Raw genomic sequence first — 57,671 nt, forward strand, 5'->3', positions numbered from 1 at the left:
GTTCCGATGCTTCGGAAGAACCAGTGAGTTATGCTTTTCAATTTTTGTATAAAACAAAAAACCCAAACATTGCTGTTTGGGTTTTAGTGGTACCTCCAGGGATCGAACCAGGGACACATGGATTTTCAGTCCATTGCTCTACCATCTGAGCTAAGGTACCGTGCTTATTGCGAGGGCAAATATAGTATGTTTTTTTGTTTGTGCAATACATTTTAAAAAAAAAATCTATTCGTACCTTTGCCAAAACATTTATACCGTTATGATATTAACAATTGACGTGGGCAATACTAGAATCAAAGGAGCTGTATTTGAGGGAGATAAGCTGCTAGAGAAATTCACATTCGATAAAGAAAATTTTAATGAAAATATTTTAAAAATTATCGAATACTTTCCGTCGGTGAGTGATATCGTTGTTGCAACAGTGGCTGATATCGATTTTAATGCACTTTCAGATTTGGCTCCAAACGTTGCTATACACTATATAGATCATGAAACGGTGTTTCCTTTCGATAATAAATATGCCACGCCTAAGACTTTGGGTATTGATCGAATGGTTTTAGCTGCTGGAGCGACTCTACAGTTTCCTGGAATGAATAAGTTAATAATTGATGCTGGAACTTGTGTTACCTATGATTTTGTAGATGCGGAAGATAATTATCTTGGTGGTGCTATTTCGCCAGGTTTGAGATTGCGATATGAGTCGCTTCATAACTTTACTTCTAAGCTGCCTTTGTTGCAATTATCGATGCCCGAAAAGTTCATTGGGGATCAAACTATTGCTGCCATACATTCTGGTGTTGTTAATGGATTGGTCTATGAAATAAATGGTTTTATAGATGAATATGAAGCATTGGGCAAAAAAATTATAATAATTTTAACGGGTGGTGATGCAGATTTTTTGGCTAAACGATTAAAAAATACCATATTTGCCAATTCAAATTTTCTTTTAGAGAGTTTGAAGCAAACATTTCAATATAAAATCAAAAATGATTAAAAAAATTCTTATCAGCAGTTTTTTGCTTTTGTCACTGGCTACCTTTGCTCAGCAGGGTTCCGCATCGCCTTATTCATTTTATGGTATTGGAGAAGTTAGGTTCAAAGGAACGGTCGAAAATCGTGCTATGGCTGGAATTGGTCTTGAAAAAGACAGCATTCATATAAACTTAGAAAATCCAGCAAGCTTCGCGGGATTAAAGTTGACTACATTTACAGTAGGAGGGACAAATAGTTCGAATACTTTAAAAAATAGTACGACAAGTGAAAGTGCTAATAGAACGACAATTGATTACCTAGCTGTAGGTTTGCCGTTAGGTAAATTCGGGCTTGGTTTTGGTTTGATTCCGTATTCTTCTGTAGGATATAGAATTAGCAGCGCATCAAGTGAGCTTGCTGGTGTAAATACAGAGTATAGTGGTTCAGGAGGTTTGAATAAAGCATTTGTTGGTTTAGGATATACTGTAACTAAAGGGTTGAGTATAGGTGCTGATGTTAATTATAATTTTGGTCGTATTGAAGCCAGAAGTGTTGCAGCAATTAACGATGTTCCTTACGGTACCACTGAGTTGAATAGAGCCGATTTATCTGGTGTTAATTTTAACATTGGAGCTATGTACGAACATAAAATTGGTAAGAAATTAAATGCTTACGGAAGTTTATATTATTCGTTAGAGAATAGTTTAACGTCAACAAATATTAGAAGCGTCTCTACATTTTTTGCTACTTCAGGTATTGATACCTTTGACTTGCAAGAAAGTTCTAAGAAATTATCTTATCCTAGTAAAATCACTATGAGTGCTGGAGTAGGGGAAGCAAGAAGATGGTTAGTGGGAGCAAAACTAGCATACCAAAAAAATCCTGGAGAAGCTAATGAGTACAATAGTGCTCCTAATGTGGGTTATGGACGTTATGCTAACGCGAGTATAGGGGGGTATTTTATTCCTAATTATAATTCATTTACTAGCTACTTTAAGCGTATCGTTTATCGCGGAGGTATTCGATTTGAAAAAACGGGATTAGTTGTTAACGCAGAGTCAATTGACGATAAAGCGATTACATTAGGTATGGGATTGCCACTTCCAGGAACTTATTCTAATCTTAATTTAGGTTTAGAGCTAGGACAAAGAGGAAGTACTAAAGGTGGACTAGTTCAACAAGATTACATTAATATAAGTGTAGGGTTTTCATTTAATGATAAATGGTTCCAAAAAAGAAAATTCGATTAATATTAATACCTTACATTTGCAGACCTCTTAGTCGATAATGATAGATGATAGTATTTATAAAATATAGAATAAAACAACTAGTCACAGCTCTTGCTGTGACTCTGTTTTTTGGGTGTGAAAGTAATTTCAAGGAAGTTCAGAAAATTAACTTTACAGAATTTACTCCGGGTGGTGATGCTGATAATGTAAACTTAAAATACACAGATTCAGGCCTTATAAAGGTGATTTTGATCAGTCCTAAAATGCTAGATTATACTAGTGTGTCCTTTTCCTTTACCGAATTTCCAAAAGGTATTGATGTTACTTTTTATGACGATAAAGCTCAAAAAACGCATGTAACCTCTAATTATGCGGTGTCTTACAAGCAAACAGGAATAATAGATTTGCAAGGAAAAGTACGCATTAGTACACAGAAAGGGCAGTTGCTAGAAACGGAGCAACTTTACTACGATCAAAAAAATGAGTGGTTTTTCACCGAAAAAAGATTTAAATTTACAGATACTAAAGGGGTTTCTAATGGTCAAGGTATTGATTTTAGCAGAGACTTTAAAGTGGTAAAATCGCAGAAAATTACTGGTGAATTTGAATCATCAGAAAAATAAAATAGAACATTATGAGTTACATGAAATACACACCGTATTTATATTTGATATTTTCACTCTACTTTTTTTATGATGGTATCGAAAAATGGAATGACCCAGATGCAACACCTAAATTGTCATTATTAATAGGAGCTGCGGCCTTGTTTATGTTCTTTTTCAGGATGCATTTTGCCAAGAAGATGGCCAATCGTAAAAACAACCCCTAATTTATGGAAACTAGTATTATTATACTATGCTTGATCCTAAGTGCGTTCTTTTCGGGTATGGAAATAGCCTTTATTTCCTCAAATAGGATTTATCTCGAAATAGAAAAGAAGCAAGATAATTTTCTTTCACGTATACTAACAAAGCTTACTGAAAAACCGTCTAAATTTATAGCTGCAATGCTTATTGGTAACAATATTGCATTAGTTGTTTACGGTTTTTTTATGGGTGAAATGCTAATGGACTGGATCGAGTCTTTGCCATTTCATTTTTCTAGTTTGTCTAATTTATTGATACAAACCGCACTTTCTACCCTGCTTGTTTTGATGACAGCAGAATTCTTGCCTAAGGTTTTTTTTCAGATTTATGCCAATACCTTAATTAAGGTTTTTGCTATCCCTGCTTATGTTTTTTACCAGCTTTTTTACTTTATTTCGACTTTCTTTATTTGGGTTTCTGATTTTGTCTTGAAAAAATTCTTCAAGACTGATGGGGATCAGGTGCAATTGTTCTTTAGCAAAGGAGAGCTTGGTGATTATATTAACGAACAAATGAGCACGGTAGAAGATCACGATGAGGTAGATTCAGAAATTCAAATGTTTCAGAATGCATTGGACTTTCATAGCGTAAAAGCGAGAGATATCATGAGTCCTCGTACAGAGATTGTAGCAATGGATTTGTTTGATTCTATTGAGGATTTAAAAGCGTTATTTATAGAGACGGGTTACTCTAAGATTTTAATTTACCAAAATTCATTTGATGATATTCTGGGTTACGTGCACTCTTTTGACCTATTTAAGAAGCCCAAAACAATTAAATCGATAATCATTCCGGTTGAATTTGTTCCTGAAACAATATTCATTAAAGACGTAATGAGCTTATTGACTAAGAAACGCAAGAGTGTTGCTGTTGTATTAGATGAATATGGCGGGACGTCAGGAATTATAACAATTGAAGATATTGTCGAAGAATTATTTGGTGAGATCGAAGACGAACACGATTCAGAAGAAGAGCTTATAGAAAGTCAGCTGGAGGAAGGTGTTTACTTATTTTCTGCTCGTTTTGATGTGGAGTATTTAAATCAAAATTATAAATTGACCATACCCGAGAGTGATTCATATGGTACTTTAGGAGGTTTTATTGTCGATTTTACAAATGAAATTCCGCAGGTAGGTGAGGAAATTACTATAGGAAACTATCATTTTGAGATCCAAGAGGCAACAAACAAGAAAATTGAATTGGTAAAATTAACAGTAAAAGAGTGATTTATTTCGTAAAAAGGTTTTTTTTGTAAAATAAAACGTTACTAGTATTATTATTAATTAGATAATTGTATTTTCGCAAACTGAATATAAAAAATAACAACAATAAAAATGGCAGTTTTATCAAAAATTAGACAACGTTCCGCTTTAATGATTGCAGTTATTGCATTAGGTTTATTCGCATTTATTATCGGCGATTTATTCAAAAGCGGTAGTTTCAACAGCACATCTAAAGACGTAGGAAGTATCAATGGAAACGGAATTTCGTTTGAAGATTTCAGACTTAAAGTAAGCAACGTTGAAAAAAGTGGGGAAGGTATTTCTTCTACTGCTGCGGCAAATAGAGTTTGGGATCAAGAAGTTTCAGTAGCTTTATTAACTGCAGAGTTTGATAAACTAGGTTTAAGAGTTGGTGAAAAACATATTCTAGACGTATTAAAAGCAGATCAAAGTATTGGTCAAAACCCAATGTTCTTAAACGGTGCTGGAGTTTTTGATTTAAATAAATTTAAAGATTACTTTAAAGCTAATCCTGCGCAAGCACAATTTTTAAAGGATAGAGAAAAAGATGCTGAGCTTAATGCAAAGTTTCAAATCTACAATACCATGATTAAAGCAGCTGTTTACACTACTAAAAGTGAAGGTAAACTGCAGTATGAAATGGAGTCAAACAAAGTTAGTTTTGCTTACGTTTCTGGATTATATTCAACGGTAAAAGATAGTGATGTTAAGATCTCTGATAGTGAAATCGCTGATTACATCAAGAAAAACAATAAAAAATTCAAAGCAGATGAGTCTCGCGAAATCGAGTATGTATTAATCGAAGACAAGCCATCTACTGAAGATGTTGCCGAAGTAAAAGCTAAGATTACTTCGTTATTGTCTGGTTCTGTGGTTTACAATCAAAGTACCAATAAAAACGATACATTATCTGGATTTAGATCTGCTAAGAACATCGCTGAATTTGTAAATTCAAATTCTGATGTTGCTTACGACTCTACTTATATTGCTAAAAAAGATTTACCAGCAGTTGATGCTGATAAGTTATTTAACTTAGCTCCAGGTGAAGTTTACGGTCCGTATATGTTTGGAAAATACTACTGTATTTCTAAATCAATGGGTAAAAAGAATGGTGTAAATGCAAAAGCAAGCCACATTTTGATTAGCTATGAAGGAACGCAAGTGCCAAATCAAAAAGCAAAAAGAACAAAAGAAGAGGCTAAGGAAAAAGCAGAAGAGATTTTAGCTCAAGTAACGGCTAATCCAGATAGTTTTTTAATGCTAGCTTACAGCACATCTGACGATTCATCTGCACAACAAGGTGGAGATTTGGGTTACTTTGGACAAAACCAAATGGTAAAACCATTTAATGATTTCGTTTTCAATAACGGAATTGGAAAAGTTGGTTTAGTAGAAACTCCTTTTGGATTTCATATTATCAAAATCACTGACAAGCAAGACGGAATTCGTTTAGCAACTGTTGCTCAAAAAGTAGAAGCTTCTGAAGCTACTTCTGATAAAATCTTTACTCAAGCAACTAAATTCGAAATGGAGTCTGCAGATAAAGACTTTACTAAGGTTGCAAAAGACATGGGATTAAAAATTGCTGCTCCAGTTACAATTAGTGCAATGCAAGAAAACTTTGGTCCATTAGGTAATCAAAGAACTATTGTAAGATGGGCATTTGAAGATGATTCAAAAGTAGGAACGGTTAAACGTTTTGAAGTTGCAAATGTTGGTCACGTTATCGCACGTGTGAAAGCAATTGATAACTCAGGATTAGTTTCGGTTACACAAGCGAGACCATACGTTGAGTCTATCCTTAAAAACAAGAAAAAAGCTGAAATTATCAAAGCTAAAATGTCAGGAAGTTCACTTGAAGCAGTCGCTAAGCAAGTGGGTTCGACTGTGCAACAAGCTACAGATGTTACTTTAAGCAATCCTTTATTAGCAGGAGTAGGTCAAGAAGCGCAAGTAGTAGGTACTGCTTTCACTCTTGCAGCAAACAAAATGTCTAGCACTATTGAAGGTAATATGGGAGTTTATGTTGTAAAAAACACGAGTACTGTTAAAGCGCCAGCTTTAAAAGAATTTACGCCATACGTTGCTGCTTTAAAAGCACAAGCTGCAGCTAATGTTAATAGAGTTTTACCTGCATTAAAAGACAATGCTGATATTAAAGACAATAGAAAACAATTTAATTACTAATATTAAAAAAGGTGATTATTTAATTCATAAAAAAAACTCGATACTTAGTATCGAGTTTTTTTATGCTTTGTAAGTACTAAAATAGTATGGTTTATAAGATCATTTCATTATAAGTCAAAAAGGTATTATATCCTTTTGAAGCAAAATATTCTTGTGGGTTTTGATTTGCTACCACCATTACAAAATCGCCTCCCCATGCACCTAGGCTTTTTATTTGTCCTGGAAAATCGCTAAACAATTCTTCTTGAATAGTGGCTGTTTCTAGCAATTGACTCATGATGCGCTCGTGCGTATGCATTACTGCTGCAAATTGTGTGCTATTGCTTGCTGTAAGGGCTGCCGCGGTTAAATTGTTTACAGCTTCTACATCAGTGGAGAACATTTTATTCTTGTTTTCTCTGTATTTAGTAATTGCTGTTTTGCTATTCTGTTTTTGATTTAGGTAAACAAAATAAATGCAGTTAGTGAAATTAGGTTCAAAGGGTACTTGCTCTACTATAGCTTTGCCTTTACTTAATTGGTACGTTATAGGGGTGTTGTTTTGCGCACAAGCGATATCGTATCCGCTGCCACCAAAACTATTGTGTAGTAGTTCAAACGCATCTATGTTCAACCATTGCGCTATGTTGTTAATTAATGTAGAAGAGGTGCCTAAACCCCAATCTCTTGGGAATGTTAAGGAAGTATTGATCTTGTATCCTGTTTCTTGTTGTAAAAACGAAGGATTGACTAGGTATGCTTGATGTAATATTTTTAGTAAAGTACTTTTAACGGTGGTGTCATTTGAGGTACTACTAATAATATCTGAGAAGGAAACAGTATCTTCAAACCAAATGCTTTCATCCTTATCGTAGCTCGTCCAAGCAATCGTTTTTTCCTGATGTTGTTCTACGGTTAGGAGCTGACCAAATTTGGTGGGCAATGCAAATGCTTTTGCACCATCAAGAACAAGGTATTCTCCAGTTATTAAAAGTTTCCCGTTACTATAAAAGGTCTTTGTCATTATGTGTGTTTTTAGCCGTGATAGCAGCGGCATCCCATCCTTTTTTAAGGATGGATACAGCGAATAGCGCGATTAGCTTCTAAAAATTATTTCCTTAAGTTTTCTATAAATTCAACAACAGCACTGTGTGTAACGGGATTGTTTTTAAAATGCCTGCTTGTAGCTAGTCGTTCCACATCGTTAGTGTTGAATTGGTTTAGAATATTATTTAAGTGCATTTTCATGTGTCCTTCTTGAATTCCTGTAGTTGTTAGTGAGCGTAGTGCTGCAAAATTTTGGGCCAATCCTGCTACTGCAACTACTTCCATCAATTCTCTAGCAGAGGGTTTTTCTAACATTTCTAAAGATAATTTTACTAGTGGGTGTAGTGAAGTTAATCCACCTACGGTTCCTAAGGCTAAAGGTACTTCTAGCCAAAAACTGAAAATTCCGTCCGCTACCTTAGCGTGTGACAAACTAGAATACTGTCCTGATTTTGCTGCGTAGGCGTGAATTCCAGCCTCTACAGCTCTAAAATCGTTTCCTGTGGCTAGTACGACAGCATCAATCCCGTTCATGATTCCTTTGTTATGGGTCACGGCTCTAAAAGGTTCTACTTCGGCAATTTGGACTGCTTGTACAAATCGGCGTGCAAAATCTTCGGGATTTTCAATATGTTTTTCTTTTAGATCTGCTACTGGGCAAGAAACTTCGGCTCTTACAATACAGTTAGGAACGTAATTAGATAAAATGCTCATGACCACTTGGATGTCTTTTTCTTCCTCAGAAAACAGACTGTAGCTATGTGCTTCTTCTTTTAATGTCTTTGCAAATTGTTCTAAGCAAGAGTTGATGAAATTAGCTCCCATGCTGTCTTTTGTCTCGAATGTAGCGTGGAGTTGGAAATAATTTTCTAATAAGTTAGTCTTATCATTTAAGCGAATGTCTAAAATTCCGCCACCTCTTTTTTGCATGTTTTTTGTCATGCTTTCCGTAGCTGTAAAAAGTTTAGCTTTAATCTGTGCAAAGAATAGTTCAAGTTTTGAAGTGTCCCCTTTATAGATAAAATGTACTTGGCCTATTTTTTCGGTGTCGATAACTGTAGCTTTAAAACCACCTCTTTCAGACCAGAATTTGGCTGATTTTGATGCTGCAGCTACTACTGAGCTTTCTTCAATTGCCATAGGGATGGTGCTAAATTTTCCGTTTATTAGAAAATTAGGAGCTACTCCTAGTGGGATATAGAAATTTGTTATTGTGTTTTCGATGAATTCATCATGTAATTTTTGTAGTTTTTCGTCAGAATTCCAATAGTTTTTTAGCAATTCAATTGCGTCCTTTGGTGACGAAAAATATTCTTTGGCAATCCAATTTATCTTTTGTTCTTTGGATAATTTTGAAAATCCAGCAATAGGGTTATTCATTTTCAATAGATTATAAGGTAGTATGTTGCAAAGATACTGATTTACGGCTTTTCTATTCGAATAAAATTGCCCTATCAATAATGCGGAAATAATATTGTTTTGAATATTTAACACGCCAAAGGTGAAATAATTGTAAAATTTTCACTAAAATTGAACTCTTTTTTACATATAAATCAATAGTATGAAATCTCAGTATTTTTCGGTCTTATTTTTATTTTTGTGTTTGACTGCTCTAGGGCAACAAAAAATCACAGTTGAAAAAATTTATTCAGGTAGTTTTCGTACCCAAGGTATGGACGAACTTCAATCTCTTAAAAACTCCAATCAATATACTGTGTTGAATCAAAGCCGAACTGGCGGTCAGCAGATAGATTTATATGATTTTGCTACGCTTAAAAAGGTTAATACACTTTTTAATTCAAAAGATTTTAGCGCAGTTACAGGAATGGTATCTAGTTACACATTTGACGCCACTGAAAAGATGATGTTAATCGCAGCAAATGCTAATCAAATTTTTCGTCATTCTTTCACGGCAGATTACTACTTATATAACATCAGCGATAAGAAAGTAACCAAGTTGTTTGATTTTCAAGTACAAGAGCCTACTTTTTCTCCTGATGGCAAAATGATCGCTTATGCAAAAGATAATAATTTATTTATTTACACTATTGCCACACAAACTATACAACAAATCACAACTGACGGAAAGAAAAATGCAATTATAAACGGAATTACTGATTGGGTTTATGAAGAAGAATTTGCATTTGTGAAAGCATTTGATTGGAGTGCTGATAGTAAAAAAGTGGCTTACATCCGCTTTGATGAAAGCGCTGTTCCTGAGTTTTCGATGTCCATGTTTAATACAGGTTTATATCCTACAGTAGAAACATTCAAATACCCTAAAGCAGGAGAAAAAAATGCTGAAGTTTCGTTACATATTTATGATGTCGCTGCCACTGCAACGAAGAAAGTGAATTTAGATAAATATACTGATTTTTACATTGCTCGTATGCAATGGACTAATGATGCTAATGTTTTGTCAGCACAGGTTTTAAATCGCCATCAGGACAATCTTGATTTAGTGTTTATTGATGGTAATTCGGCTGCAGCCAAAGTAGTTTTAAACGAGAAAGACAAGGCGTATGTTGATGTTACAGATAATTTAACTTTTTTAAAAGACAATAGTTTTATCTGGACTAGTGAGAAAGATGGTTTCAATCATATTTACTTATATGACAAAAACGGAAAATTAAAAAACCAAGTGACTAAAGGAAATTGGGAAGTGACTTCGTATTATGGTTATGATGAAAAATCAGCTACTGTTTTTTACCAATCTACAGAGAATGGTTCTATCAACAGGTCAGTTTATAGCATCGCTTTGTCAGGTAAGAATAAAAGAGTATTGTCTAATGAAGTAGGAACAAATGCGGCTACTTTTAGCCCTAACTTTCAATATTATATTAATACCTTTTCTAGCGCAAGCCAGCCTACTCGCTATACTTTGAACGAGGCTAAGTCTGGAAAACAATTGCAAGTTATTGAAGATAACAAAGCCCTAGCCGCTAGTTTAGAGTCTTACAATTTGCCGTCTAAAGAATTTTTTGTTTTAAAAACAGCAAAAGGAAATGAATTGAACGCTTGGATGATCAAGCCTAAAGATTTTGACCCTAATAAAAAATATCCAGTTTTTATGTATCAGTATTCTGGTCCAGGATCGCAGCAAGTTGCTAACCAATGGAACAGCTCAAATGATTATTGGTTCATGATGCTTGCGCAACAAGGATATATCGTTGCTTGTGTAGATGGTAGAGGTACTGGTTTTAAAGGTGCCGATTTCAAAAAAGTTACACAGTTAGAATTAGGTAAATACGAAGTAGAAGATCAAATTGATGCTGCTAAAGTTATAGGTGATTATTCTTATGTAGACAAAGCAAGAATTGGAATTTTTGGTTGGTCGTTTGGTGGTTTTATGGCTTCAAACTGTTTGTTTAAAGGGAACGATACGTTCAAAATGGCGATTGCTGTCGCGCCAGTAACAAACTGGAGATTTTATGATAGTGTGTATACAGAACGTTACATGCACACACCACAGGAAAATGCTAGCGGTTATGATGATAACTCTCCTATTAATTACGTAAAAGGATTAAAAGGGAAGTTTCTATTAATTCATGGTAGCGGTGATGACAATGTTCACGTACAAAACTCGATGGAGATGATGGAAGCGTTGATTCAAGCTAACAAGCAATTTGATTCCCAAATCTATCCTGATAAAAATCACGGTATCTATGGTGGGATGACTAGAATCCAGCTGTATAATAAAATGAGTAATTTTATTACATCAAACCTTTAATCTAGTCATGAATACTAATAATCAGTCTTTAGAAGCGATTCAAAACTTCAAAGGAAAATACCCAAAACAGCTGTGGTATTTGTTTTTTAGCGAGATGTGGGAGCGTTTTTGTTTCTACGGAATGCGAGGCATGCTAGTTATTTTTATGGTGTCAGAGTTGGCTATGAATGACCGTGTTGCTAATTTACAATATGGAGCAACTCAAGCCTTTGTTTACGCTTTTACATTTATAGGTGGATTATTTGCCGATAAAATTTTAGGGTATCGAAAGTCACTATTTTGGGGAGGATTACTAATGATTGTTGGAAGCATGATTTTAGCTTTCGATCCAAAACAGTTTTTCTTCTTTGGAATTAGTTTTACTATTATAGGAACCGGTTTTTTTAAACCAAATATCTCTACAATGGTAGGGAAATTATATCAAGACGACGATCACAGGCGTGATGCTGGATTTTCACTATTTTATGCCGGAGTGAATTTAGGTGCATTGATTGGTGGTTATTTATGTATCGCTGTTGCAAATGGATCGATGCTTACTTCAATTGTACTTCCAAATTTAAGGTGGAATGTAGCCTTTGGTTTTGCAGCTTTTGTAATGCTTATAAGTTTGGTCACATTTACACAGACTCAAAAAAGTTTAGGAACGATAGGTCTTTCTCCGTTAGCATTAGAAACAAAATCAAGAAGAAGAACATTAGAGATTGTTACTTATGTGGGGTCGCTAGTGATTATTCCAATTATCATGACGATGGTTTCTAATACTGATTATACTGATATTTTCATGTTTATCATAGGGCCAGCTTCGTTGCTTTATTTGTTTTACGAAATGCGAAATTTCTCAGTTGCAGAGAATAAAAAGTTGTTAGCAGCGATTGTCTTTATCGTTTTTTCAATTTTCTTCTGGGCATTTTTCGAACAAAGTGGGGGTTCGCTAAGTTTGTTTGCTGCTCATAATTTAAATAATACGGTTCTAGGCATTCCATTAGATCCAAATGGAGTAAATAATTCAGCCAATTCATTTTTTGTAATTATTTTCGCAGCTGTAGTAGGATTGGTTTGGATGTGGATGCATAAAAGAAAAATCGAACCTAACACCGTGGTAAAATTTGGTTTAGGATTTTTATTCCTTGCTGGCGGATTCTATATTTTTTATTATACTAAATTCTTTGCAGACGCTACGGGCAAAACTTCTTTAGATTTGTTTACATTTGGGTGGTTTATAATTACATTTGGAGAATTATGCCTATCACCAATAGGAATGTCGGTGATGACAAAGCTATCTCCACACAAGACGCAAGCCGTAATGATGGGAATGTGGTTTCTAGCAAGTGCTTACGGGCAATACTTTGCAGGACTGCTTGGTGCTAATATAGCCGAAGCATCAGAAAACGCATCAAATTTAGAAAAACTAACAGTTTACGCTGACGGATATAAAGATTTAGCACTCTATGCATTGATTGCTGGACTAATCTTAATTGCAATTTCGCCCTTGGTGAAAAAATTAATGCAAGAAGTTAAATAGAATACAAACTAAAAAACAAATTATGTCAAACACTACAACGCAAGATCATCAATCGACCTTATTTGGTCATCCTATAGGATTATACATCTTGTTCTTTACCGAAATGTGGGAACGCTTTTCTTATTACGGAATGCGAGCTTTGTTAGTGTTGTATATGACAGTTGAAACGGTAGGTGACGCTAGAGGTCCAGGTCTAGGGTGGACAAGTCAAGAAGCATTAGCTTTGTACGGTTGGTATACGATGTTAGTTTATGTAATGTCTATTCCAGGAGGGATGATCGCTGATAAGTTGTTAGGACAAAAGAAGGCAGTGTTGTTAGGAGCTGTTATATTATGTATTGGGCACGGAGTTTTAGTGTTTACAGAAACATGGGCTTTTTATACAGGACTTGCGCTAGTGATTCTAGGAGTTGGGTTGTTGAAACCTAATATTTCTACTATGGTAGGGGGATTATACGCTCAGGGTGATATTCGTAGAGATAAAGGGTTTAGTATTTTTTACATTGGTATCAATACAGGGTCTTTGTTAGCGACCTTAGTTATTGGTTTTGTAGTAGCACAATGGGGTTGGCATGCTGGTTTTGGACTTGCTGGAATCGCGATGGTATTAGGATTAATAGTGTATATATGGGGTCAAAAATATTTGACGCACGTAGGGAATTTAGAGATTCAAGATAAAAAAGAGGTTGATGAGAGTTCGTATGGAGCACTTTTTCAAAACTTATTGAGTTCAAAAAAACAATTAACGGTAACTATAGCATTGGCGGTTGTGTCTCTTATTGGATGGTATAATTTAGGATGGGGATTTGGATTACTATTCATTTTCTTGACAGTAATTGCTGCTTTGATGATGATGATTTATAAAGAATTAGATTCGCAACAAGATAAAGACCGTTTTTTAGTTTTGCTATTATCGTTTATAATGGTAATTATTTTCTGGGGAGCTTATGAGCAAGCTGGAGGATTAATGAATTTATATGCTGACTCAAAAACAGACAGAATGTTATTAGGGATGCAAGTTCCTACCGTAATGTTTCAAAGTTTAAACGCTGGATTTATCATTATTTTTGCTGCAATTGTGGCTTCATATTGGGCTAAAAGAAAACTAAAAGGAAAAGAAGCCTCTTCTATTTTCAAAATGGCGATAGGGATTATCATAATGGGGTTTGGTTTCTTATTTATGGTTTTTGCTACTATGGAATTTGATAAAGTAGGTTCGTCAAGTATGTTATGGTTAGTGATGGCTTACTTGTTTCACACCATTGGGGAGTTATGTATATCACCTGTTGCGCTTTCGTTTATTACTAAGTTGTCACCGGTAAAATATGCTTCATTGATGATGGGTGTTTATTTTGCTGCAACTGGATTAGGGAATAAAGTAGCTGGAATTATAGGGGAATCTGCGAGTGAACTAGGAGAATACGCTGTTTTTATGGGTATTTTAATTTTCACAATTGTTATAGGCGCTTTGTTTTTAATGTTGCTTAAACCGCTTAATCGTTTAACTCACGGCGCTGAGGATAACGAGAAATAATTAATAAATTAGATTACAATTAAATATATTTATATGAGTCAAGATACTTCTTCTGATCAATTTTTTAAAGATTCTGTTTTAGGACATCCAGCAGGATTGTTTGTATTGTTTTTTACAGAAATGTGGGAGCGTTTTTCTTACTATGGAATGCGTGCTTTATTAGTATTGTTTTTAACCTCTTCAATTGCCAAAGGTGGTTGGGCTTGGAGTGTTCAAGATGCTTTAGGATTATATGGAACGTATACGATGTCTGTTTATTTTACTCCTGTAATAGGTGGTTTTCTAGCCGATAAATATTTAGGCTACCGTTGGGCTGTAATTTTAGGTGCTTTAGCAATGACCTTGGGTCACGCTGCGATGGCATTTGAAACGCCGTTCATGTTGTATGTAGGTATTGGTTGTTTGATTGTGGGGAATGGTTTGTTTAAACCAAACATGACTTCAATTATTTCAAATGCTTACGAGAAACATCCTGAGAAAAAAGATGGTGCTTACTCTTTATACTACATGGGAGTAAACGCTGGAGCATTTTTAGGAATTATGCTTTGTGGGTACATTGGAGAAAAAATATCTTGGAGCTGGGGATTTGGTCTAGCAGGAATTTTTATGTTCTTCGGGATGTTGCAATTTTATTTTACTCAAAACATTTTTGGTACTATTGGGTTGAAACCTTCAGAAGCTTCTAAGAAAGAATCATTAGATAAAGCAGCTTTAGAAAAAGTGCCCGCGCATATTGTGCGTGACCGTATTATTGCGGTATTAATTTTCTCTGTATTTACGGTTTTCTTCTGGGCGGCATTTGAGCAAGCTGGAGGATCTATGACTATTTTTGCTGAGAAATTTACACAGAGAGAGTTATTTGGTAGTAGTGCTTCAATGTTTAAAATAGCCGATACTTTACTAACCATCGTACCTTTATTGATCATCACTTATGTATTGATTAAATTGTTTTCTAAAACGTTTAAAAAGTATTCTATTGGTAATTTAATTTTATCTGTTAGTTTTATTATCATTTGGGCAATTGTTTTATGGAAAGTAGGTAGAGAGTATGCAGCCGTGGGTACAGAAGTTCCTGCAACATGGTTTGGAATATTGAACTCTTTATTCATTGTTGTTTTTGCACCAGTGTTTTCAAAGTGGTGGGAGAGTAGATACAATTTATCTGGGCCAATGAAATTTGGATTAGGTCTTACATTACTAGGAGCAGGTTTCGGTTTCTTAGCCTATGGAAGTATGGGTATTGATGCTGATTCTGTAGTGCGTGTTAGTATGTTCTGGTTAATTGCAGCGTACTTGTTCCATACATTAGGGGAGTTGTGTATTTCTCCAGTAGGCTTGTCTTATGTGAGTAAATTAGTGCCAGCAAAATGGATTGGTATCATGTTTGGTGTGTATTATTTATTTATTGGTATGGGGAATAAAATTGCAGGTTTAATGGGTGGAATGATCGAAACGATTACTACGCAATATAGTTTGTCAACGTTTTTTCTTATATTTACGCTTGTGCCAATGGGAGCCGGACTTTTAATGGTCCTTTTATCACCATTGATGAAAAAATTAATGCACGGAGTAAAATAAGAACTCCACTTTTTAAAATCTTCAAATTACAAATTATGAAAAAGGTTATTCTGTTGTTTTTATTGGTGTTTAGCACTCAATTTGTTCAAGCTCAAGATTTAGTTTGGCATACAAATGTGAAGGAAGCTATTAAAATTAGTGAGAAACAGAAAAAACCGCTTTTATTGTTTTTTACAGGAAGTGACTGGTGTGGCTGGTGCATTCGATTACAAAAAGAAGTTTTGAAAACTCCTGAATTTGAAAAATGGGCAAAAGATAATGTTGTCTTGGTAGAATTAGATTTTCCACGTAGAACACCACAGGCATTAGAATTAAAACAACAAAATAGTGAGTTACAACAAGCTTTTGCGATCAAAGGTTTCCCTACTATTCATTTTGCTAAAGCAGCTACAAAAGACGGTAAAGTAAATTTTGAAGGATTAGGAAGTAGCGGTTATCTAGCTGGCGGTCCTGCTGTATGGTTAGCTAATGCAGATGAAATTATTAAAAAGAAGAAATCGTAATGTACCTTTTTACTTAAAATATAATAGCGCTCCTTGTGCTATTATTCGATACTATAAAATCCCTTTTCTGCTGTTGCATGAAAAGGGATTTTCATTTTTATACAGCTCGTTGTCCATTGTTGTTGGTATGATTTGTAATTAGATGCGTCGGCAATAATAATTTGTGGTTTCAGCGACTCAAGTACGCGGTCTAAATTAATTTGTGGTGATTGGATTAGAACAATAACGTCTGGCTTACTATTACTAGGATACACAGCAGTAGAATCGATTACTAAAATCTTCTTTCCCTTGAAAAAGACTGTATTGGGAATACCTTGAGATTTTGTAATCTTAGAGAAATTTGCAACCGCATAACTATTCAGTATTTGGCTATTCTTGTTTAAGATACTATCTGTTCCATAGGCTGTGATCTGGTTGCCGCTTCTTGCGGTCATCATGCTTTTTCTGTTAGTATTAAGTACAATATATTCTTTGTGAGAAGCTATTTTCCATTTATTGTGCAGTACGGCTACTTGTAAAAGCAAAATACTACTCAATGCTATAAGTGCTTTTTTATATGTTTGCTTCTCCAGATAGAGTCCTATGGTTATAATTATCAGGTAGCACAAGCTCATTAAAAGTAAATTTAAAGCGATATTTTTTAAGATGAAATGTTCTACTGATGCAATCGTACTAATGATCTTATTCAAGCATAAAATAAGCCATTCTAGTGGTTTTATAAGCAAAACTGACACAGTAGTAAATGCTGCAGTTGTAAAAACGGTGATACCAATAATCATTACAACGGTTAGTAATGGAATCACGAGTAGATTTGTTATAAAAAATAAACCGGGAAATTGATGAAAGTAATAAATAGATAAGGGAATGGTACCTAATTGAGCTGCAAATGTCACCGTGAGTACATCCCAAAAATAGTGTAGCATTTTATTTTTTGGATTCCAAAATTTAGCAAAAATAGGCTGTAGCCAAAGGATGAAAAATACTGCTAAGTAACTTAGTTGAAAACCTACGTCAAATAGAAACCTAGCTTGGAACAATAAAATAACAAACATGGAAAGTAACAACGTTTGATAGATTCCGTTCTTTCTTCGAATATAAATACCTACTGCTATAAATGAAAACATTGTAACAGACCGTACTACTGATGGGCGTAAGCCAGCTAGCAATGCAAAAAAGACAAGTAGTGCTATTGTGATGCAAAGCTTAAGAAATCTAATTTTTCTTGTGTTAGGAAAGGGCTTTAAAATAAAATTAATGAACGCAAGTAATAATCCCACATGGAGACCAGAAACAGATAAAATATGTATCGCACCAGCATATTGATATTCTTGTAGGGTTTCCTGTGAAAGCTCCTGTTTTTGTCCCATGATTAAAGCTATTGCGATATTTAATTGTTCTTGATTAAAACCGCTAAGCTTCAAATTAGTAATAATCCTAGCTCGTAGCCTGGCAATATAATAATGAATGGTAGTTTTTTTATTTTTCGAAAGTAAAACAACACCGCCTTTACTATAAACTTGCGCGTAGATATGTTGCTTTTTAAGGTAGTTGCTGTAGTCAAATTGGTCAGGATTTTTTGCCGGTTTGTAGGGCAATAATTTTTGGTCCATTTTTAAAATAGTTCCTGTTGCTAAACTATCAAGATTGGCGGTGGGGGAAAAATTTACAATGACTTTTCCAGAAGCCCTTTTACCGCCAATTTCTACTATCGAGGCTTCGTATCGCTGTGCGTATTGTGTGGTTTTTAGTTTGTCTTGCAGCGCTAATACTATTGGTTGTGGGGTGTTAAAGACCTTATTAAAATTTAAATAGTGGTCTTTTTTTAAAGTATCGTCTTGTACTATTGTAGCAGCTATACCTAATATAAATGCAGTGCTATATAATAAGCTCGAAAAACAAATTTTATAATAGTTGTGCTCTCTGTAAAAGAGATGAATAATTAGTAGAAGGACTAAAATTATGAGCGCTAATCCAAATATGGATACCGCAGTAAAGTTAAAGAATTGTGTAGAAGCGATCCCTAATAGTAGGGCAATAGTTATTTGAGTAAGTGGAAAATTAAGTACTTTCATTTTTCTAAAGTACAGAATTTTAGTAACATAGCCTACTTTTAGTAGATTACTCTGTTTAATTGAGCAAAGGCTTTTTTGTAATAGGGCTCCTTAGTTGAAGATAGTATTACACCCTTAGATGTTGATGTATGAATAAAAAGTAACTCCTCCTTGAGTACTTCAGTGACGATGCCAACATGGTTTATTTGCGACCGATTATTTGTCTTAAAAAATATTAAGTCGCCTTTTTGTGCCTTTGAAATATCTTTTCCTAAGTCAATACCTGTTTTAGATTGTTGAATCGATGTGCGAGGTAGTTTAATATTGTAATTTCCGTATAAGGTAAAAACTAATCCTGAGCAGTCATACCCGGCTCTGGTTGTACCAGCAGTTTTGTATTTGATACCTATATTTTCTTCAGCTTCTTCAATAATATTTTCTGCTATTTTATTGCTTGTCCTTTCGCTTTTATTTGCAGCAGCGGTGACAATTTTAGAAGAGGATTTACAGGAGTTCAATACAACTAGTATAACGAGGCAGTAGAGTAGGTTTTTCAAACTTTTATTTTTTTAATTCTGATATGATTAGGGATGCTGTTTTTTCACTAGCACCTACGCCACCTAGCTTTTGCTCTAAAATGGTGTACTTAGAAAGTAGCTTTTGTCTATAAGAACGGTCTAAGATTTTTCCCAACTCTTTTTTAATGTTCTTGTAATTAAAATTTTCTTGAATCAGCTCTGTTACCACTTCCTCATCCATGACTAAATTAACCAGCGAGATATATTTGAGTGTGATGATTCGCTTTGCAATTTGGTACGACAACCAGCTCCCTTTGTAGCATACTACTTCTGGTACTTTAAATAGCGCAGTTTCAAGTGTTGCAGTTCCTGAAGTGACTAGAGCAGCAGTAGCGATGTTTAATAAGTCATACGTTTTATTAGAGATGAATTTAATATTCTTGTTGGTAATAAAAGTAGCGTAAAACTCATAATCTTGACTTGGCGCACCAGCGATGACAAATTGATATTCTGGAAAATCATTTACCACGCTCAACATGCCAGATAGCATACTAGAAATTTCTTGTTTGCGACTTCCAGGCAATAGCGCAATAATGGGTTTTTGATCTAGGCCGTGTTGCTGTTTAAAACTAGCTTCATCGATTTTTTCTCTACTCTGGATAGCATCAATTAAAGGGTGGCCTACATAATCTACATGGTACTTATACTTTTCATAAAAAGGTTTTACAAAAGGAAGTACGACATACATGTGGTCGACTGTTTTTTTAATTGTTTCAACTCTTCCAGGTCTTGAAGCCCACACTTGCGGACTTATGTAATAGAAAGTTTTAAATCCTGCAGGTTTTGCCCACTTTGCAATACGCAAATTGAAGCCCGAATTGTCTATAAATATTAAGGCATCTGGACTGAATGCTGCAATGTCTTTTTTACAGGTATCGATAAACTTTAATACTGAAGATAAGTTTTTGATAATTTCGGCAAAGCCCATAAAAGCGCGTTCCTTATAATGGGACACTAATGTTGCTCCTGCTTGTTGCATTAGATCACCACCCCAACACCTAATTTCGGCTTGGGCATCTTTTAATAAAATTTGTTTTATTAAATTAGAACCGTGTAAATCTCCAGATGCTTCTCCAGCTATAATGTAATATTTCATTTAAAAAATATTTAATAGTAAAATTAAGTTCCAAATAAGTTGCTTTCGAAAGCAAAAAATCTTCAATGTATGTTTATAAAAAGACGGTGATTAAAGTCAGGATAATTAGTGCCAGAACAACACCTCTAGCGATCATATCTTTGTTGAATTTTAATAACGCGGCAAAAATGATTAAATTGGGTATTGATCCCAAAGTAATTAGTTTTCCTAATGATCCTTGCGAATTCATTATTTCGATACCGGCTATAAAAGTATAATCAGTGAGGAGGGTGATAAATAGAAAACTTCCCACTAGAGTTCCTGCGAATCCTATTACTAAACCATAAAACAATTCTAACTTATTCATTCCATTTCCAAGTGTTAAGTTCTTGAATACTGTGGTGAGCAGTTAGGTCAAATTGTACAGGAACTACAGAGATGTAGTCGTTTGCTAATGCCCATTCGTCTGTATCTTGTCCTTTATCTTGATTGATAAATTCTCCTGCTAGCCAATAGTAATCTTTGCCTTGTGGTGTTACTCGCTTATCAAATTTTTCGGCCCAAATAGCTTTCGCTTGACGACAAATTTTGATACCTTTAATAGCCTCTTTTTTCAATTTTGGAAAATTCACATTCAATACCACATCCTTAGGCATGCCGTTTTCTAAAGCTTCTAGAGTTATTTTTTGGATAAATGGCTTGATAGTTTCAAAGTCGGCGTTCCAGTCATAATCTAATAAAGAGAACCCAATTGCGGGAACACCTTCGATCCCAGCTTCTACCGCTGCACTCATCGTACCGCTATAAATGACATTAATAGAAGAATTTGATCCATGGTTTACTCCAGAGACACAAAGGTCTGGTTTTTTCTTTAAGATTTCGTTTACCGCTAGTTTAACGCAGTCTACGGGCGTGCCAGAACAACTGTATTCAGTTACCGCAGCACCTTCTGTAGAAATTTTGTTTAAATACAATGTACTATTTATAGTGATAGCATGTCCCATGGCACTTTGAGGTTTATCTGGAGCTACTACCAGCACATCTCCTATTTTTGACATAACATCAATTAAGGCACGTATTCCAGGAGCTGTAATTCCATCATCGTTAGTCACTAATATTAAAGGTCTGCTCTTAGACATATTTTTTTTATTTAAATTTAAGTTGTAAATTCAGCAATAGTACAAAAAATAGTGTGCCAGCTGCGGAATTACAAACAAAGGAAACAAAATTTATTTACTTCAACCGTAAAAGGTAAAACAAAAAATCAATTTTATATCTTTAACAAAAATTTATAGGCGCTTCGCGGTAGCTGGCATAGTTTTTACCGTAACTTAGTTTAAAAAATTGGATGAATACAATTATTATCTTTATGAAAAGAAATTATAAAATACTCCTTACAATTGTCCTCTTATCTGTGACGTTGTTTGCATTTAAAATTAAATCAGGAAACGAACCAGATCCAGATAAGGACAAATTATTATTAGAATTATTGACGTTTGTAATAGAGAAGGGGCATTATAGTCCTGCTGCTATTGATGATAATTTTTCTAAAGGAATTTATAAAGATTATGTACAAGCATTAGATCCTTCTAAACGTTTTTTCATGCAGTCTGATATTGATGATTTTGCTAAATACGAGTTACTTTTAGATAATGAGATTATTGATAAAGACTTAACATTTTTTGATTTAACGTACAGTCGTTTAATGAAAAGAATGGAAGAAAGTAAAGCAATCTATACAGATGTCTTGAAAGCACCATTCAATTATAAGGAGGACGAATCTTTCGATACTGATTATGAGAAGGCACCGTATGCAAAAAATAATAAAGAGTTGAAAGAAAGATGGCGCAAGCAAATTAAATTATCGACCCTTTCTACTTTAACAGATCGTATAAAAGTGCAAGATGATAATGCTAAGAAATTAGCGGCAGCTACAAATAAAGATAGTATTGCAAAAATAATAGATAAGGCAAAACCTTATGAGGAATTAGAAAAGGAGACTCGTGAGAGTGCGAAGAAATCGCTAGATGAGTATTTTGGATTCATGAATGATTTAGATAGAGAAGATTGGTTCTCTGTTTACATTAACTCAATTACTGCTCGATTTGATCCGCATACAAATTATTTTGCTCCTGAAGAAAAGGAACGTTTTGATGTAAGTATCAGCGGGAAACTAGAAGGTATTGGCGCGCGTTTACAAAAGAAAAATGACTACACAGAAATTTCAGATTTAATATCGGGAGGTCCAGCTTGGAGAGGAAAAGAGCTTGAGTCAGGTGATGTTGTTATGAAAGTAGCGCAAGGAAATGAAAAGCCGGTAGATATCGTGGGTATGCGTCTTGATGATGTCGTTAAAAAAATTAAAGGACCAAAAGGTTCGGAAGTAAGATTGACCGTTAAAAAAGTCGATGGTACGATAAAAGTGATTTCGATTATTAGAGATATCGTAGAGATTGAAGAGACCTATGCTAAATCTAGTATCGTTATGAAAAATGGTATGAAGTACGGTGTCATTTACCTACCTAAATTCTATATTGATTTTGAGAATAGAGATGGTAGAGACGCGGGTAAAGATATTGCATTAGAAGTTGAAAGATTCAAAGCTGCAAATGTAGACGGAATTGTTCTAGATGTAAGAGATGATGGAGGTGGATCATTATCTACTGTAGTGGATATTGCAGGCTTATTTATTGAGCAAGGACCTATCGTTCAGATTAAATCTGCTGGCAGAAAAAAAGAAGTGTTGTATGACAAAGACCCAAAAATTGAATGGGACAAGCCATTAGTAATTGTGGTTAATAGTTTCTCGGCATCAGCTTCAGAAATTTTAGCGGCAGCGATTCAAGATTATAAAAGAGGTGTTATCATAGGAAGCAAACAAACGTATGGTAAAGGAACAGTACAAAATGTTATTGACCTTAATCAATTTATGAGAAGCAGTAGTGTGGGTGATTTAGGAGCATTGAAAACTACCACTCAAAAATTTTATAGAATTAATGGTGGATCAACGCAGCTTGAAGGTGTGAGTAGTGATGTGGTAATGCCAGACAGATATGCTTACTTAAAAATGGGTGAACGTGATGTAGATAATGCTATGCCATGGGACAAAATTGATGCTGCTGCCTATAAAATATGGGAGAAATCAGGTAATTTTGACACCGCTATTTCCAATAGTAAGCAGCGTGTAGCAGCTAATCCTCAATTTCAATTGATGGAGGAAAGTGCTAAATGGGTTGATAGCCGTAGTAAAGACAATACGTACAGTTTAAATATCGATAAATTTAAAGCTGCTCAAAATGACATTGAAGAGAAAGCTAAGAAATACCGTCCTTTATCTGATTACAAAAACGATTTAATATTTACCTCGCTTCCATATGAGGTGACTGAGATGAAAAGTGATGTGAGCTTAAAGGAAAAACGTGAGAGATGGCATGAAAGTTTGTCTAAAGATATTTATATCGAAGAAGCTTTAAATGTGTTAGATGATCTTCAAGATGGTAGTAATCCTAAAAGAACTGTGACGAAAATAAAAAATGATAAACTAAAAAGTGATAAATTAGCAAAATCATAGTAGTCGATCATAAATGAACAATAATATAACTCAGTCCTTAACAGCTATTGCGCTCCAAAAATTCAAGAAGAATTTTTGGGGCGTTTTTAGTTTTGCCTTTATTTTAATTTTAGTGTTGATTTCGATATTTGCGTATGTCATAGCACCTGATAAATCAGAAAATGCTAATCAGATGCATCTATCTATTCACTCAAAATCCCCAGGTTTTAAGGTGCAAATACTAACAATTCCTTTAAGTCAAAAGCAGGGAAGTCATTTTAGCGATTACTTTTTTGGTGCGGTTAACACCGTTACCGAAGTGCCGATAACTTCGTTTAAACGTAACGGGGATAAACTATCGTATATAGAATATTCTGATGAACCATCTTTAAAGATGGAAAAGGAGGTAGGAGTTGCCGCATTTCAAGGATCAAATAGTATTCAAGAAGTATCGGAAAAATTTATTTCCACACGTACATTTTACCTTGGTACAGATAAATATGGTAGAGATTTATTAAGTCGTATGCTTATAGGTTCTCGTGTTTCTATTTCGATAGGTGTTGTTGCAGTTGTAATTTCTTTAATTGTAGGGATCTTCTTTGGTGCGGTGGGAGGATATTTTGGAGGTAAAGTCGATGCGTTAATTATGTGGATTGTAAATATAATTTGGTCGATACCTACACTTTTATTGGTGATTGCTATAACGCTCGCATTAGGAAAAGGATTTTGGCAGGTATTTGTGGCTGTAGGTTTAACTATGTGGGTGGAGGTTGCACGTGTAGTAAGAGGGCAGGTAATTAGTGTCAAAGAAATGCAGTATGTTACTGCGGCTCGCGCTCTAGGTTTCAGTGATTTCCGAATTATTTTCAATCACATCCTCCCTAATATTATGGCGCCTGTTATTGTAATTTCTGCGGCTAATTTTGCTAGTGCCATATTAGTAGAAAGTGGATTAAGCTTTTTAGGTCTTGGAGCACAGCCGCCTATTCCTAGCTGGGGTAGTATTATAAAGGACCATTATAGTTACATTATATTAGGTAAGCCTTATCTTGCCATGGTGCCAGGTTTAGCGATTATGTCACTCACATTAGCTTTTATGATGATGGGGAATGCACTTCGTGATGCCCTAGATGTCAAACAATAATTTAAAATTAAGTAAGTATGAAGAATAGTATGTGGATGAAACTAGTACTAATGTCAATTTTAGGTTCATTGATTTTAGTGTCATGTAAGAAGCAAGATGAAGCTGCTAATAGTGTAGTGGATCATAATTCAAATACTAGTGGTACGCGGCCTTCCGGAGAGCCGCTTTTACTTGAAGCCTATTTACCACTAGCTTCAAATAATCAAATTATCACTCACAAATACTACACTTTATCATACGATAATAATGCTGAGCAAGCGGAGTGGCTGGCCTACGATCTCAAAGAAGATTATATAGTAAACAATGATTTTAAAAGACCGTATTTTATAGAAGATGATTTAGTCAAATTGAAATCTGCTGATTGGAGAAATTATAAAAAGTCAGGCTACGATCGTGGTCATTTATGCCCAGCTGCCGATATGGAATTTGATAAAGGTGCTTATGATGACACTTTTTATACTTCAAATATTTCACCGCAAGACCACGACTTTAATGGAGGCATTTGGAATCGTTTGGAGCAAAAAGTTCGTTATTGGGCAAAAAGGTATGACGGTGTTAAAGTTATCACTGGAGGCGTGCTCAAAAACACCTCTAAGACTATAGGCTCTGAAAAAGTAGTAGTTCCAGATTACTTTTACAAAATTATATTTGATGATGAGCAGGGCAAACTAAAAGCTATTGCTTTTTTAATGCCAAATAAAAAGAGCGACGCCGCTTTGTACACTTTTGTGGTGTCTATTGACAAAATTGAAGCAATGACTGGAATTGATTTTTTTCCAAAGGTTAATGATGATTTAGAAAACGCTTTAGAGAAAAACACAAGTTATAAAGATTGGGCATTGAACTAAATACAAGTGGTTCTATTCTACCATTCATTTACCTTGTTAGCATCCATCTTAAGAAAAATAAATAACAAGATGGTAAACCCCCATAGACCAGAACCTCCATATGAAAAGAAGGGTAGCGGTACACCAATGGTTGGAAATATACCAATAACCATAGCGATATTTACAAAAAAGTGAATAAAAAGTATGCCAGCTACACAGTAACCATAAACACGACTAAATTTTGTCTTTTGTCTCTCAGCAAGGTAAATCACTCTTAAAAGTAATCCTGTAAAAAGGGCGATTACAAATAAAGATCCTGCAAATCCCCATTCTTCACCTACAGTAGTAAAGATATAATCGGTGTGTTGTTCAGGGACAAATCCTCCTTTTGTTTGGGTTCCTTCAAGAAAACCTTTGCCTATCCAGCCTCCAGATCCAATTGCAATTTCAGATTGATTTGTATTGTATCCAATTCCTTTTAAATCGACTGTTTTACCCAATAAGATGTTGAAACGATCACGGTGGTGTTGCTTAAATACGTTGTCAAAAACATAATCTACAGAAAGTACAAAGCCGGAAATTAAAGCAAATATGACGCCACTCGCAATTGGGTTTCTATCACCTAATCTTGATTTGAAAAAAACGGCAAGAACTACTACTAGAGATGCTAGAATAATGTAAATAGGTTCGAATATTAGTGTCAGTACAAACAGTAAGATCGCTATAAATCCTGTCCATACGTACCATGATGGAAGACCTTCGCGATAAAGTACTAAGATGAATGCACTGTAAATAAGTGCACTACCAGGGTCAGGTTGTGGTAATATTAAAAATACTGGAAGTAGTACAATGGCTAATGCTTGTATTTGCCTGTTTACGTCTTTTAAATTAATTTGAGAATCACTTAAATACTTCGCTAATGCTAAGGCTGTTGCTGCCTTTGCAAACTCTGACGGTTGCAGTGTAAACCCACCTATGGCATACCAACAACGTTGCCCTGCGATTGTTTTACCAAACAAGAACAAACCTGCTAGTAACACTAATGCCCCAACAAAGATTACACTAGCATATTTTTCATAGAACTTACTGTCTACAGCTAATAGAATAAAAATCAATGGTATGGTAAGTACAATGAAAATAAGTTGCTTGTCTGAGGTGCCATCAGTAGAAGATAGCGACGATGAATAAATATTCAACCATCCCATCACTACAAGTGCGGCGTATATAATAATACAAGTCCAATCAAGATTTTTTTTAATACTTTGATTTTTCATTAGCAGTAATTCTCTTTTAGTTTTGTGAAGTAGGTTCTACTTTTGTTGCGGTAGCTGTATTTTTTATTGCTGTTGTCGCTGTTTTTGGTACTGTAGTGGTTGTTGCAGCCTTTACTGCAGTTGGTTTTGCAGTGCTTTCTTTAACCAAAGCATTTACAGCGGCTGTTATTACAGAATTATCCATTTTAGGTGTTGTTTCAATGGCACTTGCTTCGGCCATTCCTCCTAATTTAGCATAGCGATCTCTTAAGCTTATCTTTAAAACTCTCGTTTCGAGATCCACTCTAGAAATCTTTTTGCGTAAATATTTTTCGATCATTAAACTTGCTATAGGTCCAGCGATTGTGGCTCCAAATCCTCCGTTTTCGACCATAACAGCAATTGCTATTTTTGGGTTATCCTTTGGTGCAAAAGCAACAAATATCGAGTGGTCTTCAAGTTTGACTCTTTTACCATCAATTTTAGCGTAATTTTCGGCAGTACCTGTTTTTCCACAAATGTCGATACCCTCCACACGTAGGCTTCGAGCAGTACCCATATTATATACATCAAATAAACCTTGAATTACGGGTTTGTAGAAACGCTTGTCAATAGTAGTAACATGCTTCTCAGTAAATTTTGGATCAATTGCTCCTCCTTTAATTTTTTTGATGATATGAGGCGTATAGTAATAACCTTCATTAGCTACTGTTGCCATCATGTTTGCTAATTGAATAGGCGTCATTAAAACTTCTCCTTGTCCAATCGAGTTTGAGATAATAGTAGTACTTCTCCAGCCTCCATTAGGATAGATTTTTTTGTATGTTTTAGAATCGGGTACGTTTCCTCTTTTTCCAGTAGGTAAATCGTAACCCATGAAAGAACCTAATCCAAAACTTCTAACATGTTTGCTCCAGATATCAACAGCATTTGCGGGCTTCACATACTTGTTGATGGTGCGCATGTAAACATTTGCAAAGTAAGTGTTGCAAGAGTTATAGATTCCGTTATTTAGATTATGGGGCCCAAAACCATGACATTTCATAAATCGTCCGCGACCATAACTAAAGCCGTGATGACACATAAACGAAGTTTGCTCGTCTATGACTCCTTCTTGTAAGCCAATTAGTCCGGTTAATATTTTAAAAGGTGATCCTGGAGGGTACTCGGCTAAAAGTCCTCTATCATAAAGTGGTTTGGCTATCGAGTCATGATACAATAAGGTGTAGTTTCTCGATCTTTCACGTCCTACTAAAATTGAAGGGTCATAAGAAGGCGCAGTAACAAGCGCCAGGATCTCACCAGTTTTAGGTTCGATTGCGACGATACCACCTCTTTTATTAATCATCAACTGCTCGCCATATTTTTGTATTTCAGCGTCGAGTGAGAGATTGATGTCTTCACCTTGAACGGCAATAGTATCGTATTTTCCTTCCTTGTAAGAACCTATTTCGCGATTGAACTTGTCTTTCTGAAAATATTTCACGCCTTTAATACCACGTAAAATTTCCTCGTAGCTTTGTTCAACACCTTGTTTCCCTATTAAATCACCACTTTTGTAGTATTTATTTTTGGCTATCAGTTTTTCATTTACTTGTGTTATGAAACCAAAGACATTGGCTCCAAAATCAACTTCGTAATCTCTTAAAGATCTTTTTTGGAAATAAAAACCTTCAAACTTTCTGATTTTTTCTTGGAAAGCAGCAAATTCACTTTTGTTAAGTTGGGCTAAAAATACAGAGGGTAGACGTGGACTGTATACTTTTGCTTTAGCTATTTTTTTAATATAATCCTCTTTTGTGATTTTAAGTAGACCACAAAATTCTAAGGTATCGATGTTTTTCAGCTCTCTAGGTATCACCATGATATCATAAGAAGCTTGATTTGCTACTAAAAGTTTTCCATTTCGATCATAAATATACCCTCTTTCAGGATAATCATATTGAATTTTAATGGCGTTGTTTTCTGATTTTAATTTGAAGGTATCGTTGATTACCTGCAAATAAAATATGCGAATTAGTAGCAAGGATGCTGCGATAATAATTAAAGAAGGCAGCAGAAATTTTCTCATCGTTTGTTTGGCTTAATAAGGTATATTATGATAATGCAACTGATAACTGTAAAAATAGTGCTTAAAAAAGCACGTAATAAAATATCTAGTAAGAAACTGACTTGAAAAGCTTCTAATATAAACAATGTAAAATGATGAACGACTACCGAAATTAAAATAAAAGAGAATCGTTCAGGTGTTAAAACGTCGTTTAATTTAATCGTTTGGTATTCATAACTAACACCAAAAGAAAATTTAAATATGGAAGGTCTTACAAATGCTAGTACTAGACAAGCAGTAGTGTGAATTCCACCAGAATTTGAAAAAATATCCATTACTAATCCTAGCAAAAAGCTAGCCACTAATAATCCCGATTTGTTACCATTTACGGGATACAAGATGATGAATAAAATATAAGGTAAAGGCATTATAAAACCTAGAAACCCCATATTGTTGAAAAAGATAATTTGAACGGCTAATAATAAAATGAACCGTGAAATATTGACTAACAAAGTGCTATTCATGTTTCGTGGTTTTTTCTAAATTATTAAATTCTCTTCTGTTTTTACTCTTGATTACATAAACATGTCCAAGATTAGTCATGTCATTAAAGAGTTTTACATTGATAGTGTAGTAGTGTGTTTTGTTATCAATTTCTACTTTGTCTACGGTACCAATGTTGATGTTTTCAGGAAAGATCACTGATTGACCTCCTGTAACGATCGTATCTCCTTTTCTAATAGCTGCTAGTCTAGGAACGTCAATTAATTGTACAAAACCAGTGCTTCTACCATTCCAAATTAAAGAACCAAAGTGATTAGACTTCTTGATTTTTGCATTGATATGAGATTGGACGTTCAAGATGCTCACAACTGTAGCGAAATTTTTAGAAGTTTTGTCTATAATCCCTACAATCCCTAAATTGTTTACGACACCCATATCAGGTTCTAGACCTGCGTCTGATCCTGAATCTAAAGTCAAGAAATTTTCATGTACATTAAAGGAGTTGTGTATTACCTTTGAAACAACAATGTCTTCTGGTAATGTCACTTTTAAATTTTGGAATCTTTTTATAGCAGAAGAATCTTTTGATTTAAAAAGTAAGCTTTTAAGTCTTGCATTTTCTATTGCAAGAGCTTCGTTTTGTGTTTTAAGACTTAAGTATTCACCTACGTTATTAATTTGCTCGTATACTCCGCCACTTAAAAAGTTAGCAGAACTAATAACCCTACTTTTATGGTAGGAGTGCGATTGCACGGTAAGCAGTAACGAAATGCATAATAGCAGCAAAAACAGTATACGATTACTGTTTTTAAATAGAAAATTAAATATCTGCTGCATTTCTTATTTATATTATAATGTTTAAAAATTTCTAAGAGTAGTTATGCATTAAAATTTGGTATTCAATGCATAACTACTATTTAGAATTCTTATTTGATCAAGATACTTTTGAATCTTGCTAAGTTTTTCAAAGCCATTCCAGTTCCTCTAACAACTGCTCTTAATGGATCTTCAGCAATATAAACAGGTAAATCTGTTTTTTGAGAAATTCTTTTATCTAAACCTCTCAACATTGATCCACCACCAGCTAAGTAAATACCAGTATTGTAGATATCTGCTGCTAATTCAGGAGGAGTTTGCGATAATGTTTCCATTACAGCATCTTCGATTCGTTGAATAGATTTGTCTAATGCTTTTGCTATTTCTCTGTAAGAAACATCTACTTGCTTAGGTTTACCTGTAAGTAAATCTCTACCTTGAACTGACATATCTTCTGGTGCTGTTTCAAGATCTTCTATTGCAGCTCCTATTTGGATTTTAATTTTTTCGGCAGTGCTTTCACCCACAAATAAATTGTGTTGTGTACGCATGTAGTATACGATATCATTTGTAAAAACATCACCTGCAATTTTTACAGATTTGTCACAAACGATTCCACCTAGAGCAATAACTGCGATTTCAGTAGTACCACCACCTATATCGACAATCATATTCCCCTTTGGTTGCATGATGTCAATTCCTATTCCTATAGCGGCTGCCATAGGTTCATGAATTAAATATACTTCCTTACCGTTTACACGTTCACATGACTCTTTTACCGCTCTCATTTCTACTTCGGTAATTCCAGAAGGAATACAAACTACCATACGTAAAGCTGGAGTGAACATTCTTTTTTTCAATGCAGGTATGCTTTTAATAAACATACTAATCATTTTTTCTGAAGCATCAAAATCTGCAATTACACCGTCTTTCAAAGGTCTTATTGTTTTAATGTTTTCATGTGTCTTACCCTGCATTAAGTTGGCTTCTTTACCAACGGCAATGATTTTACCAGAAATCCTATCTCTGGCAACAATTGATGGGCTGTCAATTACAACTTTATCATTGTGAATGATTAAAGTGTTAGCTGTACCAAGGTCTATCGCGATATCCTCAGTCATGAAATCAAAAAATCCCATAAGTTTTTTAGGGGTTTAGAAGTTAAAAATTAAGAGCGCACAAAGTTAAACAAATTAATGTTTAAAATGACGTGTTCCTGTAAATACCATTGCAAGTTTATTTTCATTGCAATAATTGATGCTTAATTCGTCTTTAATTGATCCTCCTGGTTGAATAACAGCTGTTATGCCAGCATTTTTTGCTATCTCTACACAGTCAGGAAAAGGGAAGAAGGCGTCGCTGGCCATTGATGTGCCAGTTAAGTCAAATCCAAATACTCTTGCTTTTTCAATTGCTTGTAATAAAGCATCTACTCGAGATGTTTGACCTGTTCCAGATGAAATAAGAGTACCGTTCTTTGCAAAAACGATGGTGTTAGATTTAGTGTTCTTGCAAACTTTTGATGCAAAAATCAAATCTTCTATTTCTTGTTCTGTCGGACTTGTTAGGGTAACGGTTCTTAGATCTTCTTTATTGTCTGTAATATTGTTTCTTTCTTGAATTAACAAACCGTTTAGACAAGTTCTTACTTGTTTTGATGGTAATGCCACTTCGTTTTGAACTAAGATAATTCGGTTTTTCTTCTCTTGTAAGATCGTGATTGCCTCTTCGTCATATTCAGGCGCTATTACTACTTCACAAAACAATTTGTTTATTTCGTTTGCTGTCGCAACATCAATTTTAACATTCGATATTAATACACCACCAAAGGCAGATGTAGGATCGCAAGCTAAAGCGGCAACATAGGCTTCACTAATGGTGCTTCTAGATGCTAAACCGCAAGCGTTATTGTGTTTTAAAATGGCAAATGTAGGTCCGTCATTTTTAAATTCGTTAATTAAATTAACTGCGGCGTCTACGTCTAGTAAGTTATTGTATGATAATTCTTTTCCGTGTATTTTATTGAACATTGCCTCAAAGTCACCAAAGAAAAATCCTTTTTGATGTGGGTTTTCGCCATATCTTAATACTTGACCGTCAGCGATACTTTCTTTATAAACTGTTTCATCAGTATTAAAGTAATTAAAGATTGCTGTATCGTAGTGAGAAGATACATGAAATGCTTTTGTTGCAAGTAATTTTCTTTCTGCTAATGTTGTTGCACCATTATTGTTTGTAATCATATCTAGAAGTAGGCTGTATTCGTCTACTGATGCTACGATTGCTGTGTCTTTAAAGTTTTTAGCAGCTGCTCTAATTAAAGAAATACCACCAATATCTATTTTTTCGATAATATCTGATTCGCTTGCTCCAGATGCTACTGTTTTTTCAAACGGGTATAAATCAACAATTACTAAATCAATTTGAGGAATATCAAACTCTTTCATTTGTTGTACATCACTTTCATTGTCTTGGCGATTTAAAATTCCACCAAAAACTTTTGGGTGTAATGTTTTTACTCTACCACCTAGAATTGAGGGGTATGAAGTAACATCTTCAACTGCTACAACGGGAATTCCTAGGCTTTTTATGAAGTCTTCTGTTCCTCCTGTTGAATAAAGTGTAACATTTTGATCGTTTAGTAGTCTTACAATAGGTTCAAGGCCTTCTTTCGAAAAAACTGAAATTAATGCAGATTTAATTGTTTTTGTTGTGTCCATGTGTAGTTATAGTTATAAAGTGCAAAAATAGTTTTTTAAAGTTAAAATTAAACTATTTGAAAAAGAGATAATTTGGAAATAAAGACCATATCTTATTTAATTTATAAAATATAGCAGTAACGGTAGAAGCAATACACATTTGATTAGGTTTTTGAGGAATATTTATAGAATTTTACTTTAACAGAAATTAATATATTATGATAGTCTATCTTCGATTATTAAAAGAGAGTTTTACGTTTGCAATCAATGCGTTAACAAATAATAAGCTGCGTACTTTGCTTTCATTATTAGGGGTGACTATTGGTATCTTATCTATTATTGCAGTGCTTGCTGCGGTAGATTCCTTAGATCGAAAAATCACTAAAGATTTAAGTAGTTTAGATAAAAACACCATTTATCTAATGCGTTTTTCTTTTGGTCCTTCGGATATTCCGCAATGGAAACGCGAACAATTTCCTAATGTAAGTTATGACGAGTACATCACATTAAAGAATTCAATTAATAATACCGATCAAGTAGGTTATCAGTTATTTGTAAAAAAGGAAAGTATTAAATACGAATCTAAAACGGTTAGCGATGTAAACGTTGTGCCTGTTTCTAACGAATTTATCGATATTGGTGGTTTGGAATTTGATACGGGTCGTTTTTATAATGAATCTGAATCTAATTCTGGTACGGCAGTAATTGTTCTTGGTAGTGAAATAGCAGAAGGTCTTTTTGGACAAATAGATCCTATAGGTAAAAATCTACGATTATATGGTCAACGTTTTACTGTTATAGGTGTCTTAAAAAAGCAAGGAGAAGGTTTGTTTGGAGATAGTAACGATACATCGGTGTATTTACCTGTGAATTTTTTAAGAAGACTTTACGGTGATAATAACGATTCGATGACACCGGTTATTTTATTAAAACCAAATAAAGGTATAGACATGGCAGCTTATAAAGCAGATGTGATTCAGAAACTTAGAGCTGCTCGCGGACTAAAAGCGGGAGAGATTGACAACTTTTTTATTAATGTATTATCTGGATTTACTGATTTTATAGATGGAATCATTGGTCAAATGAATTTTGTAGGTTGGATAATTAGTGGTTTTTCATTGTTAGTAGGAGGGTTCGGAATCGCAAATATCATGTTTGTTTCAGTAAAAGAACGTACTAATTTGATAGGTATTCAAAAATCGCTTGGCGCTAAAAATCATTTCATACTCTTTCAGTTTTTGTTTGAGGCAATCATTTTGTCAGTAATTGGAGGAATCATAGGATTGATCATGGTATGGATAATTTCGATAATTATTACCAATGTTTTAGACTTTGAGTTTGTGCTTAGTACAGGGAATATAATTTTAGGTACGGTATTGGCAGCAATCATTGGTCTTATATCAGGTATCTTACCCGCGATTAGTGCGTCTAGGCTAGATCCAGTTGAGGCTATACGTACAGGAATGTAGTATTAAAGCTAACTTGAAAAGATTAATTATTAACAATTGTTGAGGCTTCTATTTATGGTATTCTTAACAATTGCATGGCGCTGTTTTTGTAATTTTGCCCTCGAATTAAAATAAAAAATTATGTCAGAAGTTAAAGCATATGCTGCTTACGATGCGGAAACGCCGTTAAAGCCGTACACATTTGAAAGAGATGAATTAAAAGAGAAAGAAATCCAAATCGAGATTCTTTATAGTGGTGTTTGTCACTCAGATATTCACACTGCAAAAGGAGATTGGGGACCAGCTATTTATCCTCTAGTTCCAGGTCACGAGATCGTAGGGCGCATTACTGCAGTAGGTAGTGCTGTAACTAAATTTACAGTAGGTGAACTTGCAGGTGTAGGTTGTTTTGTTGATTCATGTAGAACATGTCCAAGCTGTAAAGCTGGTGATGAGCAGTTATGTGATGAGGGAATGACAGGTACGTACAATAGCTATGAAAGAGGAACTAATACACCTACTTACGGTGGTTACTCTACAAGTATTACTGTTGACGAAGAATATACTTTACACGTTTCAGATAAATTAGAGCTATCAGGAGTTGCTCCTTTATTATGTGCAGGTATTACAACGTATTCTCCTTTACGTCGTTTAAACGTAGGGAAAGGGCACAAAGTGGGAGTTTTAGGTTTAGGTGGATTAGGACACATGGCAGTTAAATTTGCAGCCTCTTTTGGTGCAGAAGTTACTATGTTAAGCCATTCTCCTTCAAAAGAAGCAGATGCTAAAAAACTAGGAGCGCACCATTTTGCATTGACTTCAAATCCTGAAGTAATGGAATCTCTTGCAGGTAAGTTTGATGTGATCTTAAACACTGTATCAGCTGAGCATGATTACAACGCTTACTTGAACTTATTAAACACTAATGGAACAATGATCATTGTAGGAATTCCTAATTCTCCAGCGATTATTCCAGCGGCTACTTTAGTAATGAAACGTAGAAGTATCATGGGAAGTTTAATAGGTGGAATTGCTGAGACTCAAGAAATGTTAGATTATTGTGCAGAGCACAATATCACATCTGATGTTGAAGTAATCAATATGGATTATATCAACGAAGCTTATGATAGAATGAACAAAAGCGATGTGAAATATCGTTTTGTAATTGATATGGCTTCTTTGAAATAGTAAGATAATGTTATTTATTATAAACCGCCCAAGCGATCAATTGATTGTTTGGGCGGTTTTTTTATTGGGTAATTTATCGCTGCTATTTATTTTGGCTTTAAGCCAAATTGCAACAAAAAAAAATGAGTTTGATAGTGCTATCAAACTCATTTTATACCTATTGTAGTTAGAAACTATCTAATAGCATTATTTTGAATTAAATCAATATATAAATTGACTTTATCTTTTAATTCTTTTCTTGGAGTAATAAAGTCTAAGAAACCGTGCTCAAGTAAAAATTCTGCAGTTTGAAATCCCTCAGGTAAATCTTTTCCGGTAGTATCTCTTACCACTCTAGGTCCAGCAAATCCAATTAAGGCACCTGGCTCAGAGATATTGATATCTCCTAACATGGCATAAGATGCAGTCGTACCACCTGTTGTAGGATCTGTACAAAGAGAGATGTAAGGTAATTTTGCTTCCGCTAATTGTGCTAGCTTTACAGATGTTTTTGCTAATTGCATTAACGAGTAAGCTGCTTCCATCATACGTGCTCCACCAGATTTTGAAATCATAATAAAGGGAAGCTTGTTTTTAATAGCGTGGTTAATACCTCTTGATATTTTTTCACCTACTACAGCTCCCATAGATCCACCAATAAAAGCAAAATCCATACAGCAAATGACAACTTCTTTTCCTTTTGATTTCCCTACTCCAGTACGCACTGCGTCTTTAAGTTTGGTTTTTTCCATAACATCCTTCAATCTGTCTGCATATTTTTTTGTATCAACAAAATGCAAAGGATCTTTAGAAGTTAAGTTTTTGTCTAACTCAACAAATTCGTTGTTGTCAAACAAAATTTCAAAATAGGTTGCACTACCAATTCTCACGTGAAATCCATCCTCTGGACTCACAAATAAATTGCGTTCTAATTCATCAGCATCAATTACTTTACCTGTTGGTGATTTGTACCAAAGTCCCTTTGGAACATCCATTTTGTCCTCAGTAGCAGTCGTAATTCCTTTTTCTTTTCTCTTAAACCAAGCCATAAATTTAAAGTATAATTGACAGTCGACATTTATTAAAAGTCAACTGTCAATTGTTAATTATAGTGTATTCACATTATTCAAGTCAGCAAAAGCTTGTTCCAATCTTGTGTTGAAAGTTACTTCGCTCTCACGTACCCATTTTCTTGGGTCGTAATATTTTTTATTAGGTACATCAGCTCCTTCAGGATTACCAATTTGTGTTTTTAAATAGTCAATATTTTTAACCATGTAATCGCGAATACCTTCTGTGTAAGCAAATTGTAAGTCGGTATCAATGTTCATTTTGATAACTCCGTAGCTAATTCCTTCTCTAATTTCTTCAAGTGTAGAACCTGATCCACCGTGAAAAACAAAATCAACAGGGTTGTTTCCTGTGTTGAATTTCTTTTGAACGAAATCTTGAGAGTTCTTTAAAATTTTTGGAGTCAATTTCACGTTACCTGGTTTGTATACACCGTGTACGTTTCCAAAAGCTGCTGCAATAGTAAATTTAGGACTTACTTTCATAAGTTCTTCGTAAGCAAATGCAACTTCTTCAGGTTGTGTGTATAATTTAGAGCTATCAACATCAGAGTTATCAACACCATCTTCCTCACCACCGGTGATTCCAAGTTCGATTTCTAATGTCATTCCCATTTTGCTCATTCGAGCTAAATAGCCTTTGCAAATTTCGATATTCTCTTCGATTGGTTCCTCAGAAAGGTCAATCATGTGAGAGCTAAATAAAGGTTTTCCAGTTGCAGCAAAGTGTTCTTCTGATGCATCTAATAAACCATCGATCCAAGGCAATAATTTTTTTGCACAGTGGTCAGTATGTAAAATAACAGTTGCTCCATAAGCTTCTGCTAATGCGTGAATGTGTTTTGCTCCAGCGATTCCACCAGCGATAGCTGCTTTCTCGTTTGCGTTAGACAGTCCTTTTCCTGCATTAAATTGTGCTCCTCCATTAGAGAATTGAATGATTACAGGTGCATTTAATTTTGCAGCTGTTTCTAAAACGCCATTTATTGTACTAGATCCAGTTACGTTAACAGCAGGTAAAGCAAATCCTTTTTCTTTTGCATAATTGAAAATTTCCTGTACTTGATCACCTGTAGCTACGCCTGGTTTGATGTTGTGTGCCATTGTAAATTTTTTTTAGTGGTTTTTTTATTTTTTAGTTCAAGACTACAAAAATAAGAATTAATTAGCATTAGAACGGGTAATTTATTCCAAAATTTAAAACGCTGTTTGCAAAGTTGTAATCTCTAAACCATTTCTTGTCTGTTTCGTTTGCTGGATCGTAGGTTTTAAATCCTAAGTCAAAACGCACGACTAAGAAAGTTAAATCGTATCGCAATCCAAATCCTGAACCTACGGCTAAATCCTTGAAACTTTTAAAACCGTTGAATGTTGATTTTTCATCGGTTACATTGTCTAGTACGTTCCAGATGTTTCCTACGTCGCTAAATAGTGCTCCTTTAATATTACCAGCTATTTTAAAACGGTATTCTGCACTTAAAGCAATCTTCATGTTAGCTTCGTTAAAATCATTAACGGCACCACTACGACCGGGTCCTAAACTATAGGGTTGCCACGCTCTATTATCATTTGAACCACCAGAGAAGTAACTTCGAGAAAAAGGAATATTATCTGAGTTTCCAAAAGGGATTGCAATACCAAAGAAGCTTCTCACCGCAAGGATGTTCTCATTTGATAAATCCCAATGTTTGATATAGTCAAATTCAGTTTTAATATATTCTGAATATTCAAGATTAAAAATTTCCCTATTTCCATCAGCATTCACTGCTCTATTTGTAGTACTCGACAATAAAGATAGCAAGGATCCAGCCGATTCGATTTTAGTTTTAAATAGATAAAAAGTTTTGTCTTGCAGGTCTTTTTTAGTCGTTTTTGTAAAAGTGAAGCTGGTTGCTAGTATAAAGTCGTTCTCTGTTAATCGCACTCTTCTTTCTTCAATGCTTTTTACCGATTGGAAGTCGTTGTCGCTAATACCTAGTGAAGCAGGGTTGTTGATTGCTGAGTTTGCAAAAGCTGTTGTACCCTTGTTAATTAGTAAATCACCGTTAGCATCTACATTAGAACCTTCAGTATTATAGATTTTTGCGATGTCATTTAGTGCGTCATAGGATGATCCATACACATTGAAATAATTGTCAGGATTTAAATTTCTAACAAATTGAACATTAAATAAGTCAAAACGTGCTGTATTGTTCCTCTTTGGGTTCCAGTTGTAAGTCACCGAGCCAGTAAAATTCTCTTTATCAAGTCCTATGTTTGTTTGACGAGCAAAACCTATCGCCATTAACGTCGATGGAATCATGCTTTTAGGAATAATTCGCTCTGTAGAAAATGGTAAAAATATCCTAGGGATAGTTAACTTTAAGTCGGCTCCATATTCAGATACGTTGAAAAATTGGTTGTTAGGATTTGCTAAATCCTTAGAAGAACCAATATTTGCTCTCCCTGATAACGATAGTGTTTCGGCACCATTAAAGACATTTCGTATGGTCAGTGAAGGACTAAATGAGATACCTATGTCTTGAATGTTAGAGTGTGTAACGTCAAAGAAGGCTCCAAAACTATATTTTTTTCGGGGAGTCAAAAATACTTTCGCGATAAGCGAACTAGCCGTACTATCTCTTTTATCTACCTCATACTGGATACTTGGATAGTTGAAAATTTTCAAGTTATTTAAATAGCGCGTGGTAAGCACCGTTTTAAAATCAGCAAAAGGCATTCCCTTGTTGATAAATATTGCATCAGTGATCGCATGCGGTTTGTACTTTAATTTATCGTGGCTGTATAAATTAAAATTTTTATAGCTGATGCTGTCGTTAATGGTATTGTCAGTACGAGTAGTAGAATAGTCAGTGTAAATGTTTACATCGCTAATCTTGTATAATTTAAATGGTTCTGTACGTGTCGAGTCCTTGTCTTGATAAGTGTAATCGCTGACAATCATGTTTACATCTGCCTTGTTTACTTTGTTGATCGTATCAATGTTGAAGTTTACATAGGTGGGCTGAAAATAATAAGCACCATTATTTCTAAATTGTTCGGCAACTCTGCTTTTTTCCTCATCAAAATTAACGGTTTGATATTGCTGACCACGCTTTAAAAGAGAGTTTACTTTTCGCAATTGATATAACGAGTCTAGAGCAGGAGTGCTTATTGTAGTTGTTATAGAGTCTAGAAAATAAGGTTTTTTTGTAGCTATGATGTAATCTATCTTGGCTTTTTTACCGCTGATAGTATCTGTTTTATAACTTGTCTCGACATCAAAAAAACCTTTGTTAAAATAATAATACTTTAGTCGTGTTACGGATTTAGCTGTTTTAGTACTATCAATAATAGCTGGCGGTTCTCCTACTTTTTTTAAGAAGTCGTGTATACCATGATATAGGAAAGATTTTCCTAAACGATCCACTTGTTTAGCCGAGAGAAATTTTGATTGCCGCTCATATAATCCGGGATTGTTCTTGAATTTTGCTGCGTAAGTGGAATCAGGATTTAAATTTGCTAAATTGTATAAATGCAATCGCAAAGGATATCCTAAAATAAAAGTACTGTTTGGTTTTTGATAGAGCTGATTATAAGCGTTTTCCTCACTAGTACGTTTACCATTAACCATGATTCTGTTTTTTGTCAAACGCATTTTTCCGTCTGGAACTCTTTTTTCAGTGTTACAAGCAGATATTATTATTCCTATTAGAATAATTAGTGATATTTTTGTTGCAATTTTCTTCAAGTGTTTTAAAATATTTAATTCAAAAGTACATATTTTTATGGTTAGTAAAAACCAAATAAAACTTATAACTAGTTTACAGCAAAAAAAGTATCGTTTAGCCCACAAATTATTTTTTGCCGAAGGGGTAAAGGTAATTCAAGAACTACTAGATTCTAATATTGAGTTGGATCATTTATACACCACTCAAAATAACTTTGATCATGTTCCTGCAGACAAGCTGAGCCTGATTCATGATACTGATTTAAAAAAAATAAGTGCGCTAGCAACTCCTAATACTTGTTTAGCACTTTTTAAAATCCCTGTGGACCGCGAAATAATTACGTCAGGCCTTATGGTTGCACTGGATGGTGTAAGAGATCCTGGTAATTTAGGGACTATTTTAAGGCTTTGTGATTGGTATGGAATTACACAATTAATTTGCTCAAATGATTCTGTAGACTTATATAATTCTAAGGTAGTGCAAGCTACAATGGGGTCTATAAGTCGTGTCAATGTGAAGTATCTTGATCTAGAAGAGTTTTTGGCTGCTGCCAAAGTGCCTTTATTTGGAACATTTATGGATGGTGATAACATCTACAAAGCGTCATTACCTGAAGAGGGCATTATTATCATGGGGAATGAGGCTAATGGAATCTCTGAAGAAATTGAAAGAATTATCAAAAACAGAATTTCCATTCCGCGTTTTGGTGACTTGAAAATGACGGAGAGTTTAAATGTCGCTACTGCTACTGCAATTGTTTTAAGTGAATTTAAACGAAACTACTAATAATTAATGGAAGGTAAAATTAAGTAGTATTGCTCTATTTTTAATTGAATCTATATTGTCTGTGAACTGTCCTGGTCCGCCTGGTCCGTCATAATGAACTAATTCATCACCAATTCCAAAAACACCACGTATTGAAGGAGAGAAGATAAAATATTCTGTAAAAATATCAATACCTACACCTAGTTCATAGTTGATAGTCCATTGTTTTAATCGCAATCTTTCTTCAGTAGCCGATAAGTCACTAGCATTTTGATTGCTAGATAAATTCAGCATACCTGAGAAACCACCTTCTAAATAAGGACGTACATTACCTGCACGTAAAGCTGAGAACTTCACTAAAAGAGGTAAGTGGATAAACGTGCCTATTAATTCTCTTGATGCCCCAAAAGTTGTTCCTGTTAATTCAGGATTTACTAATTCTCTCTTTGAATAATACAGTCCAGGTTCAAAACGCAGGTGTATGTATTCTTGCAATCTTAGATCTCCAATAATTCCAACATTAAACCCAGTCGATTTTAATGTCTGAATTTCTTTTTGTGGTTCTTTGTAGTCGATTTTATAATCAAATAAATTAGTCCCTAGATAAAACCCAAAATGGATGGGTTGACTTTGGAAATTTTCTAAATTGATAATTGGGTCTTTACCAAAAATACTTTTATTGTATTGTGCGTTCCCTTTTATAAATAGAGTTAAAAGTAAAAGTAAGAATATCTTTTTCATAAATATCGAAATGAAATGGGCTACTATTTTTTTGATGCTGTGTATATTGTTGCTACGCCAAAGGTTTGAGGTAATGCTGCTACATCTATAAACCCAACTTTTCTTAAAATATTGTTTAAAGCTTCACCATAAGGGAAAGCTGCAGCCGATTCTGACAAATAGCCATAAGCTACATCATCCTTAGAAAATAGTTTACCTATAAGTGGAAGTACGTTTCTGCTATAGAAATTATATCCTTGTTTATAGGGTGTTTTATCTGGTACAGAAGTTTCCAAAATTACAAAAACTCCGTTTGGTTTTAACACACGTAATATTTCTGCTAATCCTTTTTCTAATGTTTCAAAATTTCGAACACCAAAAGCCACAGTAATCGCGTCAAAGTAGTTGTCGTCAAAAGGCATTTTTTCTGAATCTCCTAGAACCATTTCAATAGTTTTAGAAAGATTTTTTGCCGCAATTTTCTTTTCGCCTACTTCTAGCATTCCTGCAGAGATGTCTAAGCCTATAATTTGGGAAGCTTTTGTCTGGGCCATTAATATGGCAAGGTCTCCAGTTCCAGTTGCTATATCTAATATTGTATTGGGATTTGCTTTTGAAACAATTTCTAATACTTTTTTACGCCATTTGATGTCTATTCCAAAAGAAATGACACGGTTTAAATTGTCATAATTTCCAGAAATAGTATCAAACATCTGTGCTACTTGTTCTTTTTTACCTAGTGTGGAATCTTTATATGGAGTGATATTTTTTGACATTTTTTTTAATTTTCACAAATATACTATAATCTGTTTTTATGGGAGTGCAGTTTTTTAAAATCTATATTCTCAGGAGTGTAAATTTTCAAAAAAAAGTGCTTTATACCATAAATGTTAAATTTTCAAAAAGAGGCAAATATCACTAAAAGTGGGTATTGTGGACTACGGATTTATTAGCGAGTTTTACACCATAAAAATATAAGGTATTTTTTCAATGATTAAAAAGGGATTAATGGCTCAAATCAAGTGGTTGTTACTTGCGTTAACTTTATCACTTGTTCTTGTGTGCTGTTTTGACGGAACTGTGCTTGATCACAGTAGCATGACTAAAACGCAAAATACGTTCTTAGGATTAAATTTGTTTTTGGAAATTTTAATTTTCTTTGTCTTTAGTACCTTCGTGGTATTTGGTATTAAGGGCTTTTTTGAGATGTACTCTCAGAAAACATCTAATGTTATACTCTTCGTTAGCGGAGTGTTTTTAGCATTTGTAATAATTTTGTTGTGCTATCAAATATTATTTCAAGAATAAGTCATTCTTCCCTTCATTGTTTAATTTGTACCGGTAATGAATACATAAATGTTTTACTACCTTCTTTCTTAGCGGCAAAACTTGTAGGATTGTTATCGCTGTCTAATTAAAACAAATGAAATGCCAAAAAAAAGACCCTGAGAAGCAAGTGCTTTCTCAGGGTCTTTTTTATTATTCCTATTTCCTAATATAGGTTTCGTAGGTGAATTCATATTGGTGACGTTCATCTGTAGGATGTAGTTCTGATTGAACCAGTTCCCAATCTTCCAAGTCGATTTCTGGAAAAAAGGTATCTGCTTCAAAACTGTGATGAACTCGAGTGAGTTCAATCTTATTTGCTTCCGGTAAAGCTAAGTTGTAAATTTCTCCTCCACCTATTATAAATCGATCTTCGTTAGCAGGGCACGCAGCAAGCGCTTCTTCGATTGTTTTTACCACAGTACAACCTTCTGGATTGTAATCCTCTTGTCTACTGATTACGATATGAGTTCGATTAGGCAATGGTTTTTGTAAACTCTCAAAAGTCTTTCTACCCATTATAATATAATGGCCAGATGTTATTGCTTTGAATCGTTTGTAATCATCTGGTAAGTGCCAAATTATTTTATTGTCTTTTCCTAGTGCATTGTTTTCAGCTGCTGCCGCAATCATTGTCGTCATAAGATGGTATTATTTATTACTAGTATTTTCAACATGGTCCTTAAGCTCGGTAATTTTATTTTGCTGTAACAACACCAAGCGGTCTATTTGATCGCGTTCCCAGTTTTTATTCATAAAGCGATCAGTGATAAATACTTTTACAAAGTGCAATAAAAACAGGAATATCCATCCTGTTAATATCCATATAAACAAAGCAGGATTTTCTATAAATGTGAATAGTTTAATTGCAGCGAATAGAAATAAACTAACTAAAAATAGAACTACAAAATGATAGTATAGTCCTTTTTTTTGTTTGATCCTTCTGCGAGCATACTCGTAGAGTTCATGTTGTTCTTTTTCCATGTGTTCTTTTTTTAAGTTAAAGATAAAATATAATTTGTAAATTTTATCGTGTTGAGGAGTAATATTCGATCCAAATTTTGGCTAATTTAATAGTTTGGAATTTATAGCAGTGTTAAATTGATAAATGTATTTTTTTTTAACATCTAATATTAACAAAAGGTAAATCTTACAGCTTTTTGTAGTAGCTATGATTTTTGTGTTTACTTTAGCTTAAGATATTTAAAATGAAATAACTATGTCAATCAAGAAACAGTTTGTAAAAACAAAACCAGTGTGTAAAGTGACTTTTGTAGTAGCTAGTGGTGATGCTAAAAAAGCCTCTGTTGTGGGTGATTTTAATAATTGGGATGCTAGTGCAGGAGCGCTTACTAAATTAAAAAACGGAAATTTTAAAGGTGTTTTTGATTTAAATAAGGACGCTACTTATCAATTCAAGTATTTAGTAGATGATACTTATCTAAATGAAGAAGAAGCTGATAATTTTATTTGGAATGACTTTGCTGGATCAGAAAATAGTGTGTTGGTCGTTTAAACTGACACACTTCCTTTAATTGCATCGTGCGGATTGTATCCTTCTAGCGTAAAATCAGTATAGGTAAAATCAAATATATTCTTAACATCGGGGTTTAAGATCATTTTAGGCAATGCTCTAGGTTCTCTAGATAATTGCAATTCTAATTGCTCAAAATGGTTGTTGTAAATGTGAGCATCTCCAAAGGTGTGAATGAATTCGCCATATTGTAGATCGCAAACTTGTGCAATCATCATAGTAAGTAATGCGTAAGAAGCAATATTAAAAGGCACGCCTAGAAATATGTCAGCACTTCTTTGATACAATTGGCAAGACAATTTTCCGTTTGCAACATAGAATTGAAAAAACGCATGACAGGGTGGGAGTGCGGCTTTGTTATTGGCTACATTTTCTTCGAATGACTTTGTAGTGTCGGGTAACACAGATGGATTCCATGCTGATACTAACATTCTACGGCTATTTGGGTTGGTTTTTAGTTCGTTGATTAAATCAGTGATTTGGTCAATCTCCTCGCTGTTCCAGTTGCGCCATTGATGGCCGTAAACAGGGCCTAGGTCTCCATTAGAATCTGCCCAAGCGTCCCATATTTTAACACCGCTTTCTTGAAGGTATTTAATATTAGTATCTCCCTTTAAAAACCATAGTAATTCATGAACAATAGATTTTAAATGCAATTTTTTAGTCGTCACCATAGGGAAGCCTTCTGCAAGATCAAATCGCATTTGATAACCAAAAACACTTATTGTTCCAGTTCCTGTACGATCTCCTTTTTGACAACCGTTATCCATTACGTGCTGTACTAAATCTAAATATTGTTTCATTATAATTGAGGTATTGGAAAACTTAAGCTAAAAATATATTCTTTATTAGCGAACTAATTACTATCGTAGACAGTTCACTATGATTCTCTTTTGGAAATCTCATCTCTTACTTTTGCAGCCTTTTCATAATCTTCGTTTTCGACTGCTTGTGTAAGTAGTTCGTTCAATTCGTCAAGACTGTTTTTCATGTAAGGTCTTCCTGGTTGGTCGTCAGTTTGCTCTAAACCGAAAGTTTCTGGAGTAGACAAAATATCATCTATTTCATTGTTTTCGTTGTCACCATCAAGCGGATTTGTTTTTAAGAAAATACCGGCCTTATCTAGGATGTTTTTGTAAGTAAATATAGGTGCGTTAAATCTTAAAGCAAGTGCAATAGCATCTGATGTGCGTGCATCTATGATTTCTTCAATTTTGTCTCTTTCACAAATAATACTTGAATAGAAAACACCATCAACAAGTTTGTGAATAATAACTTGCTTTACTACGATGTCAAAACGTTCAGCAAAGTTCTTAAACAAATCATGTGTCAAAGGGCGTGGTGGTTTGATTTCTTTCTCTAAAGCAATAGCAATAGACTGTGCTTCAAATGCACCAATAACAATGGGAAGTTTTCTTTCACCGTCTACTTCGTTTAAAATTAAAGCGTAGGCTCCGTTTTGAGTCTGACTGTATGAAATTCCTTTAATTGACAATTTAACTAAGCTCATAATTGCTGTAATGAAAAGTACTAGGTACTTAATTTAAAGTTTTAATGTAGAATTAGATTTGGTGCTTTTTTTACAAAAAAATGAACGTAAAAAAAGCTGCCAAAAACAAAGATACAATTATCTTTTTTGGCAGCTAAATTTTAATAAATAATTATTATTATGCGTTTTGAGCTTTGAAAGCTTTTAACTTCTCAATTAGTTGAGGCACAACTTCAAAGGCGTCTCCTACGATTCCATAATCTGCAACTTTAAAGAAAGGAGCTTCTGGGTCAGTATTGATAACAAGTTTCACTTTTGAAGAGTTAATCCCTGCAATGTGTTGGATTGCTCCTGAGATACCTATTGCAATATACAAGTTGGTTGCTACTGGTTTACCTGTTTGTCCTACGTGTTCTCCGTGAGGTCTCCATCCTAAATCAGATACTGGTTTAGAACAAGCTGTTGCAGCACCAAGTACCGAAGCTAATTCTTCTACCATTCCCCAGTTTTCTGGCCCTTTTAATCCACGTCCTGCAGATACTACGATATCAGCATCAGCGATAGAAACTTTTCCAGTTACTTTTTCAACTGATTCTACTTTTACTCCAAAATCGTTATCACCAATAGTAGGGTTGAAATCCTCTTCAGTCAAAGAAGAAGCATTTTCAAAAATCCCGTATGAGTTTTTAGCTAATCCTAAAACTTTTACATCAGTTGTGATTTCAGTGATGTTAAAGGCTTTGTTAGAGAAAGCATTTCTTTTTACTTGAAAAGGCGAAGTGCTTACTGGAAGACCAACTACATTTGATGCGTATCCTGCATTTAATGCAACTGCAACAAGTGATGATAAGTAAATACTGTCTGTAGTAGAAGAAAGTAAAACTACTTTTGTTCCTTCTTTTTCGGCAGCTTGTTTAATTACATCAGCGTAAGCTTTTGCTGTAAAGCCACTCAACTTATCGTTGGTTACTTTTAATACCTTATCTACTCCGTATTTTGCTAATTCAGAAACATCAGCTGTATTTACAGTCAAAGCAGTTACAGTTGTTCCTAATGTTTCAGCTATTTTTTTTGCATAAGAAGCTAATTCAAATGCTACTTTTTTGAATTTACCTTCTGCTGATTCTGCATATATTAATATTGACATAATTTTTAATTTAAAGATTGAAAAATGTAATTATTTAAAGGTTCGATTTCTATTTGAAAGAACGTTTTTAAATTAGATTACTTTCGCTTCGTTGTGTAATAAATTGATTAACTCATCTAAGTTATCTGCAGCAACTAACTTCACTGCTGATTTAGCTGCTGGTTTTTCAAATTTTACTGCCTTAGTTGTAACTGTTGCATCAACTGGCTCAACTACTGCTAATGCTTTTGATCTTGCAGTCATAATTCCTCTCATGTTAGGGATGCGCAAGTCTTTTTCTTCAACTAGTCCTTTTTGACCACCTATGATTAATGGCAATGTAGTTGCAACAGTTTCTTTACCACCATCAATTTCACGTACTGCTTTCACATCGTTACCTTCAACTGTAATATCTGTACATGAATTCAAGAAGTTGTATCCTAAAATTCCTGCAATCATTCCAGGAACCATTCCTCCATTGTAATCTAAAGATTCTTTTCCTGCGATTACTAAGTCATAACCTCCAGTTTTAATTACTTCTGCTAACTGTTTTGCAACAAAAAAACCATCAGTAGGAGTGGCGTTCACACGAATTGCTTCGTTAGCGCCTATTGCTAATGCTTTTCTTAACGTTGGTTCAGTTTCTGGACCTCCTACATTAACAACGGTAACAGTAGCACCTTGTTTTTCTTGAAACCAAATAGCTCTTGTTAATCCAAATTCATCATTTGGGTTAATAACATATTGTACTCCATTGGTGTCAAATTCTGAATCGCCGTTGACGAAATTAATTTTCGAAGTAGTATCAGGAACGTGACTAATGCAAACTAATATTTTCATGATTATATTTTTTTATTTTCGTAATTTCTTTTACAAATTTAAAATAATAAATTGAATAAAATACTATGCGTGCATAATATTTTTTCAAAACTATTACGTTTTCGCAAATTTTTAATTCGCTACTTGATTCTTAAAGCCGTTCGCTATTACCATTTTTTCTGCCTGCCTTATATTTTTTTCTTTTTCGAAAATAAGAAAGATTCGAAGCCTTCCTTTTAGATGCTCGATGAATTTATTTCGAAAGGAGAAAGGGTGCAATCTTTAAATGGTACTAGGTTTTTAATTATTCGAAAGATAAAGTATTTATAGGATATCTTTTTAGTAAAATGAGCGTGTTTCATACTTATTTAAAAGCGTGCTTATTGCTTCTTATTTTCAGGGGGGCTTTAGTTTTACTTAGGGTGTTTTGGTCCTCTTAATTACAGTTGTAACTCGCTAATCACTGTGAGAGCGCTATTGGTTTGATTGTTTTCTTGTTGAAACTATTTAAAATAGCTGTTTCCCTTTGTTTACAATTTCATTTTTTTGGGTAATGACATCACACTAAAACTTAAATCTAAGTGCTTTAGTCCGTCCTGTGAAAGTAGTTTAAATAGTGGTTTTATTAGTCAAATAGACTGCCAATTTTTAGTGTTTTCAAAGCTTTAAGTTTAGTCCATGTAACGTATTTATTAGCTCATTGTTTGTGCTACATCTGTAAATGCGGTCATGTTATAAAAATAGCGTTCGGTTTTTAAAAAGTTAAATGCATCATAATGATGGTACATCCTGAGATTTTAAATTTAATTTATGCTAAAAAGTGATTTAAAATATTTATTTTTGCTTTTCGAAAAATACACATATATAATATAAATATGAGAACGATACAATTTAGAGAGGCCATTTGCGAAGCGATGAGTGAAGAAATGCGTCATGATGAATCCATTTATTTAATGGGTGAAGAAGTTGCTGAATATAATGGTGCTTATAAGGCATCTAAAGGTATGCTTGATGAATTTGGTGCAAAAAGAGTTATCGATACTCCTATTGCTGAGTTAGGTTTTACTGGTATTGCTGTAGGTTCAGCAATGAATGGTTGTCGTCCTATTGTTGAGTACATGACATTCAACTTTTGTTTAGTAGGTATTGATCAAATTATAAATAACGCTGCTAAAATGCGTCAAATGACTGGAGGACAATTCAATGTTCCTATCGTTTTTCGTGGGCCTACTGCATCTGCAGGTCAATTAGGAGCAACACACTCTCAAGCATTAGAAAACTGGTTTGCAAATACTCCGGGTCTTAAAGTTGTAGTTCCTTCTACTGTTTATGACGCAAAGGGATTATTAAAAGCAGCTATTCGTGATAATGACCCAGTTATTTTCATGGAATCAGAACAAATGTATGGTGATAAAGGTGAAGTTCCTGAAGGAGAATATACTATTCCTCTAGGTGTTGCTGATATTAAACGTGAAGGTACAGATGTAACTATTGTTTCTTTTGGTAAAATTATCAAAGAAGCTCATATCGCTGCAGAAGAATTAGCTAAAGAAGGAATCTCTTGTGAGATTGTCGACTTAAGAACAGTTCGTCCTATGGATTATGATACAATTATCGCTTCAGTTAAAAAAACAAATCGTTTAGTTGTTCTTGAAGAGGCTTGGCCTTTTGCAAGTGTGGCTTCTGAGATTACATATATTGTTCAAGAACGTGCTTTTGACTTTCTTGATGCGCCTATACAAAGAATCACAACTGCAGATACTCCAGCACCATATTCTCCAGTATTGCTAAAAGAATGGTTGCCTAACGCTGATGATGTTGTTAAAGCCGTTAAAAAAGTAATGTACAAATAGTACACTGCATAACATTATAAAAGCTTCATCATGCATTAGTATGGTGAAGTTTTTTTTTTAAAGATTACATATGAAAAAGTATATTTATTTATTTCTGTTGTTCGTTTTATCGACAGCTACAACCTTGCTTGCTCAAACAAAGGTTAGTGGAATTATCGTTGATAAAGACAACCTGCCTATTCCCTATGCAAATGTTGCTTTTAAAGGGTCTAGCGAAGGAATTGTATCTAATGAAGATGGTAAGTTTTATCTAGAGTCGCCTAAAACATATACGGTTTTGATGGCGTCATCTGTAGGTTTTAACGATCGAGAAATTGATTTGCTTCAAGCTGTAAATTACAATTTGAGAGTACAATTAGGCGAGGTGCAAACCTTGAATGAAGTGGTAGTATTCACTGGAAAGACTTCGAAGAAAAATAATCCAGCGCTGGATATTCTTCGTAAAATTTGGGAACGCAAGCGCAAAAACGGCTTGTATCAATTTGATCAGTACCAAATGGAGAAGTATGAAAAAGTCGAATTTGACATGAATACCATAGATAGCGCCTTTAAAAAGAGTAAAATCTTCAAGGGCATGGAGTTCATATTTGACCATGTAGATACTTCAAATGTAACCGGAAAAACTTACTTGCCTATATTTATAAATGAAACGCTATCAGAAGTGTATGGTAGCAACAAACTAAATAAGGTCAAAGAAAAAATAAAAGCCAATAAAAACTCGGGTTTTAGCGATAATCAACAAATTTTGTCTTTTGTAAAAGATTTATATTCAGATTATGATATCTATAATAATCACCTAACTTTCTTTGATAAAAGTTTTACAAGTCCGCTTTCAAAAACTGGAATCGATGTGTATAACTATGTATTGAGAGACAGTGCATACATAGGTAATAAGTGGTGCTACAATATTTTGTTCTATCCAAGAAGGAAAAACGAACTAACATTCAAAGGAGATTTTTGGGTTAACGATACCACATTTGCGATTAAGAAAATTAATATGGCGGTTACTAAAAGTGCTAATATTAACTGGGTAAAAGATATCTATATTGAGCAGGAGTTTGACGTTCAAAACGATTCTGTTTTCTTACTTACGCGTGATTACATGATGTCTGATTTTGCCTTAAATAAAAAAGATGAGTCAAAAGGGGTTTACGGTAAACGTACCACATTATATGATTCTCATAAATTCAATATAGAAAAACCTAATGCTTTTTATAAAGATGAGGTCAACTACATTGACAATGAAGTCTACAATAGATCAGATGCGTACTGGGAAGAAAACCGCTTTGAAAATCTTAATAAAGATGAAAAAGGGGTTTATAAAATGCTAGACACCTTACAGACGGTCAAGAAGTTTAAAAACCTATATAACCTAGTCTCCATTCTAGGGAGTGGTTATATTCAAAGAGGGCATTTTGATTACGGACCTATATTTTCGACCTTTGGTTACAACGAAGTAGAGGGTATAAGGTTAAGAGCGGGTGGTAGAACGTATTTTGGACCTAACGATGCTTGGCGTCTTCAGGGGTATACTGCTTATGGATTTGATGACAATAAATTCAAGTACGGTTTGTCTGGTAAATGGATGGTAGACAAGAAAAAACGTGTTATTATATCTGCTGGAAATCGACGTGATATTGAACAAATAGGGGCGAGCCTTACAACTACAAATGATGTGCTAGGGCGCAGTTTTGCTTCGTCTTCATTGTTTTCTACAGGAAGCAACGGGAAGCTTACAAATATTAATTTAACGAATGTAGGTATCGAAATCGAACCCGTGAAGAACTTAACGTTTCAAACAGGGTTTTCATACCGTACTTTAGAAGCTGCTTCAGATAGTTTTAGTTTAGATTACTTTACTGATGCTGCTAGAACCGTTGTAGAGAGCAGAGTTAAACAGTCTGAAGTTAATTTCCAAATAGAGTTCACGCCTAATCGTAAAACAATTGGTTACGGTGTAGAACGATCTAACGTTGATAGCCCTTTCAGCCGTTTTTATGTCAATTATAGCCATGGTTTTAAAGGATTGCTTGATAGCGATTTTCAATACGATAAAGTACAATTGTATTACAAACAACCTATCATTATAGGACCACTAGGTCGCTCTAACGTAATTGTTGAGGTGGGTAAAACTTTTGGAACAATTCCGCTGGGTTTAATGAGTGTGATTCCGGGAAATCAAACCTACTTTACAATCGAAAACACCTTTAGTAATTTGAACTTCTATGAGTTTGTAAGCGATCAATATGCTACGATACAGTGGGAACACAACTTTGGAGGAAGATTGTTTTCTAGAATTCCGTTCATGCGTAAATTAAACTGGAGAGAAATCATAGGTGCCAAAGCTGTTTATGGATCAGTTAGTGATGCAAATCGTGCCATCAATGCTTCAGGATTAGCCTATACTGCGCCCGAAAATGGATATTGGGAGTATTCTGCTGGTATCGGGAATATCTTCAAAGTATTTCGTTTGGATTTTGGATGGAGAGGAAATTATTTAGACGCTCCAGATGCTCAAAAGTTTACAGTAAAAGGTTCATTCGGATTTTATTTCTAGGAGCTATTTCCAGCTATCCACTATATCTTTTTAAGAGGTTAAAAGTCACCTCTTAAAAAGGATGCCGTTGCTATCTGGGCTACGACATTTAGTTGTTATAGGGGAGATTGAAGTTTTAATGGTGATATAGAAGGTATAACCAACACTAAAAGGGCTTGAAATACTTCTAAATTAGTCCTGAAATAAGGTTTAAATTAAGGTATTCAATACTGTAGCAAGTAATAGCAGTAATAATTGTTGTAAGAAATAGGATTTTAAACTACTTTTGCAACCGCTATAAAATGAAAAATTAGATAATAACATAATATAATGAGTACAGAAAAAATAACCACTTTCGATGTTTTAATCGAAATTCCAAGAGGAAGTAGAAATAAATACGAGTACGATTTTGAAATTAAAAGAATGCGTTTTGATAGAATGCTTTATTCTTCAATGATGTACCCTGCTGATTACGGATTCATTCCTGAAACATTAGCTTTAGACGGAGATCCATTAGATGTATTAGTATTGCTTACTGAGCCTACTTTTCCTGGATGTGTTATGGAAGTGAAACCTATTGGAGTTTTCCATATGGCTGACGATAAAGGACCAGATGAAAAAGTTATTTGTGTACCAGTTTCAGATCCTATCTGGAATTCATTAAATGATTTATCTGATGTAAATCCTCATTTAATTAAAGAAATTGAGCACTTTTTCCAAGTGTATAAAGATCTAGAAAACAAGACTGTTGAAGTAGGTGGATGGGGTGATGTTACAGAAGCTCATGACATTATTAAAAAATGTACTGACCGTTTCAACGAAATTGAAAACAAACCAGCTGGATTATTTAGTATTAAATAATTTATTGCACACTATATTGAAAAAGCGATACTCTAATGTGAGTATCGCTTTTTTTTTATGAGTAAGTAGAAAATGTTAGTCGGCTTTATAGTTTTTAAAAGCGTAATTGTAGCTAGCTTAGCACAGCTCAGTTAACGACTCCTTGCACGCAGCTTACGTTTAAAAAAAATGCGTTGCAAATAATTATTTGCAACGCATTTTCTATATTGTTTTTGTACTTAATTAGAATAGACCATTAATTTCAGCGTCAATTCTATTGAAAATAGTACCTAAATCCTCAGGATTGTCTACAAAATTAATATTATCAACATCAATGATTAATAGTTTACCACGGTCGTAGGTATGAATCCATGCTTCGTAACGCTCGTTTAAGCGGCTTAAATATTCGATAGAAATAGAATTCTCATATTCTCTTCCTCTCTTGTGAATTTGTCCCACTAAATTGGGTATTGAGCTTCTCAAATAGATCAATAAATCAGGTGCTTTTACCGTTGACTCCATCAATTCAAATAAAGAAGAGTAGTTTTGAAAATCACGATTTGTCATTAACCCCATAGCATGTAGGTTAGGTGCAAAAATGTGTGCATCTTCATATATTGTTCTGTCTTGGATGATCTTTTTTCCGCTTTCACGTATTTGCATCACTTGACGAAAACGGCTGTTCAAGAAATAAATTTGTAAGTTAAAAGACCAGCGCTCCATCTGGTGGTAAAAATCATCTAAGTAAGGATTGTCTACGACGTCCTCATAATGTGGCTCCCATTTAAATTGTTTAGCTAGTAAACGCGTCAATGTTGTTTTTCCTGATCCTATATTTCCTGCTACTGCTATGTGCATTACGGTATTGCGATTTTATAATTGATAATTCCTTCTGATGTAAAAATAGCTAAAAATTAGGAGTCAATATAGAAAATTTTCAACGTTTTTTTTAGATTCAAAAGCTGTAATTCACCTTATGTATATATCAGTAGTGTAATGTTCCGTAGATGAATTGAAGGTTATTCATGCTAATTTTTAACAAAGTTGTTTGTGTTTTAAATCAGTATCGCGCTTTGATTAGATCAGGAGTAGTAAGGGGTAAAAAAAAACGGCTACCTTGTTAGATAGCCGTTTTTGTATATAATGTCAAGTGTTTTTTACAACCCAAAAGCTGTTTTTACTTGGTCAACAAAATCTAATTTCTCCCATGTAAACAATTCTACTTCAACTGTTTTTGTTAATCCACCTGGAGCAGAAAATGTTTTAGAAACGGTTTCTGGTGTACGTCCCATGTGCCCGTAAGCAGCAGTTTCGCTATAGATAGGGTTTCTTAATTTCAAACGTTGCTCGATAAAGTAAGGGCGCATATCAAAAATAGCTTCTACTTTTTTAGCGATTTCTCCATCAGTTAAATTTACCTTAGCAGTACCGTAAGTTTCTATAAAAATCCCCATTGGTTTTGCAACACCAATAGCGTAAGAAACTTGTACTAAAATTTCGTCTGCTACACCTGCAGCAACTAGATTTTTAGCGATATGACGTGTAGCATAAGCGGCACTTCTATCTACTTTACTTGGATCTTTACCAGAGAAAGCACCACCACCGTGAGCTCCTTTACCACCGTAAGTATCAACAATAATTTTTCTACCAGTTAAACCGGTATCACCGTGAGGACCTCCAATTACAAATTTCCCTGTTGGGTTAATATGGTATTGAATTGTGTCGTTAAATAAGTGTGCGCTATCTGGGTTTTTTGCAATGATTCTTGGAATCAAGATTTCGATAATATCTTTCTTGATTTTCGCAAGCATCGTTTGCTCTTCGTCAAAATCATCATGTTGTGTAGAAATAACGATAGCATCAATCCTTGTAGGCTTGTTGTCGTCGCTATATTCTAGTGTAACTTGTGATTTAGCATCAGGACGTAGGTAAGTGATTTCACTGTTTTCACGTCTTAATAAAGCTAGTTCTTGTAATAATTTATGAGACAAATCTAATGCTAGTGGCATGTAGTTTTTAGTCTCATTTGTAGCGTAACCAAACATCATTCCTTGGTCACCTGCTCCTTGCTCTTCTGGGCTAGAACGGTCTACTCCTTGGTTGATATCTGCTGATTGCTCATGAATAGCCGAAAGGATTCCACAAGAATTTGCTTCAAACATGTATTCGCTTTTTGTGTAACCAATTTTTCTGATTACTTCACGAGCAATATGCTGTACGTCTAGGTATGTATTTGATTTAACTTCTCCAGCCAATATAACTTGACCTGTAGTTACTAAAGTTTCACATGCTACTTTTGAATTAGCATCAAATGCTAAAAAGTTATCAATTAGTGCGTCTGATATTTGATCTGCAATTTTGTCTGGATGTCCCTCACTCACAGATTCTGACGTAAATAAATAAGCCATAATAAATAGTATTTTTAAATTAAGCGAGAAAAAGGAATTGCAACAATAAAAGCTAAAGAAGAGTTTCTGCTTTAGCATTTTTTTTCTACTGAAATTTTTCAGCATCCACAATGAATTAGTTTCATTATGAAGAGGTTGCAATCAGTTCAAATTTTTCCTCTTTATTAGAGCGCAAAGGTATGAAACCATTTTGAATTGCAAATTAATCTTAACTATTTTTTAGTTTAAAATAAGTACTTCCATTACTTGCTTATTTTAGTGTAAAATAACATCTAAACTATAATTTGTTAATTCGATAAAAAATGTTTGGTAGTTTGATCTTTTCGTTGCAACTTTGAATTATAAATAAGTAATAATGTTAGTGATTAAACAAATGATGTGTATGACGTTTAAGGAGAAATCCTGGGAATGCGCTATTGTTTAAAATCTAACCATAAATAAGATTTGATAGAAAGCCTCCCAGATAACGGGAGGTTTTTTTATACCTAATAACCAACTAAAAAAATTATGAGCACAAACAAATTTGAAACAAATGCACTGCATGCTGGACATGATGTAACGAAACACGCAGGAACAAGAGCGGTCCCTATTTACCAGACATCATCTTACGTCTTCAATAATTCTGAACATGCCGCAAACCTATTTGCACTTTCAGAGGCAGGATATATTTACACGCGTTTAAATAACCCTACAAACGATGTTCTAGAGCAACGTTTAGCAGCACTCGAGGGCGGAATTGCTGCTGTGGTGACTGCATCTGGAACTGCTGCTATCACAACGGCTTTGTTGACGATATTAAAGACCGGTGATCATATCGTAGCTTCAAGTAGCTTGTATGGTGGGACTTTTAATCTCTTGCAGTCAACTTTACCTAGATTAGGAATCACAACGACGTTTGTCGATCCCTCAAATCCTGAGAATTTTGCTCAAGCGGTTACTGATACTACTAAGGTGATTTTTATCGAAAGCTTAGGGAATCCTAAACTAGATGTTTTAGACATTGCGGCAATTGCAAGGTATGCTAAAGCGGCAAGGATTCCACTAATGGTAGATAACACCGTCGCTTCGCCTTATTTATTAAATCCTATTGCGCACGGTGCAAATATTGTAATACATTCCCTGACTAAATATATTTCTGGAAACGGTACATCACTAGGAGGAGCAATTATCGATGCTGGTACCTTTGACTGGAGTAGTGGCCGTTTTCCGGAATTCACAACTCCTAATGCAGGTTATCATGGTTTAGTATATCACGATGCGCTAGGAGCAGCAGCTTTTATTGCAAGAGTTCGTATCGAGGGTTTACGTGATTATGGTGCAGCTTTAAGTCCGTTTAATGCTTTTCAAATTATTCAAGGTTTAGAGACCTTAGCAGTACGTGTTCAAAAACACAGTGAAAACGGATTGGCATTAGCACAATGGCTAGAATCTCAAGAACAAGTGGCTTGGGTAAATTATCCTGGTTTAACTTCTAGTAAATATTATGACTTAGCGCAGCAGTATTTACCAAAGGGACAAAACGGACTAGTGACCTTTGGTCTAAAAGGAGGTTTTGAAGCAGCAAAAAAAGTAGCTGATGATACGGTTTTGTTTTCGCTTTTAGCAAATATAGGAGACACAAAATCATTAATAATTCATCCAGCGAGCACAACACACCAGCAATTGTCAGACGAACAACAGCTAAGTTCGGGAGTGTCAAAAGATCTTATAAGATTATCGGTTGGTTTGGAGAATATCGACGATTTAAAAGCAGATTTACTTCAAGTATTTCAGCAATTAAAATAAAGAGTTCTGGTGCTTTTGCCTAAAAAGTAGTAAAAGCTAAGTGCTAGGTTAACAAATTGTTATAGAATTACAATCTCAAGTTATAATATTATTAACAGTGACCTAAAAACGCGTTAAAATATTGATTATCATTAGGA

48 protein-coding genes and 1 tRNA gene are annotated in these 57,671 nt (G+C 34.5%); 22 read left to right on the forward strand and 27 right to left on the reverse strand.

What is annotated here, in order from left to right:
• Window positions 1-87: 87 nt before the first annotated feature.
• Window positions 88-160, reverse strand: a tRNA-Phe gene (locus HNQ00_RS14505).
• Window positions 161-259: 99 nt separating this feature from the next.
• Here HNQ00_RS14505 and HNQ00_RS14510 point away from each other — a divergent pair.
• The 6 genes from HNQ00_RS14510 (at window position 260) to HNQ00_RS14535 (ending at window position 6,498) form a co-directional block, all read left to right on the forward strand.
• On the forward strand, window positions 260-994 hold the full coding sequence (locus tag HNQ00_RS14510; RefSeq protein ID WP_173839226.1) for a type III pantothenate kinase: 735 nt from the start codon (window positions 260-262) through the stop codon (window positions 992-994).
• The gene (locus HNQ00_RS14515; protein WP_173839227.1) at window positions 987-2,222 is read left to right on the forward strand and encodes a hypothetical protein; all 1,236 of its coding nucleotides are present in this window, start codon (window positions 987-989) and stop codon (window positions 2,220-2,222) included. Before HNQ00_RS14510 ends, HNQ00_RS14515 begins: the two co-directional genes overlap by 8 nt.
• 44 nt (window positions 2,223-2,266) lie before the next feature.
• Window positions 2,267-2,824 (forward strand): LPS export ABC transporter periplasmic protein LptC, encoded by a 558-nt coding sequence (gene lptC, locus HNQ00_RS14520; protein WP_173839228.1) that lies wholly within the window; start codon window positions 2,267-2,269, stop codon window positions 2,822-2,824.
• An 11-nt stretch (window positions 2,825-2,835) separates the two neighbouring features.
• Window positions 2,836-3,030: a hypothetical protein gene (locus tag HNQ00_RS14525; protein WP_173839229.1), complete on the forward strand. Its 195-nt coding sequence runs from the start codon at window positions 2,836-2,838 to the stop codon at window positions 3,028-3,030.
• Between the two features lie 3 nt (window positions 3,031-3,033).
• The gene (locus HNQ00_RS14530) at window positions 3,034-4,293 is read left to right on the forward strand and encodes a hemolysin family protein (RefSeq protein ID WP_173839230.1); all 1,260 of its coding nucleotides are present in this window, start codon (window positions 3,034-3,036) and stop codon (window positions 4,291-4,293) included.
• A gap of 108 nt (window positions 4,294-4,401) precedes the next feature.
• Entirely contained in the window at window positions 4,402-6,498 is a 2,097-nt protein-coding gene (locus HNQ00_RS14535) for a peptidylprolyl isomerase (RefSeq protein WP_173839231.1), read from the forward strand.
• A gap of 91 nt (window positions 6,499-6,589) precedes the next feature.
• Here HNQ00_RS14535 and HNQ00_RS14540 read toward each other — a convergent pair whose 3' ends face one another.
• Together HNQ00_RS14540 and HNQ00_RS14545 are read right to left on the reverse strand one after the other, a co-directional pair.
• Entirely contained in the window at window positions 6,590-7,501 is a 912-nt protein-coding gene (locus HNQ00_RS14540; RefSeq protein WP_173839232.1) for a GYDIA family GHMP kinase, read from the reverse strand.
• 86 nt (window positions 7,502-7,587) lie between these two features.
• Complete coding sequence (locus tag HNQ00_RS14545) at window positions 7,588-8,904, reverse strand: hydroxymethylglutaryl-CoA reductase, degradative (RefSeq protein WP_173839233.1); 1,317 nt, start codon at window positions 8,902-8,904, stop codon at window positions 7,588-7,590.
• 181 nt (window positions 8,905-9,085) lie between these two features.
• On the opposite strand from HNQ00_RS14545, the gene HNQ00_RS14550 reads away from it, so the two are divergent.
• Genes HNQ00_RS14550 through HNQ00_RS14570 form a run of 5 tightly spaced genes read left to right on the forward strand, consistent with a single transcriptional unit; the run spans window position 9,086 to window position 16,391 of the window.
• Window positions 9,086-11,254 (forward strand): S9 family peptidase, encoded by a 2,169-nt coding sequence (locus tag HNQ00_RS14550; protein WP_173839234.1) that lies wholly within the window; start codon window positions 9,086-9,088, stop codon window positions 11,252-11,254.
• Window positions 11,255-11,261: 7 nt separating this feature from the next.
• Window positions 11,262-12,776: a peptide MFS transporter gene (locus tag HNQ00_RS14555; RefSeq protein ID WP_173839235.1), complete on the forward strand. Its 1,515-nt coding sequence runs from the start codon at window positions 11,262-11,264 to the stop codon at window positions 12,774-12,776.
• A gap of 22 nt (window positions 12,777-12,798) precedes the next feature.
• A complete protein-coding gene (locus tag HNQ00_RS14560; RefSeq protein WP_173839236.1) occupies window positions 12,799-14,310 on the forward strand; it encodes a peptide MFS transporter in 1,512 nt (503 codons plus the stop codon).
• A gap of 33 nt (window positions 14,311-14,343) precedes the next feature.
• On the forward strand, window positions 14,344-15,888 hold the full coding sequence (locus HNQ00_RS14565) for a peptide MFS transporter (protein WP_173839237.1): 1,545 nt from the start codon (window positions 14,344-14,346) through the stop codon (window positions 15,886-15,888).
• Window positions 15,889-15,923: 35 nt separating this feature from the next.
• Window positions 15,924-16,391: a thioredoxin family protein gene (locus tag HNQ00_RS14570; RefSeq protein WP_173839238.1), complete on the forward strand. Its 468-nt coding sequence runs from the start codon at window positions 15,924-15,926 to the stop codon at window positions 16,389-16,391.
• Window positions 16,392-16,432: 41 nt separating this feature from the next.
• Here HNQ00_RS14570 and HNQ00_RS14575 read toward each other — a convergent pair whose 3' ends face one another.
• The 5 genes from HNQ00_RS14575 to surE form a co-directional block, all read right to left on the reverse strand.
• Window positions 16,433-18,463: a ComEC/Rec2 family competence protein gene (locus HNQ00_RS14575; RefSeq protein ID WP_173839239.1), complete on the reverse strand. Its 2,031-nt coding sequence runs from the start codon at window positions 18,461-18,463 to the stop codon at window positions 16,433-16,435.
• Window positions 18,464-18,501: 38 nt separating this feature from the next.
• Window positions 18,502-18,999 (reverse strand): C40 family peptidase, encoded by a 498-nt coding sequence (locus tag HNQ00_RS14580; protein ID WP_173839240.1) that lies wholly within the window; start codon window positions 18,997-18,999, stop codon window positions 18,502-18,504.
• A 4-nt stretch (window positions 19,000-19,003) separates the two neighbouring features.
• Entirely contained in the window at window positions 19,004-20,116 is a 1,113-nt protein-coding gene (lpxB, locus tag HNQ00_RS14585; protein ID WP_173839241.1) for a lipid-A-disaccharide synthase, read from the reverse strand.
• 73 nt (window positions 20,117-20,189) lie between these two features.
• The gene (locus HNQ00_RS14590; protein ID WP_173839242.1) at window positions 20,190-20,462 is read right to left on the reverse strand and encodes a hypothetical protein; all 273 of its coding nucleotides are present in this window, start codon (window positions 20,460-20,462) and stop codon (window positions 20,190-20,192) included.
• Entirely contained in the window at window positions 20,455-21,234 is a 780-nt protein-coding gene (gene surE / locus HNQ00_RS14595) for a 5'/3'-nucleotidase SurE (RefSeq protein WP_173839243.1), read from the reverse strand. The genes HNQ00_RS14590 and surE overlap by 8 nt, the downstream gene beginning before the upstream one ends.
• 209 nt (window positions 21,235-21,443) lie before the next feature.
• Between surE and HNQ00_RS14600 the strand changes: the two genes are divergently transcribed.
• The 3 genes from HNQ00_RS14600 to HNQ00_RS14610 are packed head-to-tail and all read left to right on the forward strand — an operon-like array spanning window position 21,444 to window position 25,637.
• Window positions 21,444-23,666: a carboxy terminal-processing peptidase gene (locus tag HNQ00_RS14600; protein ID WP_173839244.1), complete on the forward strand. Its 2,223-nt coding sequence runs from the start codon at window positions 21,444-21,446 to the stop codon at window positions 23,664-23,666.
• Between the two features lie 13 nt (window positions 23,667-23,679).
• Window positions 23,680-24,789, forward strand: coding sequence for an ABC transporter permease (locus HNQ00_RS14605; protein WP_173839245.1), 1,110 nt, complete (start codon window positions 23,680-23,682; stop codon window positions 24,787-24,789).
• A gap of 17 nt (window positions 24,790-24,806) precedes the next feature.
• Window positions 24,807-25,637 carry a DNA/RNA non-specific endonuclease gene (locus tag HNQ00_RS14610; RefSeq protein ID WP_254598541.1) on the forward strand — a complete coding sequence of 277 codons (831 nt, stop codon included), beginning with the start codon at window positions 24,807-24,809 and terminating at the stop codon, window positions 25,635-25,637.
• A 17-nt stretch (window positions 25,638-25,654) separates the two neighbouring features.
• Here HNQ00_RS14610 and rodA read toward each other — a convergent pair whose 3' ends face one another.
• The 6 genes from rodA to purH all read right to left on the reverse strand — a co-directional run bounded on the left by rodA (window position 25,655) and on the right by purH (window position 32,959).
• Window positions 25,655-26,890, reverse strand: coding sequence for a rod shape-determining protein RodA (gene rodA, locus HNQ00_RS14615; RefSeq protein ID WP_173839246.1), 1,236 nt, complete (start codon window positions 26,888-26,890; stop codon window positions 25,655-25,657).
• 16 nt (window positions 26,891-26,906) lie between these two features.
• Window positions 26,907-28,940 (reverse strand): penicillin-binding protein 2, encoded by a 2,034-nt coding sequence (mrdA, locus tag HNQ00_RS14620; RefSeq protein ID WP_173839247.1) that lies wholly within the window; start codon window positions 28,938-28,940, stop codon window positions 26,907-26,909.
• On the reverse strand, window positions 28,937-29,443 hold the full coding sequence (locus HNQ00_RS14625) for a rod shape-determining protein MreD (RefSeq protein ID WP_173839248.1): 507 nt from the start codon (window positions 29,441-29,443) through the stop codon (window positions 28,937-28,939). Before HNQ00_RS14625 ends, mrdA begins: the two co-directional genes overlap by 4 nt.
• Window positions 29,436-30,260, reverse strand: a complete 825-nt coding sequence (gene mreC, locus HNQ00_RS14630) for a rod shape-determining protein MreC (RefSeq protein WP_173839249.1) — start codon at window positions 30,258-30,260, stop codon at window positions 29,436-29,438. The genes HNQ00_RS14625 and mreC overlap by 8 nt, the downstream gene beginning before the upstream one ends.
• An 89-nt stretch (window positions 30,261-30,349) precedes the next feature.
• The gene (locus HNQ00_RS14635) at window positions 30,350-31,378 is read right to left on the reverse strand and encodes a rod shape-determining protein (RefSeq protein ID WP_173839250.1); all 1,029 of its coding nucleotides are present in this window, start codon (window positions 31,376-31,378) and stop codon (window positions 30,350-30,352) included.
• Between the two features lie 54 nt (window positions 31,379-31,432).
• On the reverse strand, window positions 31,433-32,959 hold the full coding sequence (gene purH, locus HNQ00_RS14640; RefSeq protein WP_173839251.1) for a bifunctional phosphoribosylaminoimidazolecarboxamide formyltransferase/IMP cyclohydrolase: 1,527 nt from the start codon (window positions 32,957-32,959) through the stop codon (window positions 31,433-31,435).
• A 197-nt stretch (window positions 32,960-33,156) separates the two neighbouring features.
• On the opposite strand from purH, the gene HNQ00_RS14645 reads away from it, so the two are divergent.
• Both HNQ00_RS14645 and HNQ00_RS14650 read left to right on the forward strand, forming a co-directional pair.
• Window positions 33,157-34,407 carry an ABC transporter permease gene (locus HNQ00_RS14645; protein WP_173839252.1) on the forward strand — a complete coding sequence of 417 codons (1,251 nt, stop codon included), beginning with the start codon at window positions 33,157-33,159 and terminating at the stop codon, window positions 34,405-34,407.
• Window positions 34,408-34,527: 120 nt separating this feature from the next.
• Complete coding sequence (locus HNQ00_RS14650) at window positions 34,528-35,574, forward strand: NAD(P)-dependent alcohol dehydrogenase (protein WP_173839253.1); 1,047 nt, start codon at window positions 34,528-34,530, stop codon at window positions 35,572-35,574.
• Between the two features lie 173 nt (window positions 35,575-35,747).
• Here HNQ00_RS14650 and accD read toward each other — a convergent pair whose 3' ends face one another.
• The 3 genes from accD to tamL form a co-directional block, all read right to left on the reverse strand.
• A complete protein-coding gene (gene accD, locus HNQ00_RS14655; RefSeq protein ID WP_173839254.1) occupies window positions 35,748-36,602 on the reverse strand; it encodes an acetyl-CoA carboxylase, carboxyltransferase subunit beta in 855 nt (284 codons plus the stop codon).
• Between the two features lie 57 nt (window positions 36,603-36,659).
• Entirely contained in the window at window positions 36,660-37,727 is a 1,068-nt protein-coding gene (fbaA, locus tag HNQ00_RS14660) for a class II fructose-bisphosphate aldolase (protein WP_173839255.1), read from the reverse strand.
• A gap of 67 nt (window positions 37,728-37,794) precedes the next feature.
• Window positions 37,795-40,353: a translocation and assembly module lipoprotein TamL gene (gene tamL / locus HNQ00_RS14665; RefSeq protein ID WP_173839256.1), complete on the reverse strand. Its 2,559-nt coding sequence runs from the start codon at window positions 40,351-40,353 to the stop codon at window positions 37,795-37,797.
• Between the two features lie 37 nt (window positions 40,354-40,390).
• Here tamL and HNQ00_RS14670 point away from each other — a divergent pair, with 37 nt between their 5' ends.
• Window positions 40,391-41,119, forward strand: coding sequence for an RNA methyltransferase (locus HNQ00_RS14670; RefSeq protein ID WP_173839257.1), 729 nt, complete (start codon window positions 40,391-40,393; stop codon window positions 41,117-41,119).
• A gap of 3 nt (window positions 41,120-41,122) precedes the next feature.
• On the opposite strand, the gene porT is transcribed toward HNQ00_RS14670, so the two are convergent.
• The 4 genes from porT to HNQ00_RS14690 all read right to left on the reverse strand — a co-directional run bounded on the left by porT (window position 41,123) and on the right by HNQ00_RS14690 (window position 44,128).
• Window positions 41,123-41,839: a type IX secretion/gliding motility protein PorT/SprT gene (gene porT, locus HNQ00_RS14675; RefSeq protein WP_173839258.1), complete on the reverse strand. Its 717-nt coding sequence runs from the start codon at window positions 41,837-41,839 to the stop codon at window positions 41,123-41,125.
• A 23-nt stretch (window positions 41,840-41,862) separates the two neighbouring features.
• Window positions 41,863-42,594, reverse strand: a complete 732-nt coding sequence (ubiE, locus tag HNQ00_RS14680) for a bifunctional demethylmenaquinone methyltransferase/2-methoxy-6-polyprenyl-1,4-benzoquinol methylase UbiE (RefSeq protein ID WP_173839259.1) — start codon at window positions 42,592-42,594, stop codon at window positions 41,863-41,865.
• A gap of 709 nt (window positions 42,595-43,303) precedes the next feature.
• Window positions 43,304-43,786 carry a dihydrofolate reductase gene (locus tag HNQ00_RS14685; RefSeq protein ID WP_173839260.1) on the reverse strand — a complete coding sequence of 161 codons (483 nt, stop codon included), beginning with the start codon at window positions 43,784-43,786 and terminating at the stop codon, window positions 43,304-43,306.
• 9 nt (window positions 43,787-43,795) lie between these two features.
• Entirely contained in the window at window positions 43,796-44,128 is a 333-nt protein-coding gene (locus HNQ00_RS14690) for a 2TM domain-containing protein (protein ID WP_173839261.1), read from the reverse strand.
• Between the two features lie 235 nt (window positions 44,129-44,363).
• Between HNQ00_RS14690 and HNQ00_RS14695 the strand changes: the two genes are divergently transcribed.
• Window positions 44,364-44,660 (forward strand): isoamylase early set domain-containing protein, encoded by a 297-nt coding sequence (locus HNQ00_RS14695; protein ID WP_173839262.1) that lies wholly within the window; start codon window positions 44,364-44,366, stop codon window positions 44,658-44,660.
• Here HNQ00_RS14695 and HNQ00_RS14700 read toward each other — a convergent pair.
• From HNQ00_RS14700 to HNQ00_RS14715, 4 genes are all read right to left on the reverse strand, one after another.
• Window positions 44,657-45,481 carry a thymidylate synthase gene (locus HNQ00_RS14700; RefSeq protein WP_173839263.1) on the reverse strand — a complete coding sequence of 275 codons (825 nt, stop codon included), beginning with the start codon at window positions 45,479-45,481 and terminating at the stop codon, window positions 44,657-44,659. The genes HNQ00_RS14695 and HNQ00_RS14700 overlap by 4 nt on opposite strands.
• Window positions 45,482-45,558: 77 nt before the next feature.
• Window positions 45,559-46,188, reverse strand: a complete 630-nt coding sequence (locus HNQ00_RS14705; protein WP_173839264.1) for a bifunctional nuclease family protein — start codon at window positions 46,186-46,188, stop codon at window positions 45,559-45,561.
• A gap of 157 nt (window positions 46,189-46,345) precedes the next feature.
• A complete protein-coding gene (locus HNQ00_RS14710; RefSeq protein ID WP_173839265.1) occupies window positions 46,346-47,314 on the reverse strand; it encodes an electron transfer flavoprotein subunit alpha/FixB family protein in 969 nt (322 codons plus the stop codon).
• 72 nt (window positions 47,315-47,386) lie between these two features.
• Complete coding sequence (locus HNQ00_RS14715) at window positions 47,387-48,133, reverse strand: electron transfer flavoprotein subunit beta/FixA family protein (RefSeq protein ID WP_173839266.1); 747 nt, start codon at window positions 48,131-48,133, stop codon at window positions 47,387-47,389.
• A gap of 854 nt (window positions 48,134-48,987) precedes the next feature.
• On the opposite strand from HNQ00_RS14715, the gene HNQ00_RS14720 reads away from it, so the two are divergent.
• The 3 genes from HNQ00_RS14720 (at window position 48,988) to HNQ00_RS14730 (ending at window position 53,362) form a co-directional block, all read left to right on the forward strand.
• Window positions 48,988-49,965: a pyruvate dehydrogenase complex E1 component subunit beta gene (locus tag HNQ00_RS14720; RefSeq protein WP_173839267.1), complete on the forward strand. Its 978-nt coding sequence runs from the start codon at window positions 48,988-48,990 to the stop codon at window positions 49,963-49,965.
• A gap of 70 nt (window positions 49,966-50,035) precedes the next feature.
• Entirely contained in the window at window positions 50,036-52,522 is a 2,487-nt protein-coding gene (locus HNQ00_RS14725) for a DUF5686 family protein (RefSeq protein WP_173839268.1), read from the forward strand.
• 309 nt (window positions 52,523-52,831) lie between these two features.
• The gene (locus HNQ00_RS14730) at window positions 52,832-53,362 is read left to right on the forward strand and encodes an inorganic diphosphatase (protein WP_173839269.1); all 531 of its coding nucleotides are present in this window, start codon (window positions 52,832-52,834) and stop codon (window positions 53,360-53,362) included.
• Window positions 53,363-53,584: 222 nt separating this feature from the next.
• Here the strand turns inward: HNQ00_RS14730 and HNQ00_RS14735 are convergent, their stop codons facing one another.
• Complete coding sequence (locus HNQ00_RS14735) at window positions 53,585-54,199, reverse strand: deoxynucleoside kinase (protein WP_173839270.1); 615 nt, start codon at window positions 54,197-54,199, stop codon at window positions 53,585-53,587.
• 299 nt (window positions 54,200-54,498) lie between these two features.
• Window positions 54,499-55,749, reverse strand: a complete 1,251-nt coding sequence (gene metK, locus HNQ00_RS14740) for a methionine adenosyltransferase (protein WP_173839271.1) — start codon at window positions 55,747-55,749, stop codon at window positions 54,499-54,501.
• Between the two features lie 507 nt (window positions 55,750-56,256).
• Between metK and HNQ00_RS14745 the strand changes: the two genes are divergently transcribed.
• Window positions 56,257-57,534, forward strand: coding sequence for an O-acetylhomoserine aminocarboxypropyltransferase/cysteine synthase family protein (locus HNQ00_RS14745; protein WP_173839272.1), 1,278 nt, complete (start codon window positions 56,257-56,259; stop codon window positions 57,532-57,534).
• The last annotated feature ends 137 nt before the right edge of the window (window positions 57,535-57,671 follow it).

The sequence above is a fragment of the Flavobacterium aeripolare genome, assembly GCF_013294025.1.
Taxonomy (GTDB): Bacteria; Bacteroidota; Bacteroidia; order Flavobacteriales; family Flavobacteriaceae; genus Flavobacterium.

What these genes read in the sequence shown, in the direction of transcription:
- HNQ00_RS14510 (WP_173839226.1), top strand. Translation starts at nt 260, where the DNA reads ATGATATTAACAATTGACGTGGGCAATACTAGAATCAAAGGAGCTGTA.
- HNQ00_RS14515 (WP_173839227.1), top strand. Translation starts at nt 987, where the DNA reads ATGATTAAAAAAATTCTTATCAGCAGTTTTTTGCTTTTGTCACTGGCT.
- lptC (WP_173839228.1), top strand. Translation starts at nt 2,267, where the DNA reads ATGATAGTATTTATAAAATATAGAATAAAACAACTAGTCACAGCTCTT.
- HNQ00_RS14525 (WP_173839229.1), top strand. Translation starts at nt 2,836, where the DNA reads ATGAGTTACATGAAATACACACCGTATTTATATTTGATATTTTCACTC.
- HNQ00_RS14530 (WP_173839230.1), top strand. Translation starts at nt 3,034, where the DNA reads ATGGAAACTAGTATTATTATACTATGCTTGATCCTAAGTGCGTTCTTT.
- HNQ00_RS14535 (WP_173839231.1), top strand. Translation starts at nt 4,402, where the DNA reads ATGGCAGTTTTATCAAAAATTAGACAACGTTCCGCTTTAATGATTGCA.
- HNQ00_RS14540 (WP_173839232.1), bottom strand. Translation starts at nt 7,501, where the DNA reads ATGACAAAGACCTTTTATAGTAACGGGAAACTTTTAATAACTGGAGAA.
- HNQ00_RS14545 (WP_173839233.1), bottom strand. Translation starts at nt 8,904, where the DNA reads ATGAATAACCCTATTGCTGGATTTTCAAAATTATCCAAAGAACAAAAG.
- HNQ00_RS14550 (WP_173839234.1), top strand. Translation starts at nt 9,086, where the DNA reads ATGAAATCTCAGTATTTTTCGGTCTTATTTTTATTTTTGTGTTTGACT.
- HNQ00_RS14555 (WP_173839235.1), top strand. Translation starts at nt 11,262, where the DNA reads ATGAATACTAATAATCAGTCTTTAGAAGCGATTCAAAACTTCAAAGGA.
- HNQ00_RS14560 (WP_173839236.1), top strand. Translation starts at nt 12,799, where the DNA reads ATGTCAAACACTACAACGCAAGATCATCAATCGACCTTATTTGGTCAT.
- HNQ00_RS14565 (WP_173839237.1), top strand. Translation starts at nt 14,344, where the DNA reads ATGAGTCAAGATACTTCTTCTGATCAATTTTTTAAAGATTCTGTTTTA.
- HNQ00_RS14570 (WP_173839238.1), top strand. Translation starts at nt 15,924, where the DNA reads ATGAAAAAGGTTATTCTGTTGTTTTTATTGGTGTTTAGCACTCAATTT.
- HNQ00_RS14575 (WP_173839239.1), bottom strand. Translation starts at nt 18,463, where the DNA reads ATGAAAGTACTTAATTTTCCACTTACTCAAATAACTATTGCCCTACTA.
- lpxB (WP_173839241.1), bottom strand. Translation starts at nt 20,116, where the DNA reads ATGAAATATTACATTATAGCTGGAGAAGCATCTGGAGATTTACACGGT.
- HNQ00_RS14590 (WP_173839242.1), bottom strand. Translation starts at nt 20,462, where the DNA reads ATGAATAAGTTAGAATTGTTTTATGGTTTAGTAATAGGATTCGCAGGA.
- surE (WP_173839243.1), bottom strand. Translation starts at nt 21,234, where the DNA reads ATGTCTAAGAGCAGACCTTTAATATTAGTGACTAACGATGATGGAATT.
- HNQ00_RS14600 (WP_173839244.1), top strand. Translation starts at nt 21,444, where the DNA reads ATGAATACAATTATTATCTTTATGAAAAGAAATTATAAAATACTCCTT.
- HNQ00_RS14605 (WP_173839245.1), top strand. Translation starts at nt 23,680, where the DNA reads ATGAACAATAATATAACTCAGTCCTTAACAGCTATTGCGCTCCAAAAA.
- HNQ00_RS14610 (WP_254598541.1), top strand. Translation starts at nt 24,807, where the DNA reads ATGAAGAATAGTATGTGGATGAAACTAGTACTAATGTCAATTTTAGGT.
- rodA (WP_173839246.1), bottom strand. Translation starts at nt 26,890, where the DNA reads ATGAAAAATCAAAGTATTAAAAAAAATCTTGATTGGACTTGTATTATT.
- mrdA (WP_173839247.1), bottom strand. Translation starts at nt 28,940, where the DNA reads ATGAGAAAATTTCTGCTGCCTTCTTTAATTATTATCGCAGCATCCTTG.
- HNQ00_RS14625 (WP_173839248.1), bottom strand. Translation starts at nt 29,443, where the DNA reads ATGAATAGCACTTTGTTAGTCAATATTTCACGGTTCATTTTATTATTA.
- mreC (WP_173839249.1), bottom strand. Translation starts at nt 30,260, where the DNA reads ATGCAGCAGATATTTAATTTTCTATTTAAAAACAGTAATCGTATACTG.
- HNQ00_RS14635 (WP_173839250.1), bottom strand. Translation starts at nt 31,378, where the DNA reads ATGGGATTTTTTGATTTCATGACTGAGGATATCGCGATAGACCTTGGT.
- purH (WP_173839251.1), bottom strand. Translation starts at nt 32,959, where the DNA reads ATGGACACAACAAAAACAATTAAATCTGCATTAATTTCAGTTTTTTCG.
- HNQ00_RS14645 (WP_173839252.1), top strand. Translation starts at nt 33,157, where the DNA reads ATGATAGTCTATCTTCGATTATTAAAAGAGAGTTTTACGTTTGCAATC.
- HNQ00_RS14650 (WP_173839253.1), top strand. Translation starts at nt 34,528, where the DNA reads ATGTCAGAAGTTAAAGCATATGCTGCTTACGATGCGGAAACGCCGTTA.
- accD (WP_173839254.1), bottom strand. Translation starts at nt 36,602, where the DNA reads ATGGCTTGGTTTAAGAGAAAAGAAAAAGGAATTACGACTGCTACTGAG.
- fbaA (WP_173839255.1), bottom strand. Translation starts at nt 37,727, where the DNA reads ATGGCACACAACATCAAACCAGGCGTAGCTACAGGTGATCAAGTACAG.
- HNQ00_RS14670 (WP_173839257.1), top strand. Translation starts at nt 40,391, where the DNA reads ATGGTTAGTAAAAACCAAATAAAACTTATAACTAGTTTACAGCAAAAA.
- porT (WP_173839258.1), bottom strand. Translation starts at nt 41,839, where the DNA reads ATGAAAAAGATATTCTTACTTTTACTTTTAACTCTATTTATAAAAGGG.
- ubiE (WP_173839259.1), bottom strand. Translation starts at nt 42,594, where the DNA reads ATGTCAAAAAATATCACTCCATATAAAGATTCCACACTAGGTAAAAAA.
- HNQ00_RS14685 (WP_173839260.1), bottom strand. Translation starts at nt 43,786, where the DNA reads ATGACGACAATGATTGCGGCAGCAGCTGAAAACAATGCACTAGGAAAA.
- HNQ00_RS14690 (WP_173839261.1), bottom strand. Translation starts at nt 44,128, where the DNA reads ATGGAAAAAGAACAACATGAACTCTACGAGTATGCTCGCAGAAGGATC.
- HNQ00_RS14695 (WP_173839262.1), top strand. Translation starts at nt 44,364, where the DNA reads ATGTCAATCAAGAAACAGTTTGTAAAAACAAAACCAGTGTGTAAAGTG.
- HNQ00_RS14700 (WP_173839263.1), bottom strand. Translation starts at nt 45,481, where the DNA reads ATGAAACAATATTTAGATTTAGTACAGCACGTAATGGATAACGGTTGT.
- HNQ00_RS14705 (WP_173839264.1), bottom strand. Translation starts at nt 46,188, where the DNA reads ATGAGCTTAGTTAAATTGTCAATTAAAGGAATTTCATACAGTCAGACT.
- HNQ00_RS14710 (WP_173839265.1), bottom strand. Translation starts at nt 47,314, where the DNA reads ATGTCAATATTAATATATGCAGAATCAGCAGAAGGTAAATTCAAAAAA.
- HNQ00_RS14715 (WP_173839266.1), bottom strand. Translation starts at nt 48,133, where the DNA reads ATGAAAATATTAGTTTGCATTAGTCACGTTCCTGATACTACTTCGAAA.
- HNQ00_RS14720 (WP_173839267.1), top strand. Translation starts at nt 48,988, where the DNA reads ATGAGAACGATACAATTTAGAGAGGCCATTTGCGAAGCGATGAGTGAA.
- HNQ00_RS14725 (WP_173839268.1), top strand. Translation starts at nt 50,036, where the DNA reads ATGAAAAAGTATATTTATTTATTTCTGTTGTTCGTTTTATCGACAGCT.
- HNQ00_RS14730 (WP_173839269.1), top strand. Translation starts at nt 52,832, where the DNA reads ATGAGTACAGAAAAAATAACCACTTTCGATGTTTTAATCGAAATTCCA.
- HNQ00_RS14735 (WP_173839270.1), bottom strand. Translation starts at nt 54,199, where the DNA reads ATGCACATAGCAGTAGCAGGAAATATAGGATCAGGAAAAACAACATTG.
- metK (WP_173839271.1), bottom strand. Translation starts at nt 55,749, where the DNA reads ATGGCTTATTTATTTACGTCAGAATCTGTGAGTGAGGGACATCCAGAC.
- HNQ00_RS14745 (WP_173839272.1), top strand. Translation starts at nt 56,257, where the DNA reads ATGAGCACAAACAAATTTGAAACAAATGCACTGCATGCTGGACATGAT.